51 protein-coding genes, 2 tRNA genes, 5 pseudogenes and 3 CRISPR repeat arrays (1 of these 61 running past the window's edge) are annotated in these 57671 nt (G+C 69.5%); of the genes and pseudogenes, 31 read left to right on the top strand and 27 right to left on the bottom strand.

The window, feature by feature from the left end; all coding sequences use genetic code 11:
* On the top strand, positions 1–56 hold the 3' portion of the coding sequence (locus BM076_RS04600; RefSeq protein ID WP_093712025.1) for an ATP-binding protein. Its footprint begins 388 nt before the window's first position; only the last 56 of its 444 coding nucleotides appear in the window; its start codon lies off the left edge, out of view; the stop codon is at positions 54–56.
* 45 nt (positions 57–101) lie between these two features.
* On the opposite strand, the gene BM076_RS04605 is transcribed toward BM076_RS04600, so the two are convergent.
* A complete protein-coding gene (locus BM076_RS04605) occupies positions 102–1568 on the bottom strand; it encodes an aminopeptidase P family protein (RefSeq protein ID WP_093712026.1) in 1467 nt (488 codons plus the stop codon).
* A 141-nt stretch (positions 1569–1709) separates the two neighbouring features.
* Complete coding sequence (locus BM076_RS04610) at positions 1710–3404, bottom strand: PP2C family protein-serine/threonine phosphatase (RefSeq protein WP_093712027.1); 1695 nt, start codon at positions 3402–3404, stop codon at positions 1710–1712.
* Positions 3405–4073: 669 nt separating this feature from the next.
* On the opposite strand from BM076_RS04610, the gene BM076_RS04615 reads away from it, so the two are divergent.
* Both BM076_RS04615 and BM076_RS04620 read left to right on the top strand, forming a co-directional pair.
* Positions 4074–4760: a bifunctional DNA primase/polymerase gene (locus tag BM076_RS04615; RefSeq protein WP_093712028.1), complete on the top strand. Its 687-nt coding sequence runs from the start codon at positions 4074–4076 to the stop codon at positions 4758–4760.
* 236 nt (positions 4761–4996) lie between these two features.
* Entirely contained in the window at positions 4997–5266 is a 270-nt protein-coding gene (locus BM076_RS04620; RefSeq protein ID WP_093712029.1) for a hypothetical protein, read from the top strand.
* Positions 5267–5844: 578 nt separating this feature from the next.
* Here BM076_RS04620 and BM076_RS04625 read toward each other — a convergent pair.
* The 3 genes and pseudogenes from BM076_RS04625 to BM076_RS04635 form a co-directional block, all read right to left on the bottom strand.
* On the bottom strand, positions 5845–6819 hold the full coding sequence (locus BM076_RS04625) for a DUF5926 family protein (RefSeq protein ID WP_093712030.1): 975 nt from the start codon (positions 6817–6819) through the stop codon (positions 5845–5847).
* Between the two features lie 233 nt (positions 6820–7052).
* A pseudogene (locus tag BM076_RS04630) lies at positions 7053–7637 on the bottom strand (ATP-binding protein); the annotation flags it as partial.
* A 235-nt stretch (positions 7638–7872) separates the two neighbouring features.
* Entirely contained in the window at positions 7873–8700 is an 828-nt protein-coding gene (locus BM076_RS04635) for a glycerophosphodiester phosphodiesterase (protein ID WP_245795717.1), read from the bottom strand.
* A gap of 410 nt (positions 8701–9110) precedes the next feature.
* On the opposite strand from BM076_RS04635, the gene BM076_RS04640 reads away from it, so the two are divergent.
* A complete protein-coding gene (locus tag BM076_RS04640) occupies positions 9111–10637 on the top strand; it encodes a S1C family serine protease (protein ID WP_322934420.1) in 1527 nt (508 codons plus the stop codon).
* Between the two features lie 31 nt (positions 10638–10668).
* Positions 10669–10755: transfer RNA gene (locus BM076_RS04645), tRNA-Ser, on the top strand.
* Between the two features lie 540 nt (positions 10756–11295).
* Positions 11296–11627: direct repeats of the CRISPR family, unit length 28 nt; unit sequence GTGCTCCCCGCACCCGCGGGGCTGTTCC.
* Between the two features lie 25 nt (positions 11628–11652).
* Here the strand turns inward: BM076_RS04645 and BM076_RS04650 are convergent.
* The 9 genes and pseudogenes from BM076_RS04650 to BM076_RS04685 form a co-directional block, all read right to left on the bottom strand.
* A pseudogene (locus BM076_RS04650) lies at positions 11653–12511 on the bottom strand (IS5 family transposase).
* Positions 12512–12595: 84 nt separating this feature from the next.
* Positions 12596–13183, bottom strand: a complete 588-nt coding sequence (locus BM076_RS38140) for a site-specific integrase (RefSeq protein ID WP_322934421.1) — start codon at positions 13181–13183, stop codon at positions 12596–12598.
* Positions 13113–14030 (bottom strand): hypothetical protein, encoded by a 918-nt coding sequence (locus BM076_RS38145; protein WP_322934422.1) that lies wholly within the window; start codon positions 14028–14030, stop codon positions 13113–13115. The genes BM076_RS38140 and BM076_RS38145 overlap by 71 nt, the downstream gene beginning before the upstream one ends.
* Positions 14031–14097: 67 nt before the next feature.
* The gene (locus BM076_RS37245) at positions 14098–14268 is read right to left on the bottom strand and encodes a helix-turn-helix transcriptional regulator (RefSeq protein ID WP_265737079.1); all 171 of its coding nucleotides are present in this window, start codon (positions 14266–14268) and stop codon (positions 14098–14100) included.
* Between the two features lie 165 nt (positions 14269–14433).
* Positions 14434–14724, bottom strand: coding sequence for a DUF6303 family protein (locus BM076_RS04665; protein WP_093712034.1), 291 nt, complete (start codon positions 14722–14724; stop codon positions 14434–14436).
* Between the two features lie 2 nt (positions 14725–14726).
* Entirely contained in the window at positions 14727–15326 is a 600-nt protein-coding gene (locus tag BM076_RS04670; protein ID WP_093712035.1) for a hypothetical protein, read from the bottom strand.
* Positions 15327–15424: 98 nt separating this feature from the next.
* Positions 15425–15667 carry a hypothetical protein gene (locus BM076_RS04675; RefSeq protein WP_093712036.1) on the bottom strand — a complete coding sequence of 81 codons (243 nt, stop codon included), beginning with the start codon at positions 15665–15667 and terminating at the stop codon, positions 15425–15427.
* A gap of 20 nt (positions 15668–15687) precedes the next feature.
* Complete coding sequence (locus BM076_RS04680; protein WP_093712037.1) at positions 15688–15882, bottom strand: hypothetical protein; 195 nt, start codon at positions 15880–15882, stop codon at positions 15688–15690.
* Positions 15882–16133 carry a hypothetical protein gene (locus tag BM076_RS04685; protein WP_093712038.1) on the bottom strand — a complete coding sequence of 84 codons (252 nt, stop codon included), beginning with the start codon at positions 16131–16133 and terminating at the stop codon, positions 15882–15884. The genes BM076_RS04680 and BM076_RS04685 overlap by 1 nt, the downstream gene beginning before the upstream one ends.
* Before the next feature lie 147 nt (positions 16134–16280).
* On the opposite strand from BM076_RS04685, the gene BM076_RS04690 reads away from it, so the two are divergent.
* Positions 16281–17135, top strand: a complete 855-nt coding sequence (locus BM076_RS04690) for a barstar family protein (RefSeq protein WP_245795718.1) — start codon at positions 16281–16283, stop codon at positions 17133–17135.
* On the opposite strand, the pseudogene BM076_RS37250 reads toward BM076_RS04690, so the two are convergent.
* Positions 17136–19193: pseudogene (locus tag BM076_RS37250) on the bottom strand (cell division protein FtsK); the annotation flags it as partial.
* A 107-nt stretch (positions 19194–19300) separates the two neighbouring features.
* On the opposite strand from BM076_RS37250, the gene BM076_RS04700 reads away from it, so the two are divergent.
* Positions 19301–19609: a hypothetical protein gene (locus tag BM076_RS04700; protein WP_093712039.1), complete on the top strand. Its 309-nt coding sequence runs from the start codon at positions 19301–19303 to the stop codon at positions 19607–19609.
* Here BM076_RS04700 and BM076_RS37255 read toward each other — a convergent pair.
* Positions 19606–20745 carry a hypothetical protein gene (locus BM076_RS37255; protein ID WP_245795719.1) on the bottom strand — a complete coding sequence of 380 codons (1140 nt, stop codon included), beginning with the start codon at positions 20743–20745 and terminating at the stop codon, positions 19606–19608. The genes BM076_RS04700 and BM076_RS37255 overlap by 4 nt on opposite strands.
* Positions 20742–21029: a hypothetical protein gene (locus BM076_RS04710; RefSeq protein WP_093712040.1), complete on the bottom strand. Its 288-nt coding sequence runs from the start codon at positions 21027–21029 to the stop codon at positions 20742–20744. The genes BM076_RS37255 and BM076_RS04710 overlap by 4 nt, the downstream gene beginning before the upstream one ends.
* A 360-nt stretch (positions 21030–21389) precedes the next feature.
* Here BM076_RS04710 and BM076_RS04715 point away from each other — a divergent pair, with 360 nt between their 5' ends.
* The gene (locus tag BM076_RS04715; RefSeq protein ID WP_093712041.1) at positions 21390–22178 is read left to right on the top strand and encodes a GntR family transcriptional regulator; all 789 of its coding nucleotides are present in this window, start codon (positions 21390–21392) and stop codon (positions 22176–22178) included.
* Positions 22175–22939: a glycosyltransferase family 2 protein gene (locus BM076_RS04720; protein ID WP_093712042.1), complete on the top strand. Its 765-nt coding sequence runs from the start codon at positions 22175–22177 to the stop codon at positions 22937–22939. Before BM076_RS04715 ends, BM076_RS04720 begins: the two co-directional genes overlap by 4 nt.
* 635 nt (positions 22940–23574) lie before the next feature.
* Here the strand turns inward: BM076_RS04720 and BM076_RS35945 are convergent.
* Positions 23575–24021 (bottom strand): hypothetical protein, encoded by a 447-nt coding sequence (locus BM076_RS35945; protein ID WP_143120517.1) that lies wholly within the window; start codon positions 24019–24021, stop codon positions 23575–23577.
* 110 nt (positions 24022–24131) lie between these two features.
* Complete coding sequence (locus tag BM076_RS04725) at positions 24132–24887, bottom strand: GntR family transcriptional regulator (protein WP_093712043.1); 756 nt, start codon at positions 24885–24887, stop codon at positions 24132–24134.
* Between the two features lie 78 nt (positions 24888–24965).
* Between BM076_RS04725 and BM076_RS04730 the strand changes: the two genes are divergently transcribed.
* From BM076_RS04730 to BM076_RS04745, 5 genes are all read left to right on the top strand, one after another.
* Positions 24966–25241 (top strand): hypothetical protein, encoded by a 276-nt coding sequence (locus tag BM076_RS04730; protein ID WP_093712044.1) that lies wholly within the window; start codon positions 24966–24968, stop codon positions 25239–25241.
* Between the two features lie 98 nt (positions 25242–25339).
* Positions 25340–25540: a hypothetical protein gene (locus BM076_RS35555; protein WP_143120518.1), complete on the top strand. Its 201-nt coding sequence runs from the start codon at positions 25340–25342 to the stop codon at positions 25538–25540.
* Complete coding sequence (locus tag BM076_RS04735; protein WP_107416930.1) at positions 25537–26256, top strand: GntR family transcriptional regulator; 720 nt, start codon at positions 25537–25539, stop codon at positions 26254–26256. The genes BM076_RS35555 and BM076_RS04735 overlap by 4 nt, the downstream gene beginning before the upstream one ends.
* The gene (locus BM076_RS04740; RefSeq protein ID WP_093712046.1) at positions 26253–26702 is read left to right on the top strand and encodes an ATP-binding protein; all 450 of its coding nucleotides are present in this window, start codon (positions 26253–26255) and stop codon (positions 26700–26702) included. Before BM076_RS04735 ends, BM076_RS04740 begins: the two co-directional genes overlap by 4 nt.
* Positions 26703–26715: 13 nt before the next feature.
* Complete coding sequence (locus BM076_RS04745) at positions 26716–27201, top strand: DUF6907 domain-containing protein (RefSeq protein WP_093712047.1); 486 nt, start codon at positions 26716–26718, stop codon at positions 27199–27201.
* A 59-nt stretch (positions 27202–27260) separates the two neighbouring features.
* On the opposite strand, the gene BM076_RS04750 is transcribed toward BM076_RS04745, so the two are convergent.
* Entirely contained in the window at positions 27261–28184 is a 924-nt protein-coding gene (locus tag BM076_RS04750; RefSeq protein WP_093712048.1) for an FkbM family methyltransferase, read from the bottom strand.
* 153 nt (positions 28185–28337) lie between these two features.
* Here BM076_RS04750 and BM076_RS04755 point away from each other — a divergent pair, with 153 nt between their 5' ends.
* Positions 28338–28898 carry a hypothetical protein gene (locus BM076_RS04755; protein ID WP_093712049.1) on the top strand — a complete coding sequence of 187 codons (561 nt, stop codon included), beginning with the start codon at positions 28338–28340 and terminating at the stop codon, positions 28896–28898.
* An 84-nt stretch (positions 28899–28982) separates the two neighbouring features.
* On the opposite strand, the gene BM076_RS04760 is transcribed toward BM076_RS04755, so the two are convergent.
* The 3 genes and pseudogenes from BM076_RS04760 to BM076_RS04765 form a co-directional block, all read right to left on the bottom strand.
* Positions 28983–29951 carry a hypothetical protein gene (locus tag BM076_RS04760; protein WP_245795720.1) on the bottom strand — a complete coding sequence of 323 codons (969 nt, stop codon included), beginning with the start codon at positions 29949–29951 and terminating at the stop codon, positions 28983–28985.
* Positions 29952–29981: 30 nt separating this feature from the next.
* Positions 29982–30113, bottom strand: a pseudogene (locus BM076_RS38275) (DNA methyltransferase); the annotation flags it as partial.
* Positions 30114–30155: 42 nt separating this feature from the next.
* Positions 30156–32678, bottom strand: coding sequence for an ATP-binding protein (locus BM076_RS04765; protein ID WP_093712244.1), 2523 nt, complete (start codon positions 32676–32678; stop codon positions 30156–30158).
* 452 nt (positions 32679–33130) lie between these two features.
* Between BM076_RS04765 and BM076_RS36455 the strand changes: the two genes are divergently transcribed.
* From BM076_RS36455 to BM076_RS04815, 10 genes are all read left to right on the top strand, one after another.
* Positions 33131–33232: transfer RNA gene (locus BM076_RS36455), tRNA-Ser, on the top strand.
* A gap of 505 nt (positions 33233–33737) precedes the next feature.
* Positions 33738–34010: direct repeats of the CRISPR family, unit length 29 nt; unit sequence GTGCTCCCCGCACCCGCGGGGCTGTTCCC.
* Between the two features lie 931 nt (positions 34011–34941).
* On the top strand, positions 34942–39621 hold the full coding sequence (casA, locus tag BM076_RS04775; RefSeq protein ID WP_093712052.1) for a type I-E CRISPR-associated protein Cse1/CasA: 4680 nt from the start codon (positions 34942–34944) through the stop codon (positions 39619–39621).
* The gene (casB, locus tag BM076_RS04780) at positions 39621–40325 is read left to right on the top strand and encodes a type I-E CRISPR-associated protein Cse2/CasB (protein ID WP_093712053.1); all 705 of its coding nucleotides are present in this window, start codon (positions 39621–39623) and stop codon (positions 40323–40325) included. Before casA ends, casB begins: the two co-directional genes overlap by 1 nt.
* Positions 40326–40418: 93 nt before the next feature.
* On the top strand, positions 40419–41654 hold the full coding sequence (gene cas7e / locus BM076_RS04785; RefSeq protein WP_093712054.1) for a type I-E CRISPR-associated protein Cas7/Cse4/CasC: 1236 nt from the start codon (positions 40419–40421) through the stop codon (positions 41652–41654).
* Positions 41651–42346, top strand: coding sequence for a type I-E CRISPR-associated protein Cas5/CasD (gene cas5e / locus BM076_RS04790; protein ID WP_093712055.1), 696 nt, complete (start codon positions 41651–41653; stop codon positions 42344–42346). The genes cas7e and cas5e overlap by 4 nt, the downstream gene beginning before the upstream one ends.
* Positions 42346–43047 (top strand): type I-E CRISPR-associated protein Cas6/Cse3/CasE, encoded by a 702-nt coding sequence (gene cas6e / locus BM076_RS04795; RefSeq protein WP_093712056.1) that lies wholly within the window; start codon positions 42346–42348, stop codon positions 43045–43047. Before cas5e ends, cas6e begins: the two co-directional genes overlap by 1 nt.
* 3 nt (positions 43048–43050) lie before the next feature.
* Positions 43051–44004 carry a type I-E CRISPR-associated endonuclease Cas1e gene (gene cas1e, locus BM076_RS04800; protein ID WP_093712057.1) on the top strand — a complete coding sequence of 318 codons (954 nt, stop codon included), beginning with the start codon at positions 43051–43053 and terminating at the stop codon, positions 44002–44004.
* A gap of 16 nt (positions 44005–44020) precedes the next feature.
* On the top strand, positions 44021–44380 hold the full coding sequence (cas2e, locus tag BM076_RS04805; protein WP_093712058.1) for a type I-E CRISPR-associated endoribonuclease Cas2e: 360 nt from the start codon (positions 44021–44023) through the stop codon (positions 44378–44380).
* Positions 44381–44501: 121 nt separating this feature from the next.
* A CRISPR array of direct repeats spans positions 44502–45265; the repeat unit is 29 nt; unit sequence GTGCTCCCCGCGGGTGCGGGGTTGTTCCC.
* Between the two features lie 370 nt (positions 45266–45635).
* Complete coding sequence (locus tag BM076_RS04810) at positions 45636–45857, top strand: hypothetical protein (RefSeq protein ID WP_093712059.1); 222 nt, start codon at positions 45636–45638, stop codon at positions 45855–45857.
* Positions 45835–46155 carry a hypothetical protein gene (locus BM076_RS04815; protein WP_093712060.1) on the top strand — a complete coding sequence of 107 codons (321 nt, stop codon included), beginning with the start codon at positions 45835–45837 and terminating at the stop codon, positions 46153–46155. The genes BM076_RS04810 and BM076_RS04815 overlap by 23 nt, the downstream gene beginning before the upstream one ends.
* Positions 46156–46235: 80 nt before the next feature.
* Here the strand turns inward: BM076_RS04815 and BM076_RS37260 are convergent.
* Positions 46236–46559 (bottom strand): annotated as a pseudogene (locus BM076_RS37260) (acyl-CoA thioesterase); the annotation flags it as partial.
* Here BM076_RS37260 and BM076_RS37265 point away from each other — a divergent pair.
* From BM076_RS37265 to BM076_RS04845, 6 genes are all read left to right on the top strand, one after another.
* Complete coding sequence (locus BM076_RS37265) at positions 46486–46641, top strand: hypothetical protein (RefSeq protein ID WP_245795721.1); 156 nt, start codon at positions 46486–46488, stop codon at positions 46639–46641. The pseudogene BM076_RS37260 and the gene BM076_RS37265 overlap by 74 nt on opposite strands.
* Positions 46642–47113: 472 nt before the next feature.
* On the top strand, positions 47114–47419 hold the full coding sequence (locus BM076_RS04825) for a hypothetical protein (protein WP_093712061.1): 306 nt from the start codon (positions 47114–47116) through the stop codon (positions 47417–47419).
* A 224-nt stretch (positions 47420–47643) separates the two neighbouring features.
* A complete protein-coding gene (locus BM076_RS04830) occupies positions 47644–48627 on the top strand; it encodes a ribokinase (RefSeq protein ID WP_093712245.1) in 984 nt (327 codons plus the stop codon).
* A gap of 171 nt (positions 48628–48798) precedes the next feature.
* A complete protein-coding gene (locus BM076_RS04835) occupies positions 48799–49692 on the top strand; it encodes a DUF1906 domain-containing protein (protein WP_093712062.1) in 894 nt (297 codons plus the stop codon).
* Positions 49693–49900: 208 nt separating this feature from the next.
* The gene (locus BM076_RS04840) at positions 49901–50425 is read left to right on the top strand and encodes a SigE family RNA polymerase sigma factor (protein ID WP_093712063.1); all 525 of its coding nucleotides are present in this window, start codon (positions 49901–49903) and stop codon (positions 50423–50425) included.
* Positions 50426–50559: 134 nt separating this feature from the next.
* Positions 50560–52209, top strand: coding sequence for a long-chain fatty acid--CoA ligase (locus tag BM076_RS04845; protein WP_093712064.1), 1650 nt, complete (start codon positions 50560–50562; stop codon positions 52207–52209).
* Between the two features lie 254 nt (positions 52210–52463).
* Here BM076_RS04845 and BM076_RS04850 read toward each other — a convergent pair whose 3' ends face one another.
* The 3 genes from BM076_RS04850 to BM076_RS36460 all read right to left on the bottom strand — a co-directional run bounded on the left by BM076_RS04850 (position 52464) and on the right by BM076_RS36460 (position 57474).
* Entirely contained in the window at positions 52464–56657 is a 4194-nt protein-coding gene (locus tag BM076_RS04850; RefSeq protein ID WP_107416931.1) for a hybrid sensor histidine kinase/response regulator, read from the bottom strand.
* A gap of 294 nt (positions 56658–56951) precedes the next feature.
* A complete protein-coding gene (locus BM076_RS04855; RefSeq protein ID WP_093712065.1) occupies positions 56952–57278 on the bottom strand; it encodes an SSI family serine proteinase inhibitor in 327 nt (108 codons plus the stop codon).
* Positions 57232–57474 (bottom strand): hypothetical protein, encoded by a 243-nt coding sequence (locus tag BM076_RS36460; protein ID WP_177246323.1) that lies wholly within the window; start codon positions 57472–57474, stop codon positions 57232–57234. The genes BM076_RS04855 and BM076_RS36460 overlap by 47 nt, the downstream gene beginning before the upstream one ends.
* Positions 57475–57671 lie beyond the last annotated feature (197 nt).

The raw sequence follows: 57671 nt of genomic DNA on the forward strand, positions 1-57671 counted from the left end.
TGTCCTTCGACAAGGTGCTCAAGTGGCGGGACGACGCCCTGCTGAAGGCGTCGTAGCCCGCCACTATCCGCTCCCGTAATGGTCCGCGCTCAGCGCGACGATCAGCCGCGCAGCGCCGCCATCCACGCCTCGACCTCGGCCGCGCCGCGCGGCAGCCCCTGCGACAGATTGCGGTTGCCGTCGTCCGTGACCAGGATGTCGTCCTCGATCCGGACACCGATGCCGCGGTACTCCTCCGGCACCGACAGGTCGTCCGTCTGGAAGTACAGACCGGGCTCCACCGTCAGCACCATGCCGGGCTCCAGCGTGCAGTCCACATACGTCTCGGTCCGCGCGTGCGCGCAGTCGTGGACGTCCATGCCCAGCATGTGGCCGGTGCCGTGCAGGGTCCAGCGGCGCTGGAGTGCCAGCTCCAGCACCCGCTCGACCGGGCCCTCAAGCAGCCCCCACTCGACCAGCTTCTCGGCCAGCACGCGCTGCGACGCCTCGTGGAAGTCGCGGTAGGCCGCGCCCGGCTTGACCGCGTCGATCCCTGCCTGCTGCGACTCGTGCACCGCGTCGTAGATCTTGCGCTGGAGCGGCGAGAAGGTGCCGCTGATCGGCAGGGTGCGGGTGACGTCCGCGGTGTAGAGGTGGTGGGTCTCCACGCCCGCGTCCAGCAGCAGCAGTTCGCCGGAGCGGACCGGGCCGTCGTTGCGCACCCAGTGCAGGGTGGTGGCGTGCGGGCCCGCGGCGCAGATCGAGCCGTAGCCGACGTCGTTGCCCTCGACGCGGGCGCGCAGGAAGAAGGTGCCCTCGATGTAGCGCTCGGAGGTGGCCTCCGCCTTGTCGAGCGCCTTGACGACGTCCTCGAAGCCGCGCGCGGTGGAGTCGCACGCCTTCTGCAGTTCGGCGATCTCGAACTCGTCCTTGACCAGGCGCATCTCGGAGAGGAATTCGGTCAGCTCGGTGTCGCGCTCGGCCGTCACCTTGTCGGTGAGCGCCGCCTCGATGCCCGCGTCGTGCCCGCGCACCACCCGCACGGGACCGGTCGCCTCGCGCAGCGCGTCCGCCGCCTTGCGGACGTCCTTGCAGGGCAGCCCGAGCAGCTGCTCGGCCTCGGTCAGGCTGTGCCGCCGGCCGACCCACAGCTCGCCCTGGCCGTCGAGCCAGAATTCGCCGTTCTCCCGGTTGGAGCGCGGCAGCAGATACGCGGTGGCCGCGTGCCCGCCGCCCCGCTGCGGCTCCAGCACCAGGACGGCGTCCTGCGTCTGGTCACCGGTCAGATAGGCGTATTCGGTGGAGGCCCGGAAGGGGTACTCGGTGTCGTTGGAACGCGTCCGCAGATTGCCCGCCGGTACGACGATCCGCTCGCCGGGGAAGCGGGCGGAGAGCGTGGCGCGGCGGGCGGCGGCGTAGGAGGACTGCGGCAGCGGGCTCAGCCCGCGCAGTTCGGTGTCGGCCCAGTCGGACTTCATCACGGCCGCCAGCTCGTCGGAAACCACCGGGTAGAGCCGGTTCTTGCGCTCCTTGATCGGCTTGTCGTCGCTCTCGGCGCCGCCATCGGTGCCTGTCGTCGCCTCGGCCACGTCCTGTCTCCTCCTCGCTGTCACCGCCGTGGGCCACGCTGCCGGGCCCACCGGCCTCTACGCATCGTATGTGCGGGCGGAAGAGGGCGTGCAGGGGGCATAGCCCGCGAATCGGGCGGTGGTGATCCGCTGCGGGACGGTTCAGTCGAAGCGGACGGCGAGCAGGACGACGTCCTCGGTGGATTCGGTGGATTCGGTGGACTTGTTGGACGCCGTGCCGCCGGGGTCCTCCGGCCCGTGCTCCAGTCCGTGCTCCAGCCCTTCGGGCAGCACGGTGCGCACGATGTGGTCGGCGAGCCGGTCGGGGTCGTCGCGTACGGCGCGCGGGGCGCCCTGCGCGGCGGCGTGCAGCCGGGCCAGCGCCCGGTCGGCGGACTCCCCCGTACGGTGCAGCAGCCCGTCGCTGTACAGCAGCAGCGTTTCTCCGGGCCGCGCGTACAGCTCCACGCTGGGCGCCTCCCAGCAGCTGAGCATGTTCAGCGGCGCGGACAGCGTCGTCTCGACGTACTCGCAGCGCCGGTCGCCGACCACCAGCGGCGGGCAGTGCCCGGCGCCCGCCAGGGTCAGCTTGCGGCCCGCGACGGCCGACGTACCGGTGCGGCCCGGCGCGGCCGGCGGCTCCACGTACGCGAACAGCGCCGTCGCGGATCTGGCCGGCTCGGTGAGCCGCATCAGCAGCTCCAGGTCGGACAGCACGGCGACCGGGTCCTCGCCCTCCATCACCGCGTACGCCCGCAGGCTCGCGCGCAGCCGTCCCATCGCGGCCACCGCGCCGGGACCGCGGCCGGTGACCCCGCCCACGGCGAGGCCGAGCGCGCCCTCGGGCAGCGGCAGCGCGTCGTACCAGTCGCCGCCGCCGCGCGGCCCGGCGCTGTGCCGGACGGCCATCCGTACGCCGGGGACGCGCGGCAGCCGCTCGGGCAGCAGCTCGGCGGCGAACGCCGCCATGGTGTCCCGCGCGCGGCGCAGGTCGAGGACACGGGCGGTGTGCTCGGCCGCGTACCGCAGATACAGGCCCATCAGGCGGCGCTGCCGGTCGTCGGGCTCCGCGGGCTCGTCGTAGAACCAGACGGCCGTGCCGAGCCTGCCGTGCGTCTCGGCGGTCAGGCGCAGCGCGTAGCTGGCGCCGAGGCCGAGCTGGACGGCGACCTCGCGGTGGCGGTTGCCGAGGCCGGGTTCGTGGAGGAGGTCGGGGTGGACGTGCTCGGTGCCGTCGTCCGCGTACGTGGCGTCCGTGGCCTCGGTGGCGTCCGTCGTATCGCTATCTGTGGCGGCCTCGTCGGCCGTGCCCGCCTCGCCGTCGTCGCCGTCCGCGCCGTCCGCACTGTTGTCGTTCGCGGACGTCCGCGGCTCAGGCGCGCGTACGTGCTCCGGCTCCGGTTCCGGCTCCGGGGGGACGGTCGAGATGGTGCCGAGGTCGGCGTGGCCGAGGCCCAGGCCGATGGTGCGGTCGGGGCCGAGACCGTCGGCCGGCTCCAGGGCGATCATGCCGCGCCGGGCGCCGACCAGGGTGGCCCCGGCCCGCAGCACCTCGTGCAGCGCGTCGTCGAGCGTGCCCGTGCGCGACAGCCGTTCGGTCAGCTCGTGCACCAGCGACAGGTCGCAGACCCAGGACGCCAGCCGGTCCTGGACGGCGGGGGAGCCGTACCGGTCCGCGGTGAGGGCGACGTGCCGGGGTGCGGTCGGCGCGGGAGCGGGGGGCGTGACGGTCGTGCCGGCCGGGACCGCCGGGGCGGTCGTGACCTGCGTCGGGCCCCCCGAAGGGGCCGCATTCTGCGCCGCCGCGGAAGGTGATGGCTCGGTTCCGGCCACTTTTCTCACGTGGGCGGCGCTCATGGCCGGGGACTTCCGGCCGGTCGCCAATGGATGGGGCATTCAACGCTTTTCGGCCGCAATGCGCGGCGCATCTGCATCAATAGCATCGCAAACCCCCATGTCGTGGCGCGTCGCTACCAAGGAACCCACTTGTACACGCACAATCGCGGGCATGTCCAGGATTGTCCTGGTAGAAGGAGTGGTGTCGGGGTAGCCGTGCGTCGCGCGGTATGACCACGCGGTGATCACGCGAGATCCGAGGGGAGTTCCGGGACGGTCCCGGACCGTTCCCCGACTGGTACGCGGCCTCACCTGGGATGGTCGCGCCTCCGCCGCACGTTGGCCGGAAAGCGCCACCCCCGCCGCATGCGCGCTGTCGACTGATCCCGGCCAACAGCGCGTCATAATCACGGGTGCTGGGTAGGAACCCGGAGTCCGGCTCAAGCGTCGTAGTACGTAAGCAATTGACAGCCGACCCCACCCCGAGTGGCGACGGGAGCTGCGCCCAGCGGGATCCACGAGATGTGGCTCACGATCGGGGCACGTGAGCAAGCGCCATGCGCACGCCACCCTTCGCCACGTTCCACGCTCGGCTGGCAGCATGATGCGCTGCCTCGTAAGCGGTGTGCTCGACAGTTGCACGGGTAATTGGGCAGATCCCTGGGCGTTAACGGAAAGGAACGAGCGCTGATGCGCGAGATCCTCGGAAGGCGACGCAAGCTCTCACTGCCGCGGAAGGGGCGGACCGCGTTGCGAGACGCGGCGCTCACCTACGCGGAACAGTGGAAATGGCGCGTGGTACCCGGCGTCGGGTACGACAAGCGCGGCACATGGCGGGCGACCGGCGCGCAGCCGTGCGCCTGCGCCCGCCCCAACTGCCCGGTGCCCGGGGCTCATCCGCATGAACCCGGGCTGCTGGCCGCCACCCGCGACCCGCGCATGGTGCGCTGGTGGTGGACGCGCAGGCCGGACGCGCCGGTGATCCTGGCGACCGGTGACCGGGTGTCCGCGGCGAGCCTGCCCGCGGTGGCCGGCGCGCGGGCGCTGGACGCGATGGAACGGCTCGGCGTACGGCTCGGCCCGGTGCTGGCCACCCCGACCCGCTACGTGATCCTCGTCGCGCCCTACTCGCTCGCCGAACTGGGCGAACTCCTCGACAGCCAGGACTGGGTGCCGACGTCGCTGCGCTACCACGGCGACGGCGGATACGTGGCGCTGCCGCCGTCGAGCAGCAGCGCGGGGCAACTGCGCTGGGTACGGCCGCCGGTCGCGGGGACGGACGGGGCCGCGCCCTGGCTGCCGCGGATCGGCGACCTGGTGGACGCGCTGGTGCGGGCGGGCCGCACCACGCCGGACGGCGACCGGCTGACGTACTGAGGTTCCCCTTGTACGGCGCCGCGCCTGTTCTGAACAGCGTTCAGAACAGGCGCGTTGTTGTAGGCGTCGCCACCGGGGGAAGGGGCAGACGGCCTGCGACCGTTCTGCCGCTCGCCTTGTCACTCGTTCGGGTAACCGCGCGCCGTGGCCGTCCGCTGAACGGCGCCTGATCGTCCAGAAGCACCCGGTCCGACCGCTACGTTCGGCGGACCGCAACCGTCGAGGCAGGTGGGGTCGTGCCCGTGGAGCCGCAGTCGCAGTCACCGTCGCAAGCCCAGCAGCGGACGGCACCGCAGGACGACCATGTGTCGGGGCTGCGGATGGTCGCGCTCGCGAGCGTCGCCGCCCTCGCCGTCGTCCTCCCGCTCGCCGCGGCCACCGAAGGCCCCGCCGAACACGCGGGCCACAGCGGGCATTCCGGACACCCAGGTCTCAGTGCTCCGCACGGGAGAACGGCGTCCGCGGACGGCTACGGGATGCTTTCGCGGCCGGGCGACGGCACGTGATCGCCTGCGGCGCGCGGGCCCGGAAAGCGGGCCCGGAAAACGGAAACGCCCGGCCGCTGGCGACGGGGGATGCACCAGCGACCGGGCTGTTCAAACGGTAACAAGACTTCGTCCGATCGCAAATTCCCCCTCGGCGGGGGGCTGGCCGATTCCTCGCTTTTCCTTGGGAGTTGTGACCGGAATCACTGACCGACCGCTCAGTCGGCTCCGCCTCGGACAGCCCCACCCGCACACCCGGAAGTCGGCGCCCCTGCCGGGGAGGTCGGCGCCTGATGTCTCCTGCGGAGTGCGGTGCGTTGGGGGCGCGGCCCGCTGCCCGCGCATGCGGAGGACGTTCACCATCAGGGGCGCGGGGAACTGCGCGCTCAGCCCGCGCGGGCCTTCAGGAAAAAGCCGCCCCCAGCGGGGCAGACGCTGTTGTTTTGCGACCGCCGGCCGGTGGGGGCGGGCCGCGCAGTTCCCCGCGCCCCTGGAGGGGCACCCTCCTCCGCTACCTCGCCCAGGAGGGGCACCCTCCTCCGCAGAGGTGCGGGGACAGGGGCCGAGCCCCTGTCGCGTACCCCCCCTCCGGAGGAGGGTCAGCTGAGGGTGATCTGCCGGTTGGTGAAACCGCTGCGAGCCCGCCGCTCCTCGGCGGACAACGCACCCCCCGCCGCGAGCGACTCGGCGAGCCGCTCGCCGAAGGAAGCCGCCGGCTTCTCCACCTCGTCCGCCCCCATCCCGACCGGCAGGTCCCAGACCGGCACCACGAGCCCGTGCGCCCGGAAGGACCCGACCAGCCGCGTACCGTCGCCGAGCGACGACACCCCGGCGGCGTGCAGCCGCGCCAGAGCGTCGAGCAACTCCTCCTCCGCGTGCGGCATCACCCACCGAAGGTGGTTCTTCTCCGGCGTCTCGCACCAGTACGCCGCGTCCACCCCGCTCAGCCGCACCGTGGGAATCGCCGCCTCGTTGGCGCGCTCCAGCGACGCCGCCACCTCACCGGTGGCCGCCTCGGCGTCCTCCAGCCAGAATTCGAAGCCGGTGTGCACCTCGGGCACGAACGCCGCGTCCAGGTCGAGCAGATCCTGCAGCCGCGGCGCGTCGGCGGCCGGGCGGCGCCCCTCGACGGGGGAGCCGGGCGTCGCGGTGAGCGCCCGCAGCAGGGTGTCGGCGAGGTCGCGGCTGACGTCGCCGGAGGCGGCCTCGTTCTGGAGGCCGAGCAGCACCGCGCCGGTGTCGCGGCGCAGCCCCGGCCAGGCCATGGGCAGCACGGTGCCGAGCGTCACGGACGGCACCCCGTCGGGCAGCGGGTCCTTGAGGGTGAGCGCGGCGGTCGCGGCCGGCACCAGTTCGCGCAGCGCGACCCAGTCGCACTCGCCGGGCAGCCCCTCGAACGGCCGACGCACCAGCTCGGTCGCCGCGTGCGCGGCCTCCCGCCCGTGGCACGCCTTGTAGCGGCGCCCCGACCCGCACGGGCAGGGCTCGCGAGCGCCGACCACGGGAACGTCACCGTTCGCCAGGGACTTCACTTTCGTCTTCGTCGCGGTAGCGGTCGCGCGCTTCTTGGCCATGGCTCGGTCTCTCCCGTAACGGCGGTGTTCCGGCCGTGAGCCTAGCGCTCGGCGGGCCCGCCGACGGACCACGGCGTACGCGCCCCGGTCGCCGTGACGGCGATGACTCAGCGGTGCGTGGAGCCGCCGTCCCGTACGGGCCGGGCCCCGGCGCGGTCCTCGGTACGGTCCTCGGCACGGTTGAGGTCGGCCGGCGCCGTGACCGGCGCGAGGTCGTCCAGCACCCCCAGGGCTCCGAGCGCTTCGAGCGAATCGGCGAGGTCGAGGGAGCCGGCGGTGTGGCCGGGCCGGCCGCCGACCGTCAGTTGTGTGTCGCGCCGCGCGTGCCGGGCCCGTACCGGAAGCACCGCCCAGACCGTCACCTCGCCGGGCGCGTCGTCCCGTACGCCCCAGCGCAGCGACAGAGTGCCGACGATGCCCAGGCCGCGCCCGCCGCGCGCGCTCAGCGAGGGGCTGGACGGGCGTGGCCGGGTGGGGCCGCCGCCGTCGGTCACCTCGACCGCGAGCAGTCCGTCCTCGCCTATCGCCCAGGCGGCGCGTATCCCGCAGTCGGCCCCGGCCGTACGACCGGCGCCCTTGTCCTTGGCCGCGGTGCCGTTCGCGCCGCCACCGCGGTCCTCCAGCGGGCGGGCGTGCCGGAAGGAGTTGCTGAGCAGCTCGGAGAGGATGAGGACGGCGTCGTCGATCACCGGCTCCGGCACGTCCTGCGCGCACAATTCGCTGCGTAGTTTCCGGCGTGCCACGGCAACGCCGGTCGGACCATGGGGCAGGGCCATGGTCGACGACGTCGGCACCTCCTGCGCCACCATCAACGACACCCCCGAGACCTCCTTCACCCCACGCCATGGGAGGGATGCCCTCTGGGACTCGGCCGGAAACAAGCCAACCGCGATCTATTGACGCACTCCGTACACATTCCTGACGTACGAAAGCCGCCGATCACCGCCCGGACACGGTCCGAACGCGCCGGAGCACGACCTGTGACGACTGTCGCCTGTCGATATCGGCTGTTGTCTGTTGCTTCCTGCTGTGGCCTGCGGATATCCGGGGAGTTCAACGGCCCAGTTGCGACAGAACCGCACCAGGGCGGTTGGTGATGATGGAGTCGACGCCGAGCCGTACACACAAATCCACATCGGCCGGCTCGTCCACCGTCCACACATGCACGCGATGCCCGGCGTGGCGCAAACGCGCCACGTATCCGGGGTCGGCGCGCACGATCCGCATGCTCGGCCCCGCGATCCCGACGCCCGCCGGCAGCCGGCCGCCCGCGCGCCGCGGCAGCAGCAGGTGCCGGAGGAGGAAGACGGTCGGTACGGCGGGCGCCGCCAGCCGTACCCGGCGCAGCGCGCGCGGCGAGAAGCTCATCACCCGGACCCGCGCGGCCTCGCCCGGCGCCGGCCGGTCGAGGCCGAAGTGCCGCAGCAGGTCGAGCAGTCGCCGCTCGACCTGGCCCGACCAGCGCGTCGGGTGCTTCGTCTCGATCGCCAGCTCCACGCGGCGGTCGGTGTCCGCGACCAGTTCGAGGAGGCGGTGCAGCGTGAGGATCCCTCGTTCTCCCCCGTCCTCGTCCTTCCCGCGGTCCTTCCCACGGTCCTTCCAGGAACCGAAATCGAGTTCGGAGAGTTGGGCGAGGGTCATGCCGGAGACGGGGCCGCGGCCGTCGGACGTACGGTCCACCCGCCGGTCGTGCACGCACACCAGCTCGCCGTCCGCGCTCAGCCGTACGTCGCAGTCCAGGGCGTCCGCCCCGTCCTCGATGGCTTTCCGGTACGCGGCGAGCGTATGTTCTGGTACGTCCGCGGAGGCGCCCCTGTGGGCGACGACCTGCACAGGTCGTCCGTCCGGGAACGGCTCCGGGACCGCGCGCGCGAATGTCACCGTGTCATGGTGCCACCGGACCCCCGGCGAACCCGTGCCACGGACCGTACGAGTCATGGCCCGTACGGCGGGCACGCGGAGATGCACAGCTACCGCTTACGGCGGTCCGACACGCGGTGGGAAATGCTGTGTTCGGCCCACCGAACTTGTCCCGACCTTGTTCTGAACCTGACCTGACTCTGAGGAGAAACGCTGTGAGCACCGAGAACGAAGCCGGCTCCGGCCCGGCTGCGGAGTCGGCAGCGCCCGCGTCCGACGGTGCCCCGGCGGCCCCCGCACCCGCCCCCGCCGTACCCCCGGCCGCGCCGAGGTCCTCGGACTTGTCGGAATCGTCGGAATCGTCGAGTGAGGTCGGCGAATCGGGCGAGTCGCGGACGGAGGTCCTGCCGGAGATCCGGGACGCGGCTCCGGTGCCTCCCTCACCGGACCCTTACCGGGCCCCTGCGCCTCCCGCGTCGGCGCCCGCCGCGCCGCCGGCCCCGGAGCGCTCCCCGTACGCGCCGCCGACCGGCCCGCCGTCCCCGTACAACACCCCGCCGGCGGCGGCCGCCGTCTTCGCGGCCGAGCAGCCGCCGGCCGCGCCGGGGCACGGCGGCCCGCAGCACCACGGTGCGCACGCCGGTCACGGAGCGCCGCACGACCCGTTCGCCGCGCCGTCGTCCCCCTACGGCGCGGCGAACGCGCCCGGTACGCCCGGTACGCCCGGCTCCGGCGCGGGACACCCGGGCCAGCCCGGACAGCCGGGTCAGCCCGGTGGCCCCGGCGGGCTGCCGCCGGCCTGGGGCACCCACGTCCCGCCGCCGCCGAACGACGGCCGCAAGCGCCGCGGCATCGGCGGCATGGTCGCCGCCGTCCTGGTGGCCGCGCTGGTCGCGGGCGGTGTCGGCGGCGGTGTCGGTTACGCGATCGCCGACCACAACGACAACTCCAACTCCACCTCCTCCACCACCGTCTCCGACTCCGGCAGCCAGAAGGCGTTCAACCGCGCCCCGACGTCGGTCGCGGGCATCGCCAACAAGGCCCTGCCGAGCGTCGTCACCATCAAGGCCAGCGGCAGCCAGGAGAGCGGTACGGGCACCGGTTTCGTCTACGACACCGAGGGCCACATCCTCACCAACAACCACGTGGTCGCCCCGGCCGCCGACGGCGGCAAGCTCACCGTCACCTTCTCCAACGGCAAGACGTACGACGCCTCCGTCATCGGCCGTGCCCAGGGCTACGACGTGGCCGTCATCAAGCTCAAGAACGCCAGCGGCGTCAAGCTCACCCCGCTGCCGCTCGGCAACTCCGACCAGGCCCAGGTCGGTGACGCCACCATCGCCATCGGCGCCCCCTTCGGCCTCTCCGGCACCGTCACCACCGGCATCGTCAGCGCCGTCCACCGCCCCGTCGCCTCCAGCGACGGCCAGGGCAGCAGCGCCTCCTACATGAGCGCCATCCAGACCGACGCCTCGATCAACCCCGGCAACTCCGGCGGCCCCCTCCTCAACGCCAACGGCGCCGTCATCGGCATCAACTCCGCCATCCAGCCGGCCGGCAACAACGACCCCGGCACCCAGGGCGGCAGCGTCGGCCTCGGCTTCGCGATCCCGATCAACCAGGCCAAGCGCGTCGCCGACCAGCTCATCAGGACCGGCCAGCCCGTCTACCCGGTGATCGGCGTCAGCCTCGACACCCAATACCAGGGCGACGGCGCCAAGATCTCCACCGACTCCAGCTCCGCCATCACCGCCGGCGGCCCCGGCGCCGCCGCCGGCCTCAAGCCCGGCGACGTCATCACCAAGTTCGACGACACCCTCATCGACAGCGGCCAGACCCTCATCGGCGAAATCTGGCAGCACTCCCCCGGCGACAAGGCCACCATCACCTACACCCGCAACGGCACCACCCACACCACCACCGTCACCCTCGGCCAGCGCACCGGCGACAGCAACTGACCCACTAAGCTGTCCCCGCGCCCCAGCGCGGGGAGGCTTGCCCGAGCGGCCTAAGGGAACGGTCTTGAAAACCGTCGTGGCAGCGATGTCACCGTGGGTTCAAATCCCACAGCCTCCGCGACAGCGGTGAACATGCAGGTGGGGCCGGGGCTCGACACCGTCGAGACCCGGCCCCACCTGTTGTGCGTCCCGGGCGTGTGCCTCGGATTCCCACTGTCGACCAGCGCGTATGGACCAGACGTGGACCAGGGTTCACGCTCACTCATGAACAAACACCCCCTCGGTCTCTGTCCAGCGCATGCGCCCGCTCGGGGACTGCACCTTCGGGCGTCTCCCAACGAGGCCGCAACCGCGCCGTCTTCCCGCTCCATCAATCCGTTCCCAGAGGTCGGTCGACCGCGAAGCCCCGGGGGGCAGCGCTACTGTCGTGGCTTCATCTCACTCCGGCTTCGGCCTGTTGCCTGACGCCGACTCAGTGCGAGAGTGATGGGGGATAGTGCGTAGTCGTCCGATCATGCGGCGTGCAGGACAGCGGGCGGGGTTGGACTGACCGTGGAGGTAGGGGCAGGTCTCCGACGAAATGATGGTCGAAATGTCCGATTCTCTCAACGTAAGTAAAATCAGCTCTCGCCTCGCATAAACCGCCAGGTCATTTACTGTGCTCCCCGCACCCGCGGGGCTGTTCCCGTCGGCAACGAGTTGCGAGACGGCTGGCTCGGGTGCTCCCCGCACCCGCGGGGCTGTTCCAGATCCGCCCGCTGGCCGCCGGTGATCCACTTGTGCTCCCCGCACCCGCGGGGCTGTTCCCAAGCTCGGCCAGGCGCTCGTCACCATCGGCGTGTGCTCCCCGCACCCGCGGGGCTGTTCCCGAGTCCGAGATCGCCACCGCCATCGGCGTCCAGTGCTCCCCGCACCCGCGGGGCTGTTCCCCTGCGTGCGGATATCGACGCGGCTGAGGCGACGTGCTCCCCGCCCCCGCGGGGCTGTCTCGCGGCCCTAGGGCGTTTCTTTCGGATCATCTTGCTGACCAGATATGGATGGCGGCGAGGTGGAGTCCGGCGAGGTAGATGGTGGCGGTCTTGTCGTAGCGGGTGGCGAGGCCGCGCCACTGCTTGAGCTTGTTGATGCACCGTTCGACGGTGTTGCGTTGTTTGTAGGCGTCGCGGTCGAAGGCCGGCGGACGGCCGCCGCGGCTGCCGAGCCGTTTGCGGTTTGCGGCCTGGTCCGCGGGCTGCGGGATCACTGTGCGGATCCCTCGTCGTTGCAGATGGGACCGGATGGCGCGGGAGGAGTACGCCTTGTCCGCCAGGACCACATCTGGTGTCGTCCGCGGCCGCCCTGTCGGTCTTGGCACCCGTAGGCGGGCCATGACCTGGGTGAACGCAGGCGCGTCGCCAGCCTGTCCCGGCGTGAGGACGAAGCCCAAGGGTCGGCATCGGCCGTCCGTAACGAGGTGGATCTTGGTGGTCAGTCCGCCGCGGGACCGTCCGAGGGCATGGTCGGCAGGCTCGCCGGCCGGGGCCCCTTTTGACGGGCCCCGGCCGCGTGCTGATGGGCGCGGACGATCGTGGAGTCGACCGCGACGACCCAGTCGAGGTCGCCTTCGGCGGCGGCCTGGGCCAGCAGTGCGGTGAAGACCTTCTCCCAGGTCCCGTCCGCGGCCCACATCCGCAGCCGGTTGTGAGCGCCCTTCCACGATCCGAAGTGCTCGGGCAGATCCATCCATGGCGTCCGGTGCGGTACTTGAACGCGATCGCGTCGATCACCTGCCGGTGATCCCGCCACCGCCCACCCCGCCGATGCGTCCGATCCGGCAGCAACGGCTCGATCCTCGCCCACTGCGCATCACTCAACGACACACCCAGACCAACGATCCGATGATCCGCAAGAAACGCCCTAGCCGCCGCACCCCATCGCATATGGACCAGGTATGACCGGTTCCGCGGCTCTCGCGGTCCTCACTCGGGGAGTTCGGCCTGTTCCGCGAGAGCGCGGGCGATGCGGTCGTTGTCCTGGTCTTGACGGCCCTTGATGACCTTCGTGTAGAAGCGGAAGGGGACCGCGACACTGTGACCGGCGCGACGGGCGACCTCGGCCGGGTCGACGCCGGAACTGAGCCAGAGGGAGACGCTCGCGTGCTGGAGGCTGTACGGGACCTCCGCGAGGGGTGTCACGACATCTTCCGCCGAGAGTGCCTTCTGCCGCGCGGCCTTCCAGACCTCCGTGTACTCCGTAGAACGGACTCGCCCGCCGTTCGCCGCACGGAAGAAGCGTCCGTCAGAGGAGGTGCCGTACGTCGCCCGGTGCATGCGGAGCATTCCGACGAGTACGGGCGGGATCGGTACCGAGCGCGTCGCCTTGCGGGCACGACGCTTCAGGCCGCGCTTGTCGTAGGAAGCGCTGTCGTCGGTCCATCCCGAGCCGACCTCGGGTCGGCTCTCCGAGAGCAGCAGTTCGCCCCACTCCGTCTCGGCCTCACCTTTCTTCGGCGCAGCCGGAATTCGGCATGCGCTGTCGCCGAGTGCGGCGACCTCGGCGGGCCGCATGGCGGCGTAATACGTAATAGAGGCATCCGAAGAACGCTGCCAAGTGTTCGCCGCGCGGACCTTGTTCCCGAGCCGCCGCGATGAGCCGTCGAGCTTGCCCAGGGCTGGGCACGTACCGAAAGTCGATCTCGTCGTCGGTCTCCGGCGGTTTCCAGTCGACCTTCCCCAGAGGAAAGGAAGCCAGGACTTCCCGTTCGACTGCGTAGCGAAGCGAGTTGCCGAAGACCGTGTACTTCCGATGGATGGTCGTCTCCGCAGCATTCGTTCCATCCATCCGGAGGGAGATGGCGTCGAGAACGGCGCGTAAATGGGCAGGCTTCTCGAGTTCGCTCGCGTCGACCGACTTGCGTCTGATCCACTCCAACGCAGCGGCGATGTCCGCCGAGGCATCCTCCGTCTCCTGCCGAGGCTTCAACTCCCCGGTGTGGCCATCACGGTTGAAGCGAAAGGCCCAGGAATAGAGAGCCGCCCTGAGAACCTGTCGCGTCGGCTCACCCCGAGTGTCCCTGATGAGAACGGGCGTGATCGTGGCGAGGGCCTCGGCGATGCCGGCGCGGTGCTTGGCCGACGAGTTCGGCCACTTCATCTTGGCGTAGGCGCACGCGTGCGCGAACCACGTCGGGGACTGGAGACGGTGGAACTCGGATGCCGGGAGCCCCGTCGTATCGTCAAACTGTTCGCGATTGCGCAGAGCGGCCAGAAGCTCCGAACGGCGGCCGTCTGCCTGTTCCTTGATCTTGTAGCTCTTGGAGTGCGGCGGCGTCCCGACTCGCCAACGGAGCTGGAAAGGCGTCGCTCGGTCGGGGCGCTTCCGAATGCCCCAGATCTTTACGTCGTAGGTGAGCATTGCTTCTCCCCTGGGCGGGGGCGCACGCCGAGGGGCATGCACCCCCGACGTCATCGTTCGGAGGGCGTCAGAAGGTGGACTCTTCGTGGCCCTCAAGCCAGGAGTCGAGATCGCTCTGTCGCACGCGGATCTGGCCGTTCGGGAGCTTGATGCACTTCGGCGCCTTGCCTCGCGCCCGCATCCGGTAGAAGGCGGACCTGGACATGCCGATCTCGTCCAGGACTTCGAGGAGCTTCAGGCTCGGGTGTCGCGCCGGCGGGCGCGGACGGCCCGGTGCGCGGCTGCCGCGCCGCGCGGGCGGGGAGTTGTGGGGCATGCTGGTGGCTCCTCCTGTGTCGTGTTCGGGATGGGAGGGCCGGGGCAGCGGGCGTTCTTGGCGGATTGGCCGCTGCCCCGGGCGAAGTCAAGTCGCGTTGGCCGGTGTGACCTTGACGCTGGCGATCAGCGAGACGGTGCCCTCGGGGTCGCCCTCGAAGAAGGTCTCCATCCACTCCCACGCGGTGTCCGCGGTGAGCGGGGCGTAGCCGAGGGCGCGCAGCGCGGCGGTGCGGGCGCTGATGGTGGGGACGCCGTCACCGACCGGGAACGGGATGTGCGGCCAGCGGGCCTCGTCGGGCTCGGCGACGAAGACTTCCCACGCAGCGCCGTCCCAGGAGTGGATCATGTGGGCGTGCAGGGGGCGGGTGTGGGCCACGGTCAGCCCGCCTGAAGGAAGCCGTGGGCGTCCGCGAAGCGGATGAGGTGCTGGAGCGTACGCTCGGCGCGCTCGCCGTACGCGTACGCGGCGTCGGCGAGTTCGACGGTGAACTCCTCCTCCCCGTCGGCGGGTTCGCACGCGATGACCCGGGTGCGGAGGTCGGCGAGTTCTGCGCTGCCGGCGTCCCGTGTGAGGGACGGGCTGACGTCGGGGAGTCCGTCGGCGGTCACGGCGTAGCTGCCGTGCCGGTCGCGGGGGAGTTCGACGTGCCGGGGCCGCTCGCTGCGCAGGACGGCGGCGACGGCCGCGGCGGCACCGTGCGCATAACCGAGCGCAGCGTTCTCGTACAGCTCGTGCGTGTGGTGCTCCAGCACCATGTAGAGGTCGCTGAGCTGCCAGAGCGCTTCGTCGTGCGGGGCCACGGGCTCGGCGTCGGGCACGGTGAGCAGTCCGACCACGGGCACGATACGGGCGGGGTCGGCGGCCCACGCGGTATGGCGGGCGTGGCTGTGGGCGGTGCGCAGTTCGCGGGCGGCTGCGCCGAGGGCGTACACGCTGTCGGTCAGGCTGAGGTGCCATTCCGGGGCGATGTCGGGCATGGAGTTCCTCCGTTGGGCGGGCCGGGCGGGCTGTCCGGTCCTCCGCACGAGCCCAACCTCCTTCTTGTGGACGGAGGTTGGGCTCGCACAGGGGAGCGTCAGGCCAGGTGCGGGAGGACCGGGGCGCCGACGGACGCGGCCTGGAGCACGGCGCGCAGGTCGCCGCCGACGGCGGCGAGCCGTTGCTCGATGGCCTGCCAGGACTCGGCGTCGATGGCCATGAGCCCGGCGACGGCGGTGGGGCCCTGGCCGAGTTCGAGCGCGGTGAGGACGTCGCGGAGTTCGCCGACGGCCATCAGGGAAAGGTGCGGCTGCGATGCCGCGAGAGCGGGCGTACACATGAAGGTGCCTCCTTACGAGGTCACTTGCCGGAGCTGGGGATGGCGCCCCGAAGTGCGGACATGATCTGGTCGACGGACGGCGCGGCGTCGCTGCGCGCGAGGTAGAAGCCGAAGAGCAGCGCGACGACAGCCGCCCCCGCTCCGACCGCTCGGAAGCGCATCAGGAGAGCGAGCAGTGCGCCGAAGAGCACGAGGGCGGAAATACTGAAGATCATCAGCGCGTCCCCTCGCGGTGCAGCCGGGTCGCGACGTTGTAGAGATGCCGCCCGACACGGACCCGCTGCCCGTATCCCTGGCAGCGCCGACACGGCCGGCCGCGGACGATCCGCCCGCGCCGGTTCTGCTTGACCTTGAAGCCGAAGCCATGACACTTGCGGCAACTGCCGAGCGGACTCGCGGCGCACAACGCGGCGTAGCAGGACAGTGCCACGACGATGAGCGCTATAGCGGCGGTGAAAGATGGCATGAGAACCCCTTCCAGGGCGGAATCAGGGCATGCGAGAAGTGCGCCGCTAGCGACTAGAGAGCAGGTCAGGGGGCCTGCGAATCGCTAGCGGAGGTGCTAGACCTAGCGGGGTGCGGTGCTAGCCGGGGCCGGAGAATTACCGGGCGCGTGAGGCTGGCTGCCGCGTACGATCGCGCGGGCGATCAGGGGGGACAGATGAGCTCTTCCGGCGATGCGGCGGGAGCGCGGTACGCGCTGACGAGTGACGACGACCCGGACGACTTCTGGGGTTACGTCCAGGACGCGAGCGGGCTGTTCGTGCCGCTGGACGACGACGGTCGACGCCGGGTGGAGTTGCGGGGCTGCGACCCGCGAGGCGCGCTGCTGACGGCAGCCGACCGCATCGGCACCAAACGCGCACAAGTGGGCAACGCGGATCTCGACTTCCTGGACGAGCGGTCGGGCCGACGACTTGGCTCGTATTTCGTCAACTGGCTGACGGTCGAGGACCGCAGGCCCTCAATCCGCTACGGAAGCGACCGCTACGACCTGACGGTGAGCCTGTGGTGCAATGCGCTCCCCGCCCAGGCGGAGTGGCCCTGGCGCTTGATCCGGACTGGCACGCTGGACCGCGTCGGCCTGTGGCACGACCTTGATCGCGACGGCCGTCATGCCTGGATGTCGGTGGCGCTCTACCGGCGCTCGAATCGCCCGAAGGATGACCGCCCACCCGGTACCGTCTACGAACTCGACGGCAGCCACGTCACGGACGAGTTCAGCTTCTACTGCGCTCTGGGCGAGGCCGTGAACGGTCCCGGAGGCTACTTCGGCTGGAACCTCAGCGCCATCGACGACTGCCTTGGTGGGCGCTGGGGCGCGAGGACGCCCTTCATCCTCGTCTGGAAGGACAGCGCTGCATCCGTTTCAGCGCTTCAGCGAGTCGCCCCCGACGGCCACACCGAATGGTTCGACGTACTCATGAAGATCTTTGAAGATTGTGAGGTGGACATACGTTTTCGCTGACCGCGCATCCCGCCTGTCGATGGCAGCGAGCACATCGGCTCGCCGCACCCCACGCCGATTCGCCCCCTTGCCGTCCTCCGTCGTTCCCCATACCTGCACGGTGCGGATGCCGTACGGCTTGACGGCGGCGGCCAGTTGCTCCGGCCCCCACTCGCCGTAGACGTCCGGCCGGAGTTCGGCGAGGCGGGCGACGATGTCCTCGCTCCACGTCTTCGACGTCCCGGCCGGGATGGCGGTGAGGAGATCGGCGAGGAGGTCGTACGAGGTGGCGGTCCCGGCCTCGGGTTCCTCGCCGAGCGCATGCCCGGTGAGTCGGCCGGCGGCCTTGCGCAGCTCGTACAGCTTCAGCGCGAGCGCGTCAGCGGTGACGGCGTCCAGGTAGACGGAGCGCACGACCCGCGCGTCCGAGCCCTCGCCGACGAACCACGCAATGCCCTTGTCCGCCCAGGCGAGCAGATTGGCGCGGATGCCCCGCTTGTACGAGCCGGTGCCGAGCACCATGTCGTTCTCGATCTGGCCCATGACCTTGAGGCACCACCGCAGCGTGGCGTTCGCGGAGATGCCCGTCGGCAGCGACTTGGAGTCCGGCCGCTGCGTGGCGAGCAGCAGCGTCATCCCCAGAGCGGGACCGCGTTTGACGAGGTCGGTGCAGTGCTCCTCGAACTCGCCTCCGTGCGTGGGGTGTTCGAACCACTTCTGGCACTCGTCTACGCCGACGATGATCGGGTGCAGCCCCAGCTTCCTCATGTCCGCCAGTGCCGACGTGACCTTGGACTCGGGACAGAGATCTTTGGGCAGTTCACGGATGACCTTCGCCCGCCGCCTCAACTCGGCCCGCAGTTCCCGGAGATCGGCGAGGGCGTACGCGATGTCGTCCTCTTCCTCGCCCGCCCGGTAGCGATGAGCGACGCGGCCGACGGTCGACAGATCGCCCGTCCCCTTGAGGTCGTACGCGTGCACCTCCGCCCGCGGGTCCATGCACGCGATCAGCAGCAACAGTCGCAGAAGGAAGGTCTTGCCCATCCTGGGCACGGCGCCGACGATCCCGGACACTTACATCAGGGACGTCACCACCCACCGCCCGCGCTGGTCGGTTGCGAACGGCTGCGCCTTGAACAGATCCAGCGGCTTGACGTCCAGGAGCGGCCACTTCGGCTGCCTCGTCTGCGACATGTCCTGGTCACCGACCCACAGCCGCAGCCTGCCGGTGTGCTCGTCCGGCACCGCCTCCGGCCACACGCAGCCGAGCGGACGCCGCAGTCCGGACGCGAGCCGCTCGCGGCGGTCGATCACGTCGATGACGGTGACGCCGTACGGGAGGTCACCCTCGGCGAGCCAGCCGGGACCGTCGCGAGTGATCGGTGAGGTGAAGGCGAAACCGGGTCCGCCCTTGGCTTGTGCCTGGTTGATCGCGGGGATACCGAGCGCGCCCAGGGCCCGTAGCACGATGTCGCTCGTGAGCTTCGATGCCTTGGGAATCTCCACAGTCCTGTGGATAACCGGATCATCAGCCGGTTGCCCGAGCCGTCCCATCACCATCACGGCTGCCACACCCGACAACGCGAGCAGCCAGACCGGCGCCAGCACGTACAGACCGATACCGACCACGGGCACGACGACCGTCGCGACGAGTCCAACGACCGACCGCCACCGCACCCGCCGATCCCGCTGCCGCGAGAGCTTCAGATACTCCTCGATGTCCTCGCGCGTCGCCGCGGCCTGCCGCAACGGCTCGCCCTCGGCGTCGACCAGCCACCGCAGCGAGCCCCCGACGACGCGGGCGACTCCCCGCGGCGCCCGAAGCGTAAGTCGGCACGCATACCAGGGCGTTCGCACCGCGTGATACGCGCTGACATGCCCGGCGTACGCGACCACCCCCTTGCCTGCGGCCCCGAACTCCCGGCGCGACCGCGCCCACGCCGGCACAACCGGCCGCCGTTTGGCGCCACGTACGCGATCGACCAGCCCCGGTCCGCTCGGACCGCGCGGTGCGTCGACCGTGACCACCGGGGCGGACGCTAACGGCGCCCCACCCGGGTCCTGCTTGTCGTGATTCACTGGCGATTCCTTTCCTGGTTGAAGGGAATGCCGGGGCCCGGCCCTACCCGCCAAAGCAGCGGCCGAGCCCCGGCGTTGGAGAAGTGCACTGAACGGCAGGAGCAGTTGTGGAAGACCTGGTCGGAGGCTGGATATGGAGCGAGAACACCAGGCGATTCCTCGGTCTGGTGGCTCACTACGTCGGCTACGACTTCGACCCCACGGACTGGCAGACCATTCACACGGGACTCACCGACACTGACGACGAACAGCCGGACGGCTGGTACAGCTATCCGCTCGCAGGCCCGCTCCACCAGGTCGACGTCCACCTCGCCAACTGCGTCGGCGGACGCGAGACCGCGGTGCGCGTGACAGGCGTGTCCGACGCCGAACTGCGTTTGCGGGCCGAGACCTTGATCGCCGCCTTCGCGTCCTAGCCTCTCGACGCCGAACCGTTCAGTGAACGCCCGCCGCGTTCGGTGTCGAGCCGTACGAACACGTCGTGTACGTAACTCGGCGCGCGCGTCGCCCGCCGCGCCGTCTCGCGGACGCTCAGACCGTCGGCCCACCCGCGCTCGATCGCCGCCATGGCCTCGGCGGTGCCGAGCTTGGCGGGGGCGGCGCGTTCAGGTGATCGGCTGCCGCCTTCCGCGCCGTCCACCGGCGGAAGGTCGGTGAACAGCGTGCGCGGGTAGCGGCGGATGCTCGCGGTGGCCCGCGCCATTTCGTCCCGGGTCCGCGCGGCGAGAGCGGACGCGGCGGGGTCCGGTGAACGTTCACCCCATGGCGATGCCAATTCAATGGTCGCCAGCGCCGCCGCGTTCCGCCGTGCGGCGAGCTGGTCGAGCAGTACGCGCCGCTGCTCGCGGTCACTGCCGACCGAGGCGCGGGCGACCGCGACCGACAGCCGGCGAGCGATACGCCGCCCGCGCCGCTTGTCCCGCTGGGCGGGACTCATCTCCGCGAGGCGGGACGCGAGAGCGACCGCTCGTACGGTGGCCCGGTCGCGAGTGATCTGGGCCGCGTCCCGGTGCCGCTCGGCGACGCCGAGCCGGGAGAGGAGACGCTCACGCAACTCCCTTGCCACCAACGCCCCGAAGCCGTTGGACGATGCCTCGGGCTTCCGGTGCCGCAGCTCGATCCCCATGGCGAGGTGCCAGAGCATCGCGGCCATGACCGGGCCGACGAAGGCGCGTACGGTCCCGCCGACCGGCCCGGATTCGGCGTACGCCGGAATGATCTGCACACCGGTGATCGCCCACACCAGGACCCCGGGGACGCCGGGTGCCGCGTTCGGCCCGTTGAGGTTCTGCCGCGCCATCAACGCGGTGGCGAACAGAGACAGTTCGGCAGCACCGAACATCGCCGCGCGCTCGACCGCACCGGCCATGTCGAGGTAGTCGGCGGCGAACCGCCACGACGTATCAGCGCTGTAGGCGGTGCAGCCGACCGCGGCGAGGGCGGCGACCCGGATAGCCGGCGTGCCGCGCCGCAGATGTCGGACAGCTCGCCATACGACGAGGCCGGCGAGGACGAGCCCGCCGCTTACCAGCATGGCCGGCGACGCGATCACGCCGCCTCCCCGAACCACGTGGGTCGACCGGCCAGGCGACTGCTCCTCAGCAGCGCGACGCCACCGAGCCACAGCGCACAGACCGCGTCCTCCCTGGCGAGCGCGTCGGAGGCGCCCTCTTCCAGCCACTCGGCGAGTACGTCGCGGGCCGCCGCCTGCCGAGCGGCACGTTCGTCATCCGCCTCACCCGGGACGCCGAGGAACAGCTCCCGAAGGAACTCCGGGTCATCGAGTAACTCGCCCTCATCGGCGAGGACTTCACACCGACCTCCGTACGTGCACATGACTCTCCTGAAGTTGGGGGTGGGAGAGCCGACGGCGGCGTCCGCGCTGGGACGACGGCTTGTGCCATCGGCTCACGAGACGAGTGGTCATGACCTCCGGCACCGCAGCTCACAGCAGCCGTGCCGGGATCAAAAGCACTCGTTCGTTCAGGCGCTCTATGGAGTTCTCAAGGGGCCGGCGCTGCCTTCGGACCCCTGGCAAGGGCCTTCCGGGCGCTATCCGTGCTTCTCCTCAAGAGAACCTGTCTTCAAGTCCTCTTTATGAGTAGTGATGACTATGAGGCACCCATGCCTCACTCGTCAAGACCTCTTGAGGACTTGTATGCTGGAGCCGCCCTCACGATCAGGACGGTGACCCGCATGGCCAAGGCGTACGAACGCATCGCTGACGACCTGCGCGACCGCATCCGCGCAGGTGACCTGGCCCCCGGCGACCGTCTCCCGGCGGAGACGACCCTCGTGGAGCGGTACGGAAAAAGCCTCCCCACGCTGCGCCAAGCGCTGGGACTCCTCCAAGCCGAGGGCCTGATCGAGAAGCAGCACGGCCGCGGCAACTTCGTCCGCCGGCCCCGCACCCCGGTGAAGCGGTCCAACACCCGCCACCAGTGGGAGAAGTCCCGCGCCCGCGAGCCTGAGCAGCAGCGGAGGAAAACCGGCGCGACGGAGCACGACACCGGCCTCGAAGTGGACGATCTGGTGTTCCACGCGTCCTACGAAGTGGTCGACGCGGGCGAGGAACTGGCGGAGATCTTCGGCGTGCCCGCCGGCACGGCCATGCTCGAACGCACCTACCGCACCCGCTATCAGGCCGAGGCGCACCCCTTCAGCCTGGTCGACTCCTACCTCGTACGCGACGTCGTCGCCGCGAACCCCGATCTCCTGGACGCCACCAACGAACCCTGGCCCGGCGGCACACAGAGCCAACTCCACTCCATCGGGATCGAGTTGGAGCGCATCGAAGAACGCGTCCTCGCCCGTCCGCCGTCCGCCGAAGAGGCCGAGGAACTAGGACTCCCCCCGGGCACCTCGCTGATCGTCGTCGGCAAGACCTCGTACGACACCGACGGCCGCGTGGTGGAGCACTCCGTCATCCGGTTGCCGGGCGACCGCACCGTCATGTCCTTCGTCACCCCTCTGGAAAGGTGGTGACCGCCGTGGCGGACCGCCGCATCGACGTCATCACGGCCGTCCACGCCCCCGCCGCCCCGTACCTCGCGGACGCGTACAAGTCCCTCGTCGCCCAGGAACTCCCCGCCGGCTGGGACTGGCACTGGATCATCCAGGAGGACGGCCAGGGCGACGCCGTCTCCCCCCACGTCCCGGACGACCCCCGCATCACCTTCCACCAGGGCCGCCCCGGCGGCCCCGGCGTCGCCCGCACCATGGCCCTCGCCTACGCCCACGGCCCCTACGTCAAAGTCCTCGACGCCGACGACCAGTTGACCCCGGGCGCCCTCGCCCGCGACCTGGCCCTCCTCGAAGCCGACCCCGCCCTCGGCTGGACCACCTCCCGCGTCCTGGACCTCCTCCCCGACGGCACCACCGCCGGCTTCGACCAAGACCCCGCCGACGGCCCCATCCCCCCCGGCGCCGTCGTCACCCACTGGAAAGCCCACAACTTCCGCGCCCAGGTCCACCCGGCGACCCTCTTCGTCCGCCGCGACCTCCTCCTCGCCCTGGGCGGTTGGATGGCCCTCCCCGCCTCCGAGGACACGGGCCTCCTCCTGGCCCTCAACACGGTCAGCCCCGGCCACTTCACCCGCGAATACGGCCTCCTCTACCGCAAGTGGCCCGGCCAAGCGACGGCCCAATCCCCCCACACCGACGACACCGAACGCGACGCCCGCATGGCCGTCATTGAGGCGAGGGCGCGGGCATTTAGGCGTTATGAGTTGCGCTGCCCACTCTAGCTTCGCGGAAAGAAGCGCCTGATTCGTTCAGTCCTCTTATGGCGAATGGGCCCCAGACCCAGTTGAAGATAGCCAACCGTTGAAATCACGCAGGTCCGATCCGCAGCCCCACAGCTCTCGTAGAGTGACAAGCGTTGCAAAGCAAACCGCTGGCCATGCCCATCCAGTCGGTTTCAGATCGTTGACAACGGAGCAAAGAGCGATGATCATTGAACAGAAACCCACGTAAATGGAGGATTCTCTGAGGATATATGTAACAAATGTGCCGCGCGTTCTTGCGCAAATAGGGCCAGATATTAGGACGAGGGCAGCAAAAAGCAAGATCCCCAATGACGCTCCTGATATCTGCGTTCTGGCCTTGCTTCCACCGGTTGAAGTCACGAAGAGAGCTGTCCAGGCTGCGACAGCTACAGAGCCACCGATGAGACATATCTCCGCCTGGGAGCGCACAGTAGCGAGAAATCTCAGGTGCTCTTCTTCGCTTCCGTCTCCCATTATTTGACCGTAGCCTGCCGAGAATACGCCGCCGATGTCGCCAGTTCCGCATACTTTTATGTTAAAAATAACTATATATGCTGCAAACTGAATGATTCTGGCCGTGAGGATAATTACGACCAGCGCTATGAGAAATTCAGTCACGTGGCATCTCCGAGGCGTCCGGCCTGGCAGGATTTCGTACAGGCACCTGTTATGGAGGGCCTACCATGTCGACATCGGGCGCCTTTGGTTGGTGCGCCGGTCAAGTCGAAGTGGCGCGTCTCCTCCTCGATGAGGGCTAGCGACACTTTGTCGCCGCTCTTCGAGTAGATCTCAGTGAGGGCGTTGCCGATGCGGTAGAAGATGCTTAGAATTTCTGCGTCTTCTCGACCGTCTGGAAAGTCTTTGAAGAAATATTGAATATCATCAAATATTTGACGCAGGCCCCTGGTGTAAAATTTACTATCTTCGTCAAGTGCTCTGACTCGGCTTAGTACCTGTTTCGTTGCTGCGTCCGGAGTCAGTTGCCGCGCTTGAAAGTCTTCAGTCATCGTCGCCTCCGGAATGCCACCTCCTAGTGTAATACCGATCACCTGTCCTCGCATGCGGACCGATGATCAGATGGATCGCAGGTTCCGTGCAAGGAATCACGGCATGGTGGCATGGGAAGGCTCATGGTCTTTGAAACTGATTAGCCATTGGGACTTCTGTTTGTCTATGAATTGACCGGGACCTCGTAGACGATCTCGCACAAGGCGGCAGGCACCACGATGTCCGCCGTCTCGACCGGCTGGCCCTCGTCGCTGTAGTACGTGCGCCTGATGTGGGTGACCAGTGAGCCGCGTTGGATGCCGAGGAGGGTGGCTTCCTCGGTCGTGGCGGCGCGGGGCTCCGGGCGCTCCACTGCGTGGCTGACCGTGATGCCGATTTCTGCCATGCGGCTCACGACGCCGGCGCCCGCGTGCGGGCCGCCTTCTGGGAGGACGACCAGGGTGCCCGCCGTGAGGGCGTACGGCTCCCAACTGGTCGAGAGCTGGACCGGCTTGCTGTCGGCAAGGAATTCATAGGCGGTGCGTACGCCCAAGTCCCCCTCGGCAATGCCGAGTCGAGCCGCGATATCCGCGGGCACCGGCACCTTGGCCTCGGTACGGCTCTCCCACGTCCCTCGCTTGCCGAGCGCGGCCATGTCGGAGCGGAAGGGTGAGCCGCCGGCCTGCTCGCGGTACGTGGCGCGGACGATCCGCACGCGCTCGCGCGGCTCGGCGACGTACGTCCCTGAGCCGGCGCGGCCTTCGAGGATGCCGCGGGAGATCAGCAGCTCCTGAGCGCGGCGGATGACGTTGTCGCCGACGCCGTACTGCGCGGACAGCTCGCCGCGGGAGGGGAGGCGGTCGCCGGGCGTCCATTCCTGGTTGTCGATGCGCTCGCGGAGCACGTCGGCGATGCGGAGATACGGCGGCTGCTCAGGCATATGGACAATCTAGTCCACTAGCTCTAATCTAGTTAACTAGCTTCACTGAGAGTGCTTCCGAGGTGACGGAGATGAGTCGTGCCCGAACCCGAAGCCCGCACCGAAGGCATCCGCGCGGGCCTCGCCGCCGTAGGACTCACCCCGGTCATCAAGCAGTACCGGGACCACACGCGCATCGAAGCGGCGATGCCGACCACCTTTCCCGCCGACGCGTGGGGCGAGCTGCTCGCCCTGCTTGCTGAGGCGGACTGGTTCGGCTTCGCCGACAGCGGTGTACGCGGCCGGTCTTTATGGGCCGCCGTGCGGAAGCACCCGCCCGCATCGCCCGGCGATGGCGAGGGTGACGACATCTGACGCCGCACGGGCACCACCATCAGCCATAGGAGCTGACCAGCGTGTTCAACTACTTCCGCCGCGCAGCCACTTGGATAGCGCGGCGCCCCGCTCGCGCGATGAGACGCCAGGGCCCGCCCGTACGTCTCCCGCAGCCGAGGCGTACGACGCCGACCTTACGAAGTCAGCGGCCCGCACAGCCCGCGTACTTCTGGCCGGCCGACGACCTCCCGCTCGTCCGCCCGTACGTCCTGAGCCCGGCCGAGCTGGCCCGGCTCCAGGGGAGCGAGCCGGCCGAGGAGGTGCTCGCCGCCACATGACCGCCCGCCATCAGCAAGTAGCCGACGACCTCCGGCGCCTCATCGCCTCGGGCGCCCTCGCGATTGGCGAGCGCCTCCCGCCGGAAACCCAACTCGCCGCCCGCTACCGCGTCAGCACGCCGACGCTCCGCGAGGCGCTCGAACTGCTCCGCGCCGAGGGCCTGATCGAGAAGTTCCAGGGCCGAGGCAACTTCGTACGCCGTCCGGTCGAGCGCCTCGCCTACCCGCACGGCGCCGCCAACGGACTGCACATGAACGTCAGTTCAGGCGAGATCACGGCCGGCGTCGACCTCTCCGCCCACCTCGGCACACCGCTCGACACCCTGATCACGGAATACGTGTGCGTGAGCCACCGCGGCGACACCCCGCAGAGCATCGCGCACCTCTACGTACCGAACGGCACCCCGTACACCACCGACGCGACCAGCGATTCCCCTTGGGGCGACGACCTGGTCCTCGCGGCCAGCGAGACGGCGCCCGCGGCGTACAGCACCGACCTGGTCACCGCCCGGTTTCCCACCGCGGCGGAAGCACAGTCGTTGCGGATCTCCACCCGCATGCCCGTCCTCGCCGTGGAGCGGACCTTCATTACCGACGACGGCGAGGTCGTCGCGTACGCCCACCTCGTACTGCCCGGCGATCGTACGGAGGCTACCTTCGTCACCCCGATCGGCACGGCGACCGAGACGACCGAGAAGAAAGCCGAAGCGCGATGAACGCACTGCCGTATCCCGAGAGCGCGACGCCGATCTCGGTACGCCGATGGCCCAACAACCGCAGGTGCGTCGGCCGCGCGCGCCGCGATCTGCGCGAGGTACTGACCGCGTGGGGTCTGGCCGAGCTGACCGACCTGGCGGAACTCGTCCTCTCCGAACTCGTCACCAACGCCGTACGCCACGCCCGCCACCCCCTTGGGCGCGAGATCGAGACCCGGTACGAGCGCGCGGGCGGCGGCGTTCGGATCGAGGTGCACGACGCCAACGACCAGTGGCCGGAGTTGCAGAAGGCGGACGAGGAGGCGGAGGCCGGGCGCGGACTGATGCTGGTCGACGCGATCACCGGGCAACGCTGGGGCGCGAGCAAGCGTGAGGGTGTCGGCAAGCTCGTGTGGGCGCTCGTCACCGCTGACAGCTCCGGCCAGTGGCCGGACCTTGGTGAGTGAGGGAGGCCGTGTCGTGAGCAGCAGTACGACGGAGCCGCGTACGTCCGATGCAGGCGAGCTCGTACGGCAAGACCGTACGTGGACCATCAAGACGACCTGCGGCTGCACCGTCTCGGGCTACCTGCCCGCGTGGGCCGAGGTCGACCCGAGCGAGACGGGCGTCCTCCTGGACGAACTGCCGACGCTCATCGCGGACATGAACCACTGGACGTGCTTCCCCGGTCAGCGCATGGCCGTTGCTCACCGTGGCGTAGAGAGCGAGGACACCGAGGTCTTCCGGACGACCATCGACGCCAACCCGTACGTCGGCGGCCCGCTGCCGCGACTGCCAGTCGCCAACATCCGGATCGTCGGCGACTACTGGCTGCACGGCCTTACCCCGACCGCCCTCGCCGAGGTCGCCACCCAATTACGCGCCCAGGCGGCCTTGTTGGACGACGAGATACGGCCGCAGCTCATCAGCGCTCGCGAGGACTGGCTCACTCAGCAATGGACATGACCGGCGTACGTAGACGAGGCCCGGCACTCCAACTTCCGGAGTGGCGGGCCTCGTTGTGTCTACGGCAGCGTCTCGGCGTCCACGCGCGAAAAGATGAGGTCGCTCTCGTCGGTCACCGGGCCGCGCCACCGTACGGGTACGGCCGCTGGTCCGCGCAGCGCCGAGGGATACGTCGCCGCCGCGTACTCGTTGGCCAGCCGGTAGACGTGGAAGCCAGCACTCTGCATCGTGCCGAGCAATTCCTCGACCGAGTCGCCGAGTTGCTCCATCCGATCCGGGGTGACCTCGACGGTGACCTCGGCGTCCGGTCGCAGCCGTTCGAGCAGCGGCGCCATACCCCGTACGACACTGCCCTCCGCCCCCTCGACGTCGACCTTGATGACGCGCGCCCTCGCGATCTCGTCCTCTTCCAGGACGTCGGGCAGCGGGAACGCCTCGATGTCGAACGTCGACTCCGCCGGGCCGTCCCACGGCACGATGCTGTTCGCGCCCATGTTGGCGGAGCTGGCCAGTATGAAGGTGAGCGTCTGCTGCTTGTCGGAGACGGCGGTGTGGACGGCGCGGATGTTGGTGAGGTCGTTGAGCCGGGCGTTCTGCTCTAGCCGCTCGTTGAACGCCTGCGACGCCTCGATCGCGACGACCCGGCCCTCGGGGCCGACGAGCTGCGCGGCGAGGACACTGAAGTAACCGACGTTCGCGCCGACGTCCACGTACGTGTCGCCAGGCCGTAGCCGCCGCTGGAGCCACTGCGTCATCCGCGGCTCCCACACCCCGAACAGATACAGGTACCGCTGAATGAGATCCTGCGTGTCCACGGCGAAGCGAGCCCCGGTCGCGGTCTCGGTGACGCGGCGGCGCGGCTCGTCCCGCAGCCGCGGATTGAGGTAGCGACCGGCCAGCGGCGCCTTCCCGACGGTGCCCGGAGCATTGCGCACGTACCAGCGGCCGAGCGTGACCAGGGCCTCTGAAGTGGGGTTGCTCATCCGTTCGCCTCTCCGCAGGTCACCACGCGCACGGTAGCACCGCGGCCCGTCGCCGCCTTCGAGCCAGAAACCCGAAGCGCGCCCCCAAGCCTCCGGCACGCCCCTAAAATCCTCAAGACGTCTTATGACTCATGGGGGAGGGCGAGGGACGGCGTGGGCACTTCCGAGCAGCTTTTGACCATCGCAGCCGTCCTGCTCGGCGCGCTCACCACGTACGTCACCAACTACTGGACCGAGCGCCAGCGCATCCGCCGCGAACTCCTCACCCGCTGGGACGACAAGAAGCTCGACGCCTACGAGGGCTACGTCGACCGTGTCCGCGCCGGCGTCTTCCTCGCCGTCGAGCTGTACGAGCACACCGAGGACATCCGCCGCAGCGACGAGCCCGAGTCCGCGCTCCGCGCCCAGCTCACCGAGGCCGCCCACCTCCGCGGCCGTGCCTTCGAGCGCATCATGCTCCTCGCCGGTGACGCCGTCGTAGAGGCCGCCCACAACCTCAACGCCGCAGCCCTCGCCGTCGACTGGCAAGCCACCGGCAAAACCCCCGACGCCCTCACTACCTGGCGCGATCGCAACCGCGCCGTCTTCCGCGCCATCAACGCTTTCCACGAGGTGGCCCGCGAAGACCTCGGCGTCAGCGGCACCCTCACGGGCGACACCCACCCGGACCGCGACCTCTTGCTCCCGCAAGCTCGGCGTGACAACAATGCTTGAGGAGTCTTCCGCAATAACAAGCCGAGGATCGGCAGCCGCGAAGGCGGATAGGCGATTCCTTTGCGGCGAATAAGGGTGTGGTGTCTAGATTTTTCTCATTGTCAATACAACTTCTTTGCGCATGCGAAGATCGAGCGCTGCCCCGGCGGCAGAGGGTGGCGGCAAATACCGCCTGTTAGTAGGAAGCTCTCGTTCTGAAATATCGTGCGTTGCGAACCCCATCTGTTCTGACGCTCGACGAACGACTGATGCGTTGTCTACAAAAGTACCTCGAACTGTCGAGTTTCCGACGACGAGCACTGCAGGCGATTCTGGCCTAAGTACGCGATGAAGCTCAGACGCGACTTCCAACATATCCCTAGCGTACCTATGTAGGATCCCAAGGGTTCTTGGCGAGAGTGAATCAACATCGGTGTCCTGCACTAGCGAGTAAACACCTTTTGGATCTTCTTTGAGCGCCTTTTCAGCTCCGACACTTGAACCTCGAATCTGGCGCAAACTGTCAATTCGATGACCTAGCCATACTAGCGCCATACGATGACCCCGTAGGTAATCAATGGCATTAAGGTAAGGAGGCGAAGTCACGACGAGGTCGATCGACTGTGGGGCGATGAACGACATGCTCCGAGCATCCCCAAGCCTGACATGCGCAGACGAGTCGACTTCACCTTTGAGGCGACGCTCTATCTGCATAGCAGCTTTACAGAATCCCTCTGATACCAGGAAGTCGTTGGTAATTCCCACTCTGTGTGGGCGACTGTGAGAAACATCATGGGCCAATGAGGCCCCGCGCTTCTTAGTGATGATGATTCTACTCAGTGCCAACCTGAGAGGATCAGCAAAACATCCATCCATCTGGTTCAAGACGTAGGCAATTCTTCGAAGTTCTCCACGCTGAGGCTCAGCGAACCAAAACTCGATGAATTTTTTAGTTTCAGGATTATCATCAATCCACGGCAGGTACACCTCATCCGATGCCAACATTTTTGCGGTCTCGACAACTTCTTCCGCAGCCCGAGTCAATCCTGTTACTGAGCCCTGACGGGACCACACGCTAGCCATTAGAACAGCTAGCGGATCCATATCGACACCGATGGCATGATGGCCCGCAGCTAGAGCCGTGCGGAGGACAGTGCCTGAGCCACACATCGGATCCAGCACGTTGCTCCCGGGGCGCTGGTGTTCTAGCGCCCGCAGAGCAAGCTCCGGCGCCATCCGTGCTGGGAAGGGATGTGGTGCAACGAGGTTGCTCACTACTCACGACTCCGGGGTCTCGTCTTCCACGGCAGGCAGACCTAGATCGTCTTGGAGCCGTCTATCAACCTCGGTGATGATACTCTCCGCAGTGTGCGACATGCGAACATCGCCACTCGCTTTGTTGACTTCAATCCAGCGAGTCCCAACTATGGTTTGAACCGCCTGGAGAGCTGCGACCAACCTTTCTGGCTCGTATTGCTTCAACCTTGCGTCGAGCATTCGGACGGCGTGAATATTAGGCTGGCTTAGAGTGTCGCCTTTGCACTCTTCCAGCTTCTTGAGCAGCTTCCTTAGAGGAACAGGGGGTTGACTTTCAGAGAGCTCTTTCTCAAGCTTCTGAAGCCACTCTTCTACTTCCTTTACTGTGAGAGCGCCGTCGAAGAGATCACGTACTTGAGTCAGAGTCACACCGAAGCGGTAATGTAGTTCGACTAGCCGTCGAAGGTGCGCTGTGAGCATGACCGTCATCGGCCGGTCTTCGCGGCCTTGTGAAGTGCGTCGGTTTACGGCGGAGTCGTCACTTTCTTGGCCCGCAAATTTTTTTCCGATAATGAAGCCAAAGTCCGCCGATTCTGTTTTCTTGAAATCCCACAATGCATCGAAGTGGACTTTGTCAACTGAGATGCTACTACCCGCAGTAGTCTTCGCATCGTATACGATGCGAAAATCTTCTAGCTTAGTCTCGCTCTTGCCGAGACGCGCGTCTAGAATACCATCGGCGCCTCCTCTGTTGCCTCCTCGGCGTTCGTACTCGAACCCGAGGACGATGAACGCCTGACCAACGGCCTTCTCTAGGGCATCTTTATCCTGGTCTGCAATAGACAAGTGTCGCAGGACTTCAGCAGCGTCAGGGCCGTAATCGCCGGCAATCTGACGTAGAGCTCTGTCGCGGAGTGAAAATACCTCTGCGGTAGTCTCTGGCGAGATCCCGCCTTCACGAAGAAAGGCGTCGGTGAGAATCTCCGAGGTCGCGAAGAGCGTTACTGGAGTTTGATTTTTTGAGTGAGCGAGCATTTTGGCAATAAATGGATGTTCTTCGTTGATTTGAAGAATTCTCGTCGTTGTGTCGTATTCAACTAGTCGATCGTACGGTCCCATCTTTGTGATTTTCACATCTAGGATCGGTTGTTGCAGTACTCCAAGCGTGAACTCTGCGAACCATGCAGCTCGTTCTTCGTCCGCGAGATGAGTTGGGGCGGAGATGTAGTGAGATGGCTGTTGTTCGTGTGCTATGGCTTGACGAACTGCTGAGAGCAGAGGATCGCCAAGAACGCTTGGGGAAGCCCCATTTAGCAACTGTTCCAGGTCGATGCCGATCAGTTTAGTCCGGTTGTCTGCGTTGAAAGCAGCTCGTGCTTCATTGAATTTAGCACGCAAGTATTCTCGAAGCGCATCTAGTACCGCAGAATCGCGTACCCCTTCACGTGATGAGAGTAGGTGTTCCCTTAGGCCATCAACTTCTGCATCGAGGGAAAAACGAGACCAAGCTGCATGGTTAAGTGCCTCAAGGCCGAACAATTCGTCTTCGAGATTAATAACCCGGCCGCGTACACGAATAAAAAACCCATTACTGCGCCCGTATTGCATGGATTTGCCTGCTTGTAGCGGCTTTTCGTAGAGTGTCGCCTTGCCTGATACTTCTCCTACGAGACCGGGGATCTTGAGGCCCGTTAGTGTAGTCTCCAAGCCCAATTTCTCAGCTACCTTATCTTCGGGTCCACCGATCTTAGAGAAATACAGTATAGTGGCTTCTTCTTTTGCCGAGCGTTGTTCCTCGCTATTCAAATAGATTCGGAAGTTAGAACTCAAGGGAAGTCCGGTGCGTAGGACCCACCCGAGCACACCCGGTTTGAATTTTTCGAAGAGCTTCTTGAAGTCACTTAGCGCAGCCGCAGTCCATGTGTTTGCTGCCTTATCTCCAAAAAGCAATGACCAGGCGTCTGGGTCGCGGACCTCGACCTCTGAGAGGAGTTTACGTGCATCTTCCTCATCGACAATATGTAGATCGACGGCAACTGGAGTTGAATTTCGATCGTTCTGCCTTTTCCCTTCTACTTTCTTGAAATCCATGGATGCATATAGGTATTGACCGTCTCTCTTGCTGATATGTGTCAACCGGCGAGCTAGTACGTATGCGGCAAGTTTCCCAATTCCGAACTGTCCAATAGGTGCCCGTCCGCGAACAGTGCTACCTTCCGTTTTGGTTGATTCGGCGACGCGCCACAAGCGGGCGAATCCCTCAGCGTCCATACCGCAGCCGTCGTCGATAACCCATAGAGAGTCCGTGCCGGAAGGATCATCTGCGAGAGACCTAGGCGTGATTACGCGAACTTGATTTGCGCCGGCGTCAAATCCATTAGAGACCAGTTCTTCGATGGCCTTGTGTGGGCTTTGGTAGAGCCCTTCAGAGAAGAGCCTAATAATCTCGAAGCTGATCTCGACCGGAATTTCCTCGGTCGGACCGCTGTCATCCGACACCTTTTCGGCCAGGCCCCGAGAATCCTCGGTAGATCCAGTCGTCATGGCAACCCCCCAGTCGACGTTAGGTCAGATGGATGAGCGTAGCGACTGCGATGCTCCTAGTCACTAGATTGACACCCACGGCGATCATCTGCATCTCCAGAGTGCCTAGACAGAGCGAATAGAACAAATGTTTGCGTGCAGCGTCTCGGGGAGGGCATTGCCTAGCTGACAAGCGCTTCTGGGGTGATCGGGGTTCGATAGAGTTGTTGCCGGGAGCAACGAGGTGCCCCAGAGCCGCCACGACTCATCTCGGCCGAGCGGGAAGCTCCCGGGCTAGGAGCGAACACGAGCCGTCGGCCCTCGGGCGGCGCCCGGATGCGGACCGTGCCAGCATCAAATTGCTTGTGGAGCACCAGCGCTATATTCCGTTGACGGGCACGTGGCCGCTGGTCGGTCCCGTTCCATGCCGTGGTCAACCTGTGGTCAGTCTCACGCATCTCTGAGGCAACGAGTCAGCAGTTCGCTAGCTCGCGAGCGATACGGCTCCTCGCGGCTGAACGGTCTTGAAAACCGTCGTGGCAGCGATGTCACCGTGGGTTCAAATCCCACAGCCTCCGCGGCAGCGGTGAACGCCCAGGTGGGGCCGGGTCTCGACACAGTCGAACCCCGGCCCCACCTGTTGTGCGTCCCGGGTGTGTGCCGCGGATTCCCACTGTCGACCAGCGCGTGTGGACCAGACGTGGACGAGGGTTCACGGTCCCTCATGAACAAGCACCACCTCGGTCCCTGTCCAGCGCAAGCGCCCGCTTTGGGACTGCGCCTTCGGGCGTCTCCCAACGAGGCCGCAACTGCGCCGTCTTCCGGCTCCATCAATCCGTTCCCGGAGGTCGGTCGACCGCGGGGCCCCGGGAGTCAGCGCCACTGTCGCGGCTTCATCTCACTCCGGCTTCGGCCTGTTGCCTGACGCCGGCTCAGTGCGAGAATGGTGGGGGATAGTGCGTAGTCGTCCGATCATGCGGCGTGCAGGACAGCGGGCGGGGTTGGACTGACCGTGGAGGTAGGGGCAGGTCTCCGAGTAAAATCAGCTCTCGCCTCGCATAAAGCGCCAGGTCATTTACTGTGCTCCCCGCACCCGCGGGGCTGTTCCCAGTCGCGCAGGACACCGACGATCGGTAGATCCGTGCTCCCCGCACCCGCGGGGCTGTTCCCGCCAGCACCGCAAGCAGTGGGGCAAGGACGCCGTGCTCCCCGCACCCGCGGGGCTGTTCCCGCCTTGAATCCGGCCACGGTCCCCATGATGAGGTGCTCCCCGCACCTGCGGGGCTGTTCCCGTCGTGATGCTCCTGGTCGTCGCCGTTGTGCTGTGCTCCCCGCACCCGCGGGGCTGCTCCTCCGGGCTGCCTGGGTGGTTGTCAAAGCCGAGCGGTGGTCGGCTTCGTCGTCGCTCAGAGGCGTACCGGACGTGGCAGGCGGGGCCTAGCTGACAGCAGGGGCGTGATGAATGGAGGAGTTCCAGATTCGATCAGTTCGACCTGCGGGCACTCCTCTCCTCGAAAGGAGAGGACCCCTGGACACAGGGACGCCTTAAGCGAAGGCGGCTAGTGCTCCCCGCACCCGCGGGGCTGTTTCATTTCGCGATATCAGCGAGTCCGTGGAGATGCTGAGTCGATAATGCTCTAGCGTGGCCTCAATGCTTCAAACTGGAGATATGGACGCCTAGGTGATCTTGCTTGGGACTAGGCGATTGCCCATTTGAGTGGACCGCCTCGGTCGGTCGTTTCCCCGCCGTCGAGCGTTGAGTTGAACTCAGCGGACCTACTGTCCTTGCACGACAAGGTCAAGGAAAAGAAGCGGGCCGGAACCTGGCTCCTCTCATGGCGAGAGAGGGTTTCAGCCAGGTCCGACCCCTGGTGTCGCGAATTGAGCGACGCATTAGGTGCTTTGACTCCCTCCCGTGGCCTTGGCTGGTCTCCGTGGTGACCCTCGTGGTTACACCTCAGGGGAGTCCGGTCGGCCAATTGGTCGCGCTGGGTATCGCGGGGGCGTGCATCTTCGTTGTTTTGGCGGAGTCGCAAACCGTGCAGTCGATGCCGCAGGCATAACGCGGAGGTCGTCCAATCGCCCGTTGCACGACGAGGTGCACCCTTGGTTCACGACGGATGATCGTCGGAGCAGGGGTGCGCTTCGCATGATGTACGTGCCCTGTGCTGAAAATTCGGTTGCCGCGATCATCGTTCGATCGTGATATGTCAAACCCCGATCAATTGTAGTCATGTACGAGCTTTTGGTTTGCCGCCCGTGCCGCCCGTGGTCGAGTGCTGTCATGAGCGGCGAGTCACCCGCAGGGCGGGGGGTGTTCGAGCGGATTTCGGGGGCCGCGCGGAGTGCGTGGGGGAAACATGACCGGGTCACGGATGGCTGGTTGCCGTTGTGGCAGCACATGGCGGACAGCGGGGCTGTGGCTGCGAGGTTGTGGGATCGGTGGCTGCCGGGGAATGTGAAGGCGCTGGTGGGGGAGGCGCTGCCTGGCGGGGAGGGGGACGGGCGGCGGCTTGTGGGGTGGCTGGCCGGGGTGCACGACATCGGGAAGGCGACGCCGGCCTTCGCGTGCCAGGTTGACCCGCTCGCTCAGGTGATGCGGGATCAGGGTTTGGCGATGCCGTCGTTCGAACGGCTGCGGGAAGACCGGAAGTTGGGGCCGCACGGGCTGGCGGGGCAGTTGCTGCTGACGGAGTGGCTGGGCGAGCGGTACGGATGGCCGAGCCGGGTCAGCGGACAGTTCGGCGTGGTGATCGGCGGTCATCACGGGGTGCCTCCGGGGCACCAGCGCATTCATGATCTTGCGCTGCACCGGGAGCTGCTGCGGACCCGGGGCGAGAGTGAATCGCGCTGGAAGGAAGCACAGTTCGAGCTGATGGACGCCTGCGCGGCGGCTGCGGGCGTCGTCGACGACCTCGGCACGTGGAAATCGGTGAAGCTTCCGCAGCCGGTCCAGGTCACGTTGACCGCGATCGTGATCCTCGCGGACTGGATCGCCAGTTCGGCCGAGTTGTTTCCGTACATCACAGGGGACGGGCCGCGGCGCACGCAGGACGAGCGGTTGGAGGCGGCCTGGCGAGGTCTGGATCTTCCGGGGCCCTGGGAGCCGGAGGTGCCGACAGGTACGGCCGCCGATCTGTTCGCCGCACGCTTCGACCTGCCGGAGGGCGCAGCCGTCCGCCCGGTGCAGGAGCAAGCCGTCGGGCTGGTACGGGAGATGGATCCACACGGACTGCTGATCATCGAAGCGCCCATGGGCGAGGGCAAGACGGAGGCCGCTCTCGCCGCGGCCGAGATCCTCGCTGCCCGCACCCGGGCCGGCGGATGCATGATCGCGCTTCCCACGCGCGCCACAGGCGACGCGATGTTCGCCCGACTGGTCGACTGGCTTGAACGGCTGCCGTCCGACGGACCCCGTTCCGTTTTCCTGGCACACGCCAAGGCGGCGCTCAACGACACATGGGCGGGCCTGGCGAGCGCCGGCGGCCGGACCATCGCGGCCGTCGACCTCGACGGCGAGGACGATATCGACGGCCCCAACGTCCGCACCAGAAAGCGGCCTTCGGGTCTGCAGGCTCACCAATGGCTGCGCGGCCGGAAGAAAGGGCTGCTCGCGTCCTTCACCGTGGGAACGATCGACCAGGTGCTGTTCGGTTCGCTCAAGAGCCGCCACCTGGCGCTGCGTCACCTCGCACTCGCAGGCAAGGTCGTCGTGATCGACGAAGTCCACGCCTACGACGCCTACATGAGCACGTATCTGGAACGTGTGCTGGAGTGGTTGGCCGCCTATCGCGTTCCGGTCGTCCTGCTGTCCGCGACCTTGCCCTCCGGCCGCCGCCGAGCCCTGGCCGAGGCGTACGCGGGCCACCCCGTACCCGAGGCGGATGCGCCGGCCGACGCGTATCCGCTGCTCACCGCCGTCTCGATCGACGGTCCCACCATGACCCGACAACCGTCCGCCGCCTCCGGCCGCCGTACGGAGGTCGTCGTCGAGATGCTCGACGACGACCTGACGGCACTGGTCGACCGATTGGCCGGCGAACTCGGCGCAGGAGGATGCGCCTTGGTCGTCCGCAACACCGTCGACCGCGCGCAGGAGGCGGCCGAGCGGTTGCGGGAACACTTCGGAGAGGACCGGGTCACGGTCGCCCACTCCCGGTTCGTCGCGGCCGACCGCGCACGCAAGGACGCCGAACTGCTGCACCGCTTCGGGCCGAAGGGCACACGCCCGGATGGCGCGCACATCGTCGTGGCGACCCAGGTCGTGGAACAGTCCCTGGACCTCGACTTCGACGTACTGGTCACCGATCTCGCCCCGGTCGATCTCGTGCTGCAACGGATGGGCCGGCTCCATCGGCACGACCGGCCGCGCCCGTCACGGCTCGGGGACGCCCGCTGCCTGATCACCGGCGTCTCCGATTGGGCGGCAGCTCCACCGAGGATCGCTCCGGGGTCGGTGAGCGTCTACGACGGGAAGCACGTCCTGCTGCGCTCGCTCGCCGTCCTCCAGCCGCACCTGCTCGGGCGCCCGTTGCGCCTGCCCGAAGACATCAGCCCGCTCGTGCAGGACGCCTATGCTGACGAGCCCCTCGGTCCGGACACCTGGGCCGCGGACATGGCGGAGGCCAGGTCGGCGTACCGCGCGCTGCTGGCCGACAAGCGCGATCGCGCCGAGGTGTTCCGGCTGGGGCCGGTACGCCGCGAGGGCCGTCCGATCATCGGCTGGATCGATGCAGGGGTCGGTGACGCCGACGACACGGCGTCCGGACGGGCCCAGGTACGGGACACCGACGACACTCTCGAAGTCCTCGTGATCCAGCGGCGAGGTGACGGAACGCTGACCACGCTGCCGTGGCTGTCCGGGGGAAGAGGGGGACTCGACCTGCCGGAGCACGCGGTGCCGCCGGCGCGAGCAGCCCGCGCCGCCGCCGCGAGTGCGCTGAATCTGCCCTGGCACTTCTCGAAGCCTTGGGTGATCGACCGGACGATCCGCGAGCTGGAGCGGTTCCGCCCGGACGCCTGGCAGGTCAAGGAGAGCCCGTGGCTGGCAGGGGAGCTGTTCCTGGTCCTCGACGAGAACTGCCGGGCGGGGCTTGCCGGATTCGAGATCCGCTACAGCCCGACCGACGGGCTCCTGGTAGCGCCGGAGGGTGCCCGCGACGGAAGGGTGGTGGACGGCGTGCCCGCATTCGACCTGGTGTCCCGACCGTGGATTCCGGTGCAGCGACTGGACGGGACCACGGAAGAGATGTCCCTGCGCGAGGTCTTCGCGCAGGCTTCTGATCTGAGGCGGATCGTCGGCGACGTACCCACGCAGGAATTCGCCCTGCTGCGGCTGTTGCTCGCCATCCTGCACGACGCCGTGGACGGGCCGCAGGAGATCGAGGACTGGGGTGAGCTCTGGGAGTCCGACGAGCCCTTCGCCGACGTACCGGACTACCTCGACCGGCACCGCGACCGCTTCGATCTGCTCCATCCCGCGCGGCCGTTCCTCCAAGTCGCCGACCTGCGAACGGAGAAGAACGATGTCGGCCCACTGAGCAGGATCGTCGCCGACGTCCCCAACGGCGATCCCTTCTTCAGCATGCGGCAACCCGGCCCCGAGCGGCTGGACTTCGCCGAGGCCGCACGGTGGCTCGTGCACACCCACGCCTTCGACACCTCGGGAATCAAATCCGGCGCGGTCGACGATCCGCGCGTCAAGGGCGGCAAGGGTTATCCGTCCGGTGCCCTCGGAGTGGGCTGGGCCGGAAACCTCGGCGGCGTCTTCGCCGAAGGCGACTCCCTCAGGGACACCCTGCTGCTCAACCTGATCTCTGCGGACAACGACTTCCTCCAGATCCACGAGGACGACGTCCCGGTATGGCGTCGGCCACCGGTCGGCCCGGAGGAGATCGAGCCGGATCCCGACCGTCCCCGGCCGTCGGGTCCCCGTGACCTCTACACCTGGCAGAGCAGACGCATCCGCCTGCACCACACCGACGGCGGCGTGACCGGTGTCGTCCTCTGCTACGGCGACCCCCTCACCGTCTACAACAGGCATCAGCGCGAACCCATGACGGCGTGGCGCGACAGCCCGGCGCAGGCGAAGAAGCTGGGACAGCAGCAGGTCTACATGCCGCGCCGGCACGACCCCGGCCGCGCGGCGTGGCGCGGACTCGCAGCTCTCCTCGGCGACAAGGGTCAGGGCCGGGACAGCGCCGAGCAGCGGCAGAAGGCCGAGCCCGGACGACCGCCCGGAGTCGTTCAGTGGCTGGCGCGGCTCGCGTACGAGGAGTACCTGCCGCAACTCGGTCTGCTGCGCACCCGGATCGTCGGGGCCGAGTACGGCACCCAGCAGTCCGTCATCGACGAGATCACGGACGACGAGATCCTTCTGCCGGTCGTCGCGCTGCACCGGGAACGGCCCGCGTACGGGGAGGCTGCCGTTGCGGCCGTGGCCGACGCCGACGACGCGGTACGGGCGCTGGGTCACCTCGCGGGCAACCTCGCCCAGGCCACCGGCTCCGATCCCGCACCACCCACGACAACAGCTCGCGATCTCGGCTTCGCCGCCCTCGACGGGCTGTACCGAGCGTGGCTGAGCGATCTGCGGAACGCCACGGATCCGGCAGAGCACCGGAGCCAGTGGCAGGCGACGGTCGGAACGACGATCAGGGCCCTGGGCCGGCGGTTCCTCGACGGCACAGGACCCGCGGCGGCCGAAGGCAGGTACGTGGAGCTTCCCGACGGCAGCGGTCGTCGGTGGCTCAACGACGCGCAGGCGGAGCTGTGGTTCCTGGCACGGCTGAGAAGAGTCCTGCCGCTGGAGCCGCGGCCCACGAGGGAGCCGCCCGGTGCCGTCGGCGTCCCGGATACCGGGGAGGCCGACCAGGAAGCGCCGTCCGTCGCCCATCACCCGGGCGGCACCCACGATCCAGCCACCGCACATGAACCAGTAGGCGCAGCAACGGAGACCGTGTGATGACCGCGACCGTCCCCACCCCTTTCCATACGCGTGGCTACGGGTTGGTCGGCACCGCCGCCGACCGCTGCATCCGCAGACTCCAACGCGGCTACCGCGACGATCGGCCGAGCGCGGTCGCGACCGTGGCCAGGCTCCGGCGCGGCGTCGGCCGCCCGGCCTACGACGTACAGGACTTGTGGGGTCTCACCGGTACGGAGGACCTCGCCCTGGTCATGGCCGAAGCCGCGGCCGGTCCCGTGCCGCCGCCCGACCAGGAGCGGGCGGACGAGGCACTGACCATGGCGATCACCCTGTGGGCGCTGCATCAGCAGTCCCATCGTGACACCGACACGCATGTCTTCGGATACGGCCTCGGCCGGTCCGTACGACTGCTGACGGCGCCTGCGGTCACGACGCAGGAGGACGGCTCCGCCACTCAACCACGCGCAAGGACGAGCAGTGCCGAGCCGGACATCGACGAGGCCATCCGCCGCCGTTTTGTCCGTATCGGCACCGCCACCACGCTCGACGTTCTCGCCCAGCGCCTGCGGGAGACCGTTCTGCTGCTGCGCAAGGCGGCGATCCCGCTGGACTACGCGCTCTTGGCCGACCAGCTCTACCGCTGGCAGCGCCCGGCGGCACAGGCTGACGTGCGGCGGACCTGGGGACGGGACTTCCACATGGCCGCAGTCGTGCCCGGCCGCCGTACGCCCAAGGACTGAACGGCCCGCGCCCGGACCGGAGCCGAGCGGCGCGCACGCCCCGATGCGCCCTCGGATCCGTTTTTCACTTCTCATGCGACAGGACTCAAGACCGTGACCCGAACCATCCTCGATGTGCACATCCTTCAGACGGTTCCACCGAGCAACATCAACCGTGACGACACCGGTTCGCCGAAGACCGCGGTCTACGGAGGCGTCCGTCGGGCGCGCGTCTCCAGCCAGGCATGGAAACGGGCCACACGAGAGGCGTTCGACGATCTCGTTGACCCTGCGGACCTGGGGGTGCGGACCAAGAAGGTCGCCGAAGCGCTCGCCGAGCGGATCCTCGCGCATGAGCCGGCCCTGGACCGCACGGACGCGCTCGCGCTGGCGGCCGAGGCACTGCGCACCGCTACGGGCTCGAAGATCGATCCGCCCAAGCGCAAGGCGAAGGAGGGCGAGCCGGAGCCGGCGCCGGAGTCCTCGTACCTGATGTTCCTCAGCGCCCGGCAGCTCGACGCGTTGGCGGAGCTCGCCCTCAAGGGCAGTGAGGGCAAGGGCGATGTCGCGGTCCTCAAGGACTTCTTCAAGAACAAGGAGAACAAGGCGCTCGCCAAGCGCCTCGTCGACACCCGGCATTCGGTCGACATCGCGCTCTTCGGCCGGATGGTCGCCGACGACGCGGACCTCAACGTCGAGGCGGCCACCCAGGTCGCCCACGCGCTCAGCGTGCACGCCGTCGACAACGAGTCCGACTACTACACGGCCGTGGACGACCGGAACACCGGCGCCGAACCCGGCGCAGGCATGATCGGCGTCGTCGACTTCAACTCCGCCACCCTCTACCGGTACGCGGCCCTGGACGTGGACCGTCTGCACGCCAACCTCGGCGAGGGACTGCACGCCGACGAACATGCGGCGGCACCGACCCGCCACGCCGTCGAGGCGTTCCTGGAAGGCTTCATCACGTCGCTGCCCACCGGCAAGGTGAACACCTTCGGCAACCACACGCTGCCGAGTGTCGTCCTGGTCAAACTTCGCTCGAAGCGCCCGGTGAGCTTCGTCGCGGCATTCGAGCGTGCCGTCACCCCGGCCCGACGGGAGGACGGCTTCGTATCGGAGGCGTGCCGCCGCCTCGCCGCACACGTGCCGGATCTGGAAGCCGCCTACGGAATCGCGGAGGACGACGGCACCTGGCTCGTACGAGTCGGCGAGGAAACCGAACCGCTGTCGGAGCTCGGCGACAGCGTCAGCATTCCCGAACTGGTCACCGCCGTGGGCGAGTCGGTGACCCAGCGGCTGCTCCACGGCGTTCCGGCAGACGCTGCGGCTCAGGGGCGCGGGGCGTGAGCGTGCTCCTGCTGCGCCTCGCAGGGCCGCTGCAAGCGTGGGGATCGGCCGCGCGATTCGCCCGCCGCACCACCGAGAACGCCCCCACCAAGAGCGGTGTGCTCGGCCTGCTGGCCGCTGCCGAGGGCCGAGAGCGTGACGCCGACCTCGGCGATCTCGCCGCGCTGCGCTACGGCGTACGCATCGATCAACCCGGCACGCGGGTAAGAGATTTCCAGACCGCGCATCACGGCGACACCGGCAAGGCGATGCCGCTGTCAGAACGCTTCTATCTGGCCGACGCCGTCTTCGTAGCGGCCCTCGAAGGGCCGGTGGCGCTGATCGGGCGACTCGACGTCGCCGTGCGCGCGCCCGTATGGCTGCCGTTTCTGGGCCGTCGCTCGTGCCCGCCGTCCAAACCCATCGACCTGGGCGTACGCGAGGACACGGATCTGGTGACGGCGCTCGGAGAGGTGCCGTGGCAGGCATCGGACTGGTACCGGAAGAGCCACGGCACCCCGCGTGAGTTGCCGGTGCTCCTCGACTGCGCGCCGGGCCAGTCGCCCGACCAGAGCTTCCGTGACGTGCCGCTCAGCTTCGACCCGCGGCACCGCCGCTACGCGCTGCGCGCAGTGGTGGCCGATCGCGTCCGTAATCCGGCAGCCGACCTCACCCCCGACCACGATCCGACCTCGGCCCTGGGAGCCGTGTGATGCATCTGACCCGCTTCCGCCTCAACACCGCTCGGCGTGAAGGCCGCGAGCTGCTCGGCTCGCCGCACCGCATGCACGCCGCCGTGGCGATGTCCTTTCCCCAACTCCCCGCGCGCGACGGCTCGGGACCCCGCGTCCTGTGGCGTATCGACCGCAACTCGACGGCCGAGGTGGTGCTGTTCATCGTCAGCCCGAGCCGTCCCGACCTGACGCACTTGGTGGAGCAGGCGGGTTGGCCGGCCGCGTCCGACACGCCGGGCTGGCAGACGTACGACTACGGGAGCTTCCTCGACCGCCTGTCCGCAGGCAGTACGTGGACGTTCCGGCTCACCGCCAACCCCGTGCACTCCATCCGGCGTACGGACGACGAACCGCGCAAACGTACCGCGCATCTCACTGCCCGGTACCAGACGGCGTGGCTGCTGGACCGGCAGGAGTCATCGGGCTTCGCCGTCGCCGAGAAGCCGCCCGCCGCGCGGATGCTGGAGCACGGCGACGAACTCCAGCTCGTCGTCCGTGACAAGCGGGACCTGCGATTCGCGAAGGCGGCCGAACGCCGCACCGTCTCCCTCACCTCGATCACGTACGACGGACGGCTCACCGTCACCGATCCGGTCGCCCTGCGTCGCACCCTCACCCAAGGGCTGGGGAAGGCGAAGGCGTACGGCTGCGGCCTGATGACCCTCGCCCCGGTGGGCTGACCGATGAGCACCGTTGGCAGGCGCGGCGCGGCCACACCACGCGAACTCACCCGTGTCGGTGACCGGTTGTCCTTCATCTACCTGGAACGATGCGTCGTCCACCGCGACGACAACGCCATCACCGCCGAGGACGCCGACGGAGTGACGCACATCCCGTCCGCGACGATCGGCACGCTGCTGCTCGGCCCTGGCACGCGTATCACCCACCAGGCGATGAGCGTCCTCGGCGACTGCGGGGCGGGCGTCGTCTGGGTCGGGGAGCACGGTGTCCGCTTCTACGCCGGCGGGCGCGCGCTGACCCGCTCCTCCGGCCTCGTCGAGGCCCAGGCCCTCGCCTGGGCGAACCCGCGTCGGCGGCTCGACGTCGCCCGCGCGATGTACCGCTTGCGGTTCCCCGACGAGGACCCGGCGGGCAAGACCCGCCAGGAACTCCTCGGCATGGAAGGCCGCCGGCTGCGCCACTGCTACCGCGCCGAATCCGAGCGCACCGGGGTGCCGTGGCGCCGCCGCGAATACAACCGCGACGACTTCTCGGCCGGTGACCCGCCCAACCAGGGCATCACCGCCGCGGCTCAGTGCATGTACGGCATCGCCCACGCCGTCGTCGCCGCCCTCGGTTGCTCGCCGGGGCTCGGCTTCGTGCACTCCGGTCATGAACGGTCCTTCGTCCTCGACATCGCCGACCTCTACAAGACGTCAGTCGGGATCCCCGCAGCTTTCGACGCAGCGGCCGAGGGCCCGGAGGACGTGGCGTCGCGGACGCGGCGGGCGGTACGGGACCGCGTCAACAAGACGCGGCTGCTCGATCGTTGTGTCCAGGACATCAAGGATCTGTTGGGTTACGACGGGGCGCGCGAGGCAGCGGACACCGCTGCCGGTGACCGGGTCATGCTCCAGTCCGACCGAGGTGTCGAGGTCGAGGGCGGGCGCAACTACGACTCCGAGATCGTCTGGTGAGGGCGGGGATCTCTCGGTGACTGTCATCGTCCTCACCAACTGCCCGGCCGGCCTGCGCGGCTTCCTGACCCGCTGGCTCCTGGAGATCTCTCCCGGCGTCTTCCTCGGCACGCCCTCCGCCCGCCTCCGCGACCTCATCTGGGCCGAGGTCCGCCAATACGCCCACCAGGGCCGCGCCCTCCTCGCCTACCAAACCGACACCGAGCAGGGCTACACCTTCGAGACCCACGACCACGCCTGGCACCCCATCGACCACGAGGGCCTCACCCTCATACACCGCCCCCACCCAGGCCGCTCCTCCCGAGGCCCGACCGCCCCGCCGTCCACCGGTTGGAGCAAGGCAGCGAAGCGCCGCCGCTTCGGTGGCGGGCGCTGAGCGGTGGGCCGGCGGCCGGCGGGGCGCGTAGGGCGAGCGATATAGGAGGACCGATATGCCCGAATCTCTCAAGCTGAGCAAAATCCAGGTCCCGGCGCCCTGAAGCCGCAGGTCGCCCACTGTGCTCCCCGCGGGTGCGGGGTTGTTCCCTGGTCGAGGCCGGTAAGACCCCGTTCGTCCCCGTGCTCCCCGCGGGTGCGGGGTTGTTCCCCGTGCCGGCCTCACCCTGGAGGAAGCGGGTGAGTGCTCCCCGCGGGTGCGGGGTTGTTCCCACCGCCCGCGCGGCGGCCGGTACCAGCCAGCCGTGCTCCCCGCGGGTGCGGGGTTGTTCCCCGGAACTCCGCGTCGTCCTCGCCGAAGTCGAGGTGCTCCCCGCGGGTGCGGGGTTGTTCCCCTGAGCAACGCGGCCGTTTTCCGGCTGGAATTGTGCTCCCCGCGGGTGCGGGGTTGTTCCCCCGCGGGAAGGGTGGCCACCTCCCACGTTCCGGTGCTCCCCGCGGGTGCGGGGTTGTTCCCAGCGCGTAGAGCAACTGAATGGCGCCGGGTGTGTGCTCCCCGCGGGTGCGGGGTTGTTCCCTAGGGGTTGTCGGCCCCCGGCGTGTAGACGTCGGGTGCTCCCCGCGGGTGCGGGGTTGTTCCCGGCACTGCTATCAAATCTATGCGTGAGCTGCGGTGCTCCCCGCGGGTGCGGGGTTGTTCCCGTCAAGCTGGGAAAGACGCAGGTCGGCGGGCGGTGCTCCCTGCGAATGCGGGGTTGTTCCCTTGAACACGGCGTAGGGGCCACAGCAGGACAAGGTGCTCCCCGCGGGTGCGGGGTTGTTCCCGCCGCCGCGAGCTGCCGCTCGGACAGCGCCGGGTGCTCCCCGCACGCGTGGGGTTGTTCCCGAGTGGCGGCACATCGCCAGCGGCGGCCGGGCGTGCTCCCCGCAGGCGGGGGGGGTGTGTCCTCAGCAGGGTGTCCGTGCCTGCAACGGTCGGCGTGTGCTTCCCGCTGGCGCGGTGTTTCGGTGTGGTCCACCTGTGGCCCAGACGCCGCCTCTCTGCGAGTCAATGCTGAGCTTTTGCCAGGTCAGGGATGCGATCGGTCCGCCCTGCACAGCGGTCTTGAAAACCGTCGTGGCAGCGATGTCACCGTGGGTTCAAATTCCACAGCCTCCGCGACAGCGGTGAACGCCCGGCCCCACCCGGGCGTTCTGGTCCTGCGGGGTGTTTTTCCTGAGGGGATGATGTGGGGGGAGCGGGAGGAGGTGGGGTTGTGGAGATGGGTGTGGACGGTTCGGGGGTGCTGACGGTGGAGGAGGCGTTTCGGGCCGCGGTTCGGATGGTCGAGCAGTACGTCGATCTTGAGGAGAGGCCCGACGAGGCTTTGGTGCTGCTGTTGCAGTACATGGAGTCGGATCCGGCTCGGTGGACGGACTGGCTCGAGGCCGTTCGGTGGGGGCTCGCGAACGCTGATGCTGTTGATCCGCATGCGTGAGGATGTGGCTCGGCTGTGGCGGGAGCACGTGCGCGCGCCTTTTCCTGGCGGGCTGCGGGGCGCGGAGCGGGCCGGGGCCGATCTGGTGCTGGTCGATGCGCAGGTCGCCGGGGTGGTGACAGCGTGGCTGAGGAACAAGGGGGCGCTCGATGCGCGGCGGCGGGACGTCGCGCTCGACTGCGCTGCTCGGCTGGAGCGGATCATGCCCACGCTCGGCGACGGGGACGATCCCCGGTACTGGTCGCGGCTGGGTGAGCTGGCGCGTCTGGTCGTCAACCGCTCAGCAGGGCTGCGGTGATGTGGGGCCAGGCGGTGGTGCCGAGGAGGTTCGCCGGGGAGGGGGATGCGGTGGCCCGCGGCCGGGTGGGTGAGGAGGGTGATCGGGCGGCGGGCCGCGAGGTCGTGGGCGAAGGGCAGGGACGGCCACATCGCGTCGGCGCCGCCCGCGACGAGGACGAGGTCGGCGGCGGTGCGTTCGACGGGGATGGCGTCGCGGAAACGGTCGCGGCTGCGTTCGTAGAGGGTGCGGTAGGCGACGCGGCCGTCCGGGGCGAGGACCGGGGACCAGGTCTCGTCGTAGGGGACGTACGGGAGAGGCGCGCCGCGCCAGGTCCACGAGGAGTGGTGGGTGACGTGGCCCCAGGTCAGTGAGGTGGGGGACAGGGCGGCCTCGGCGCCGCGGGACATGCCGAGGATGCCGATCCGGGAGGCATCGGTGTCCAGCAGCAGGTCGATCGCCGAGGTGAACGTCTCCAGCGGGATCTCCCGGATGTCCGACGGCTGACCCGCGCCGTCAGCCCCGCCCCGGCCGGCGCCCGGCAGCGGTCGGCCTCGACCCGGCCGCTCGACCCGGACAGCACCAGGACGCCGGCCCGGCTGCCGCCGTCCGGCGATACGCACACGCCCTCGACCACGCCCTCGGGCGCCGCCGCGATCACCCGTTCCCTCACCCCGCCATCATCCCCGGCGCCCAAAATGGCCGAAAATGGGCCGGAACGTTTATGCGCAAGGGAGGCAAGGGGCGGGCAGTGCGAGGAGTGGCAGGAGGGGGAGAAAGGAGGAGTTGGTGGGTTTGTCGACAGATCGTCACGCTTGCGGGGGAAAAGGGGCAGGTAGGCGGGTTCGGGCGGAGTGAGGTGGGCAACTCTGGTCTCGGCGACGCCGTACGAACGCAGTACCGGCAGCGCGGTCGGCCAACCGCGGTGCCCACGCAGGGTTCAAGCAGTCCCGGAACATGTCCCCTTGGAGGGAACACCATGGCAAGCATCCGTACCGTCCGTGTCCTGGCCACCGTTGCCGCACTGCCGCTGGCGGCCGTGCTGTTCGCCGGTACCGCCTCGGCAGACGACGGCGCTTTCGCGGGTGGCCACTCGAACGCGACGGTGGTGAGCAACTCCGGTGGCAACGTGGGAGGTGCCAACCACGGCAATGTGACGACGACGCAGCAGGCGGCGACCGGCGCCGGCGCGTCGAACCAGAACAACACGGCGAGCGTCGTCGGCTCCGGCTTCACCGCCATCGACCAGGACAACGTCAACATCCACTTCTCGCAGCTCTGGTGAGCCGCCGGTGAGGTCGGTCGGCTCCGTCTGACGCGCCCGACCGCTCTGCCTGACCGTTGACGCGGACGCGCGGTGGCACGCCATGTGCCACCGCGCGCTCGTCGTGCACGGCAGGATGATCGGGGAACGCGCGAGACGGTGGGCCACGACGGTGTACGACGAGGGCGGGTGAACGGCGGACGGTGAAGGGGAAAGCGGACGGAGAGGTCACGGACGGCGTGACCCTGCTGGTGGTGGGGTCGGCCAACGCCGACCTGGTGGTGCGGGTGGCCCGCCACCCGGCGCCCGGCGAGACGGTGCTCGGCGCGGCGGGACTCGCCGTGCACCCGGGCGGCAAGGGCGCCAACCAGGCGGTCGCGGCAGGCCGGTTGGGGGCACGCGTCGGCTTCTGCGGGCGGGTCGGGTGCGACGAGTACGGGGAGCGGCTGACGGCCGAACTGCGGGCCGCGGGGGTGGACACGGCCGCGCTCGGCACCGAGAAGGCGGTACCCACCGGGATCGCGCTGATCACGGTCGCGGCCGACGGCGAGAACACCATCGTGGTCGCGCCGGGCGCCAACACCACGCTGGTGGCCGACGATGTGACGGCGGCCGTCGGGGGAGGCGGTGGCGTACGCGTGGTGTCGGCGCAGTGCGAGGTGCCGATGGACGCGGTACGGGCCGCCGCCCGCGCGGCCGAGCGGCACGGGGCCAGGCTGGTGCTCAATCCGTCGCCGCCCGAGGCCGTCAGGGACGACCCGCTGGCGGCACAACTCCTCGCGCACGCCGACCCGTTGGTGGTCAACGAGCACGAGACGCGGGTCCTGCTCGGTACGGCCGAGCCCGCCCCTGAGGACCTGCTGCTCCGTCTCGGGGTCCGGTCCGCCGTCGTGACGCTGGGCGGCGCCGGGGCGGTGGTCGTCGAGCGCGCCGACGCCGTACGCCCGGACCGTCCGCGTTCCGCGCGCGCCGACACCGTACGCCCGGACCGTCCGCGTACGACGCGCGTGCCCGCCGTGCCCGTTGACGTGGTCGACACCACCGGGGCCGGCGACGCCTTCACCGGGGCGCTGGCCTGGCGGCTCGCGGAAGGGGACGCCCTGGTGGCGGCGGTGCGGTGGGCGGTACGGGTCGGGGCGGCGGCCGTGGGGGAATCCGGCGCTCAACTCTCGTCCACAGCCTGTGGAAAACTTCTCGCCGAGCGTGAACCGGGTACGCCGACTCCGTAAGCCCCCCGGGATGAGGCTCCCCCTCCGGCCCGGAGCCCGGTACGGGCGGCGGGTCCTCCGGTGCGGGTCCTCCGGTGCGGGTCCTCCGGAGCGGGTGCGTACGGGCCAGGCCGGGGCCCGGCCACGGCGTGTCTGCGCCGACCCGCGCCGCCGCCCGCGTTGACTCGACGGATGACCGAAAGAAGTAGTTTTATCCGTTACGTCCACCGACGCCGCTACGTGCTCGCCGGCGCGCTGACGCTCACCGGTCTGCTGCTGCCCGCCGTGTCCGCCACCGCCGAGACCGGGTCCGGTTCCGGGTCCGGGGCCATCGCGGACGCGAGCGGCGCCACGCGGGCGGCCGCCACCCGCCTCTTCAAGGGCCAGGGCTTCGACACCTGCGAGACCCCGGACCTGGCCACCATGCGCGCCTGGCGCACCTCCTCCCCGTACCGCGCCGTCGGCGTCTACTTCGGCGGCCGCGCCCGGGCCTGCAAGTCGCAGCGCAATCTGACCAGGGACTGGGTGAAGCAGACCGGTGCGGACGGCTGGAATCTGCTGCCGATCTACGTCGGCTCGCAGAGCCCGTGCGTGAAGGGCGCGAAGAAGAATCCCTACCGCATCGACGCCGAGCGGGCCGGCGCCCAGGGCGTGAGCGAGGGCAAGGACGCGGTGCGGGCCGCGAGCGCCCTCGGCATGACCAAGGGCAGCGCCCTCTACCTCGACATGGAGGCGTACGACGCGCGGAAGGCGAGCTGCGCCGAGCCGACGCTGACCTACATCCGGGCGTGGGACCGCCAGGTCAGGGCAGAGGGCTATCTGCCCGCCTTCTACAGCAGCGCCGACTCCGGCATCGCGCACATCGCACAGGCCGCGAGGGCCGGGACCGCCGATCTTCCGGCCGCCGTCTGGTACGCCCGCTGGGGCGTCAAGCCGACCCTGACCGCCGAGCCGGTGCTGCGCGCGGGCGACTGGAGCGCGCACCGCCGTATCCACCAGTACAGCGGCGCCGTCACCGAGACTCACGGCGGGCACAAGCTGTCGATCGACCGCGACCTGATCGACGCGCCGGTGGCCAGGCTCTGAACGGCGGACCTGCCCTCGCGCGGGCAGTGCGCGGGGCTCCGGGACCGGTTCCTCCGGGGGCTTCCTCCGGAGGAACCCCTGCGGGACCACTGCACCCGGATCCCCCCTCGGGTGGTGGGGACAGCCCCCGCCCTACGACCTGAGGGTGATCCCCTTTCGGCACCTCCGGCCGATCCGCGAGGGGTGTCACGGCTCCTACCGTGAAGCCATGACCACGCCAGTGTGCACCAGCGCCAATACGACGCAGTTCACGGCCTACGTACGGACGAAGGGCCCGACGCTGCTGCGCACCGCGCGCTCCCTGACCCCCAACCCGTCCGACGCCGAGGACCTGCTCCAGACGGCCCTGACCAAGACCTACCTGGCCTGGGACCGGATCGACGACCACCGGGCGATCGACGGATACGTCCGCCGTACGCTCGTGAACACGCGCACGTCCCAGTGGCGCAAGCGCAAGGTCGACGAGTTCAGCACCGACGAGGTGCCCGAGCCCGCCACGGCCGGGGTCCCCGACCTCACCGAGCAGCAGGCGCAGCGGGACGCGCTGCTGCGCGCCGTCGGCCGGCTGCCGCCGCGCCAGCGGGCCATGGTCGTCCTGCGGTACTACGAGGACATGAGCGAGGTGCAGACGGCGGAGGCGCTGGGCGTCTCGGTCGGCACCGTGAAGAGCGCGGTCTCGCGCGCCCTCGGCAAGCTGCGGGACGATCCGGAGCTGGAGCCGTGCGTGGCGTGAGCGCCCGGCCGGTTCCATGGACGGACCGGGCCGGGCACGAACCGGCCGCAATCCCGCGCGGGGTAGTGACGTACCGATCGGTATGCACGCAGAATCGCGAGGACATTACCCTCGCGTAGCCGCCGGAGGCCCCTGTGCTGAGCACGATGCAGGACGTACCCCTGACCGTCACCCGCATCCTGATCCATGGGACGCAGGTCCACGGAAAGTCGCAGGTCACGACCTGGACCGGGGAGGGCGAACCGCAGCGCCGCTCCTTCCGCGAGGTCGGGCTGCGCGCCGTCCGGCTGGCCAACGGGCTGCGGGACGGCCTCGGGGTCGCCGAGGGCGACCGGGTCGCCACCTTGATGTGGAACAACGCCGAGCACCTCGAGGCGTATCTCGCGATCCCCTCCATGGGCGCGATCCTGCACACCCTCAACCTGCGGCTGCCCGCCGACCAGCTGACCTTCATCGTCCAGCACGCCGCCGACCGGGTGATCCTGGTCAACGGCTCGCTGCTGCCGCTGCTCGCGCCCCTGCTGCCGGGCCTCGACTCCGTCGAGCACCTGGTCGTGGTCGGCCCCGGCGACCGCTCGGTGCTGGAGGGCGTACGGCCTGCCGTGCACGACTACGAGGAGCTGCTGGACGGGCGGCCGACGACATACGCGTGGCCCGAACTGGACGAACGTACGGCGGCGGCCATGTGCTACACCTCCGGCACGACCGGCGACCCCAAGGGCGTCGTCTACTCGCACCGCTCGGTCTACCTGCACTCGCTCCAGGTCAACACGGCCGAGTCGATGGGTCTGACCTCGCACGACACCTCGCTGCCGGTCGTCCCGATGTTCCACGTCAACGCGTGGGGGCTGCCGCACGCGGCCTTCATGTCGGGCATCAACATGCTGATGCCCGACCGCTTCCTGCAGCCGGGCCCGCTCGCCGAGATGATCGAGAGCGAGCGGCCCACGCACGCCGCCGCCGTCCCCACCATCTGGCAGGGCCTGCTCGCCGAGCTGACGGCCAAGCCGCGCGACATCACCTCGCTCAAGCAGGTCACCATCGGCGGCTCGGCCTGCCCGCCCGCGCTGATGAAGGCGTTCGACGAGCAGTTGGGCGTACGGCTGTGCCACGCGTGGGGCATGACGGAGACGTCGCCGCTCGGCACGGTCGCGCAGCCGCCGGCCGGGGTCACCCCCGAGGAGGAGTGGGCGTACCGCATCACGCAGGGCCGCTTCCCCGCCTCCGTCGAGGCCCGGCTGATCGGCCCCGACGGCTCGGTGCAGCCGTGGGACGGCGAGTCGGCCGGTGAGCTGGAGGTGCGCGGGCCGTGGATCGCCGGCGCCTACTACGGCGGCGTCGGCGAGGAGCCGCTGCGACCCGAGGACAAGTTCAGCCCCGATGGCTGGCTCCGCACCGGTGACGTGGGCGTCATCTCCGACGACGGCTTCCTCACGCTCACCGACCGGGCCAAGGACGTCATCAAGTCCGGCGGCGAGTGGATCTCCTCGGTCGACCTGGAGAACCACCTCATGGCGCACCCCGATGTCGCCGAGGCCGCGGTCGTCGCCGTCCCCGACGACCGCTGGGGCGAGCGCCCGCTGGCCACCGTCGTCCTCCGCGAGGGCGCCACCGCCGACTACGCCGCCCTGCGCGCCTTCCTCGAAGGCCGGGTCGCCCGCTGGCAGGTCCCCGAGCGCTGGGCGATCGTCCCGGCGGTGCCGAAGACGAGCGTCGGCAAATTCGACAAGAAGGTGATCCGTAAGTCGTACGCCGAGGGCGAGCTGGACGTCACGCAGCTCTGACCCCTCCGCCTCCGGCGCGGCCGCACGACGGGGGGCGCCCCCCGGGGGGGCGGCCGTCCCCGGGGGGGGTGGGGCGGGTCTGGGCAGTGCCCGGGGGATTGCGGTCTGCGCCGGCGGGGGGCGTGCTCGGCGAGGGCTCGCGGGCAGACCCGTGCCCTTGCGCCGGGCGGCCGTCGGGACCGCCGGAGCGCCCTTCCGGGCGGCGGGCCGGGAGCGGGCCGCGCTCGTCGGTCGGGTGACCTGCCCGGAGGGCGCTACGCGCCGATCTTGCCCAGCAGGTCGACGATCCGGGCCTGGACGTCCGTGCTCGTGGAGCGTTCCGCGAGGAAGAGAACGGTCTCGCCCGAGGCGAGGCGCGGGAGTTCGGCCGGGTCGATGTCGGCGGAGGTGTAGACGACCAGGGGCGTGTTGTTGAGGCGGGCGTTGCCGCGGAGCCAGTCGACGATGCCCTGCCGCCGGCGGCGGATCAGCATCAGGTCCATCACCACGAGGTTGGGGTGGACCTGCGCCGCCTTCGTCATGGCGTCGGTCTCGGAATCGGCGTGCGAGACCTGCATCCCGCGCCGTTCGAGGGTCGCCGCGAACGCCTGCGCGATCGGGTCGTGGCTCTCGACGAGCAGCACGCGCGGCGGGTGCTGCTCGCTGTCGCGCGGCGCGAGCGCCTTGAGCAGGACGGCGGGGTCGGCGCCGTACGCGGCCTCGCGCGTCGCCTGGCCGAGACCGGCGGTCACCAGCACCGGTACGTCGGCCGCCGCGGCGGCCTGCCGCAGCGACTGGAGCGCCGTCCGCGTGATCGGCCCGGTCAGCGGGTCCACGAACAGCGCGGCCGGCGGCTCCGCGATCTGCGCGTCGACCTCCTCGCGGGAGCGGACGATCACCGGCCGGTAGCCGCGGTCGGTCAGCGCCTGCCGGGTCGAGACGTCGGGCTCCGGCCACACCAGCAGTCGGCGCGGCTCGTCGAAGGACTCCTCCAGGCGGTCGTCGGCGATGTCGGTGACGTCCACCGCGCCGTTCGGGCCGTCCAGCGGCTCCGGGCCCTCGGCCGCGCCCTCCGCGGGCGCGCCTATCGCGTACGCGCGGCCGTTCGCCTCCCGCGAGCGCTGCACGGGAGCCGGGGCCGGGGCCGGAGCTTGGACCGGACCCGGGCCCTGGCCCTGCTCCGGCATCGGGCCCTCGGCCGGGACCGGCCGCAGCAGCGCCGTCTCGCGGTCGTCGGTCTCGGGCGCCGCCGCCGACTGCCGGGCCTGGTGCGCGTGGTGTGCCTGCTGCGCGTCCGGGCGACGGATCGGCAGCTGGCCGCTGTCCGGATCGGCCTGCGGGTGCTGGCGGGCCTGCGTCTCGCCGCCGGGCCCGTGCTGCTCCTGCTGCGTCTGCTGGGCCTGGGCCTGTTGCTGTTGTTGCTGCTGCTGCGGTGCGGGGACGGGCTGGGGCTGCTGGCCCTGCGGCGGGCTCAGCCGGCGCCTGCGTCCCGAACCGCTCGCCGTGACCTGCGCGGGCAGGCTCGTCTGGGCCTGCACCGCCTGCGTCTGGGTCTGCGGGTCGCCCTGCTGCTGCCCGAACGGCATGCCCTGGCCGAGCGTGCGCACGCTTATGGCACGGCCGTGGCTGCTCTGCGACGGATCCTGCTGGCCCTGACCCTGGCCCTGCTGACCCTGGCCCTGCTGACCCTGGCTCTGGTGACCCTGCTGGCCCTGGTGCGGGCGCACCGGTCCCGCGGCCGAGGCGGCCGGCGCCTGCGGGCTCTGCGGGGCCTGGGGTGTCTGCGGGGCCGGGGCCGCGGCCGGCTGGGCGGGCCCGGCCGCCGGGGCGGACGGCTGCGGCTGCTGCGGCGCCGCGGGCCACGCGGGCTGCTGCGGCGACTGCTGGACCTGTCCCGGCGTCGGCCAGCTCTGCGGCTCGGACGGGCGCGGCGGCACGGGCTCCGCCCCGCCGCGCCCGTCCGCCCGCCCGTCCGTCCGGTCCTCCTCCGAAGCCGCGTGCGGCCCCGCCTCGGGGGTCCCGGCGGCCGGCCAGTGCTGCGGCTCGGGGGCGTGCGCCTGCGGCGGTACGGCGGGGGCGCCGCCGTCGGGTGCCGCGGGTTCCAGGGCGCGGCGCGCCCTGCGGCCGGTGCCCGCCTCGGGCGCCGGAAGCTGCCGGGGGTCCTGCCTGGGGTCATGCCTCGGATCCCGGTGCGGGTCCTGCCGGGAATCCTGCCGCGGGTCCTGGCCCGGGCTCGGCTGCACCGGCGGCAGGACATGCGGCAGCGCGTGCGGAATCCGGTCCTGCGGCAACTGCGGCAACTGCTGCATCTGCGGCTGCGGAAGGTGCTGCGCCTGGGACAGGCCCGCGGGCCCGTCCTGCGGCAGCGCGGACTGCGGCAGCCCCTCGGCGGGCAGCCCCGCCTGGGGCAGCGCGAGCTGTCCCGCCCCGCCCTGCGGCCCCTGCGCCGGCTCCTCGGGCCGCGCCCTGCGCGCCCGGCGGCCGGTCGGCTGGGCGCCCTCGACGGGCGCGATCTCGCGTGCCGGGCCGCCGTTGCCCTGCGGGGTCTCGCCGCCGGGGCGGCGCAGCGCGCGCCGCCGCCCGGTGGGGGCGGCGTCCTGGTCGGGGGCGACCGGAATCGCCCAGGGCGCGACCGCGGCCCCGCTGCTGTCCTCCGGCGCCTGGCGCGGCCGGGGGGCGCGCGGCCCGTCCTGACCCGCGCCCGGTGCCGCGTCCGTACCGTCGCCGGGCTCCGCGTCCGTACGCCGGCCGGTGGTGCCGCGCATGCGTTCACCGCTGCCGCGCATCGGCTCGCTCGGCACCGGCATCACGGTCGTCTCGGACTCCCGCGACCGGTCGGCCGGGTCCGTCCCGCCGCCCGCGTGCGCACCGGCGCCCGTACCCGTACCCACGGCCGCGTGCGTACCGGAAGCGGCACCCGCACCGGACCGCGAACCCGTGCCCGTACCCGTACTCGCGTCGGCGGCATTGCGGGCCGCGCCGTCGGAGCCGTTCTTCTGGCGGGGGCCGCCGCCGTCGACCGGGACCTCCAGGACGTACGCGCTGCCGCCCGGCACCTCGTGGGTCTGGAGCACGCCGCCGTGCCGCTCCACGATCCCGCGGGCCAGCGGCAGATGGACGGGGTCGCCGCCGGCGTGCGGGCCGCGGACGTCGATCCGGATGACGTCGCCGCGCTGCGCCGCCGCGACCACGATCGTCGAGTCGCCGGAGTACGCTATGGCGTTGCCCGCCGAGTCCACGCCCGCGACGTCCGCGACGAGGTGCGCGAGGGCCTGCGCCATCCGCTCCGGGTCCACCGACGCCTCGATCGGCGGCGCGTGCACCGCGAACTGCGCGCGGCCCGGGCCGATCAGCTCGACCGCGCCCTCGACCGCCGCCGTCACGACCTCGTCGAGCCCGATCGTCTCCCGCCGCAGCTTGTCCTCGCCGCGGTCCAGGCGCTGGAAGGCGAGCACATTGTCGATGAGCGTGGTGATCCGGGCGTAGCCGGCGGACAGGTGGTGCAGGATCTGGTTGGCCTCGGGCCACAGCTGCCCGGCCGGGTCCGCGGCCAGGCCCGTCAGTTCGCCGCGCAGTTCGGCCAGCGGACCGCGCAGCGAGGTGTCGAGCAGCGCCCGCAGCTGGAGCGTGCGGGCGGCGAGCGCGTCGTACGCCGAACGGTCGGTGAAGGTCATCACCGCGCCGACCAGTTGGTCGCCGTCCCGTACCGGCGCCGTCGTCAGGTCCACCGGCACCGCGCGGCCGTCCTTGCGCCACAGCACCTGGCCGCGCACCCGGTGCTTGCGGCCCGAGCGCAGCGTGTCGGCGAGCGGCGTCTCCTCGTACGGCAGCGGCGAACCGTCCCGGCGCGAGTGGTGCACCAGCGGGTGCAGCTCCTTGCCGCCGAGGTCGGTCGCCCGGTGGCCGAGGATCTGCGCGGCCGACGGATTGACCAGCACGACCTTGCCCGCCGTGTCCACGCCGACCACGCCCTCGGCCGCCGCGCGCAGGATCATCTCCGTCTGGCGCTGCTGGCGGGCGAGTTCCGCCTCGGTGTCGAGGGTGCCGGTCAGGTCGCGGACCACCAGCATCAGCAGCTCGTCACCGGTGTAGCGGGGCGGCGCGGGCTGCGGGTCGCCGATGTCGCCGTATGCGGTGCGCGGGTCCTCCAGATTGGCGCTGGTGACCTCGACCGGGAATTCCGAACCGTCCGTGCGCCGCGCGACCATCCGCGTCGGCTTCGTCCGGGTGTCCTCCTCGGCCTCGCGCGCGCTGCGCATCGAACCGGGGATCCGCTTGGAGTCGAACGACGGCAGCAGGTCCAGCAGCCCGCGCCCCACCAGTGCCGTGCCCGGCGACTCGAAGGTCTCGATCGCTATCGAGTTGGCGTTGACGATCGTGCCGTTGACATCGACCAGCAGCAGCGCGTCGGGCAGGGCATCGAGTATTGAGGCGAGGCGAGCAGCGCCTCTGGATGGCCTGCTGCTCACGAGACGCGTCCTCCCTGTTACCGCGTTACCGCCTACTGCTTAAACGCTTCTCGCCCGTCCGGACCCTTCGTCCGGCTTCGCGGCCCTGTCACGGGCGGCCCATCTTGCCGCCGCCTCCAGGACATGTCACTAGAGCGAGTGTACGGGTCGGGCCCCTCCGTGGAGCCCCGGATCCCCATGTGCCCCTTGGGAGTGGGGTGTTCGGGTGCGCTGTTCGGACCGGCGCGCGCGGGTGTGTCATACGTCACTGGCGTACGCCCGCGACGCGTGTGCGGGGCGTTTTCGCCGCCCGGGTCAGCGGACGGGGCGGACGGCCGTCGCCGGTCCCGCGGTGCCGGGGCCGGCCGCGCCGGTCGCCCCCGTCGTGGTGTTCGCCCTGTTCACGGCGGGGAGCACCGGGATCATCCGGTCCCAGCGGGCCATTTCGCAGCCGTTGGTGCGCCGGTAGTCCTCGTTCACCAGCCGGCCGCGCCACCGGCCGGTGACGTGCGCCGTCTGCGGGCCGCCGTAGATCATCGAGCACATCTGCCCCGCGGGCACCGCACCGGCCGGTCCCCCGATCTCCACGAGACGCTCACACGCGGGGTCGCCGTCCGGGGCCTGCTCCGGACCGCACTCCACGGTGTACGTGCGGGGGCGCCGTCGCGCCCTGCGGGCCGTCCGCGGCGTACGTCACGGTCAGGCGGCTCTCCATCAGCCGCTCGACGGGTGTCGGGCGCGGCACTCCCATGGCGCCGGCGCCGCCCGTACCCGCGGCGAGGGCCGCGGCGGCGGTGAGCAGGACGAGGGCGGCGCGGCCTTTCGGGGTCTTTCGCATGCCCCCTTCCCTACCGGCGCGGCGCCGTCCGCCACCGGCAACCCACTCCATCGTGGGCGCGTCGCCGCCCCCGGGCCCGGGCGCGCCCCCCTTACCCCTTTGCCCTGCCCACCGGCGGCCTTGTACCGTAGTCTGCGATTGGTCGCGGCCCGCACGGCTGTGTCATCATCTGCACACGCGCCCGCTCACGCGGGTAT

The organism is Actinacidiphila alni (assembly GCF_900112845.1).
Lineage (GTDB): Bacteria > Actinomycetota > Actinomycetes > Streptomycetales > Streptomycetaceae > Actinacidiphila > Actinacidiphila alni.

Excerpts from the sequence above, each read along its gene's own strand:
- BM076_RS35945 (WP_143120517.1), bottom strand. The coding sequence starts at position 24,021 with ATGCGAGGACAGGTGATCGGTATTACACTAGGAGGTGGCATTCCGGAG.
- BM076_RS35555 (WP_143120518.1), top strand. The coding sequence starts at position 25,340 with ATGAGACGCCAGGGCCCGCCCGTACGTCTCCCGCAGCCGAGGCGTACG.
- BM076_RS04815 (WP_093712060.1), top strand. The coding sequence starts at position 45,835 with ATGCTGTTGATCCGCATGCGTGAGGATGTGGCTCGGCTGTGGCGGGAG.
- BM076_RS04840 (WP_093712063.1), top strand. The coding sequence starts at position 49,901 with ATGACCACGCCAGTGTGCACCAGCGCCAATACGACGCAGTTCACGGCC.
- cas1e (WP_093712057.1), top strand. The coding sequence starts at position 43,051 with ATGAGCACCGTTGGCAGGCGCGGCGCGGCCACACCACGCGAACTCACC.
- BM076_RS38145 (WP_322934422.1), bottom strand. The coding sequence starts at position 14,030 with ATGCTCACCTACGACGTAAAGATCTGGGGCATTCGGAAGCGCCCCGAC.
- BM076_RS04675 (WP_093712036.1), bottom strand. The coding sequence starts at position 15,667 with ATGTGTACGCCCGCTCTCGCGGCATCGCAGCCGCACCTTTCCCTGATG.
- BM076_RS36460 (WP_177246323.1), bottom strand. The coding sequence starts at position 57,474 with ATGCGAAAGACCCCGAAAGGCCGCGCCGCCCTCGTCCTGCTCACCGCC.
- BM076_RS04615 (WP_093712028.1), top strand. The coding sequence starts at position 4,074 with ATGCGCGAGATCCTCGGAAGGCGACGCAAGCTCTCACTGCCGCGGAAG.
- casA (WP_093712052.1), top strand. The coding sequence starts at position 34,942 with ATGAGCGGCGAGTCACCCGCAGGGCGGGGGGTGTTCGAGCGGATTTCG.
- BM076_RS38140 (WP_322934421.1), bottom strand. The coding sequence starts at position 13,183 with ATGCGGCCCGCCGAGGTCGCCGCACTCGGCGACAGCGCATGCCGAATT.
- casB (WP_093712053.1), top strand. The coding sequence starts at position 39,621 with ATGACCGCGACCGTCCCCACCCCTTTCCATACGCGTGGCTACGGGTTG.
- BM076_RS04765 (WP_093712244.1), bottom strand. The coding sequence starts at position 32,678 with ATGACGACTGGATCTACCGAGGATTCTCGGGGCCTGGCCGAAAAGGTG.
- BM076_RS04710 (WP_093712040.1), bottom strand. The coding sequence starts at position 21,029 with ATGTGCACGTACGGAGGTCGGTGTGAAGTCCTCGCCGATGAGGGCGAG.
- BM076_RS04825 (WP_093712061.1), top strand. The coding sequence starts at position 47,114 with ATGGCAAGCATCCGTACCGTCCGTGTCCTGGCCACCGTTGCCGCACTG.
- BM076_RS04750 (WP_093712048.1), bottom strand. The coding sequence starts at position 28,184 with ATGAGCAACCCCACTTCAGAGGCCCTGGTCACGCTCGGCCGCTGGTAC.
- BM076_RS04835 (WP_093712062.1), top strand. The coding sequence starts at position 48,799 with ATGACCGAAAGAAGTAGTTTTATCCGTTACGTCCACCGACGCCGCTAC.
- BM076_RS04610 (WP_093712027.1), bottom strand. The coding sequence starts at position 3,404 with ATGAGCGCCGCCCACGTGAGAAAAGTGGCCGGAACCGAGCCATCACCT.
- BM076_RS04625 (WP_093712030.1), bottom strand. The coding sequence starts at position 6,819 with ATGGCCAAGAAGCGCGCGACCGCTACCGCGACGAAGACGAAAGTGAAG.
- BM076_RS04740 (WP_093712046.1), top strand. The coding sequence starts at position 26,253 with ATGAACGCACTGCCGTATCCCGAGAGCGCGACGCCGATCTCGGTACGC.
- BM076_RS04725 (WP_093712043.1), bottom strand. The coding sequence starts at position 24,887 with ATGCCTGAGCAGCCGCCGTATCTCCGCATCGCCGACGTGCTCCGCGAG.
- BM076_RS04685 (WP_093712038.1), bottom strand. The coding sequence starts at position 16,133 with ATGCCATCTTTCACCGCCGCTATAGCGCTCATCGTCGTGGCACTGTCC.
- BM076_RS04735 (WP_107416930.1), top strand. The coding sequence starts at position 25,537 with ATGACCGCCCGCCATCAGCAAGTAGCCGACGACCTCCGGCGCCTCATC.
- BM076_RS04680 (WP_093712037.1), bottom strand. The coding sequence starts at position 15,882 with ATGATCTTCAGTATTTCCGCCCTCGTGCTCTTCGGCGCACTGCTCGCT.
- BM076_RS04670 (WP_093712035.1), bottom strand. The coding sequence starts at position 15,326 with ATGCCCGACATCGCCCCGGAATGGCACCTCAGCCTGACCGACAGCGTG.
- cas6e (WP_093712056.1), top strand. The coding sequence starts at position 42,346 with ATGCATCTGACCCGCTTCCGCCTCAACACCGCTCGGCGTGAAGGCCGC.
- BM076_RS04715 (WP_093712041.1), top strand. The coding sequence starts at position 21,390 with ATGGCCAAGGCGTACGAACGCATCGCTGACGACCTGCGCGACCGCATC.